We start from the raw sequence: 40,783 nt of genomic DNA, 5'->3' as shown, positions 1-40,783 counted from the left end.
CACTTCTCTGTCGGAGGGGTGCTTTTTCATTTGACTTCTACGATGCGATTTTCTACTTTCGGGTTGAGTTCCTTCTGCTCTTTGATCGCTTCTTCCATCAATTCAAACAAGGTAATGCCTGTGTTGAATGCTTCTTTGTTCAAAGATTCGTATCCGTCGCCGCCTGCCGCGATAAAGTCGTTGGTTGCCACTTTGTACGTCTTGTTCAGGTCGAGCGGTTGGTCGCCTACTTTCACCTCGACAACGCGTTCACCGGCCGTTTTGGATGGATCATAGGTAAAGGACATGCCGCTGATCTGCGGGAAGCGCCCTTGCCCTTCTTCTACCTTGCTGACGCCGTTTTCCAGCGCTTGCAGCAGTTCTTCCCCTGTTGCCTCGACTACCACCAGCGTGTTGGGGAACGGGAAGACCGTGTACAAGTCTTTTTTGGTGATGTCGCCAGCTTTGACTTGTGCCCGGATGCCGCCGCCATTGGTCAAAGCCACGTCCGCTCCATGACCCGAAATCGACTTCGTCCGCTCCAGCATGGCGTCCGTGACGAAGTTGCCCAGATTGGTCTCGCGAGTCCGGACCAGTGTGCGGTCGCCGTCCAGATCGACTGCTGTCTTGCCGATGACGACGTTCATGATCTCGTCCACTTTGGCGACGACGTCCTTGACCAGCTTTTCAATCTCCGGATCAGGCTTTACGGACTCGTCATACTCTTTCAACCCGCCGCTGAACGCCACCATCTCGTCACCGAGGTAGTACATATCGACGCGGCCGAGGGATTTGCCGTACTCCCAGTCCTGGACGATGTACGTGCCGTTTACGACTTCCGGAGTTCTGAGCGGCGTATGGGAATGTCCACCGATAATTAAGTCAATTCCGTCTACGTTCTTCGCAATCTCCCGGTCCACTTCGACTCCGATATGCGAGACGACGATGACGTGATCTGCTTCCTTCTTCAGCTCAGGCACAAGCTGTTTGGCTATCTCTACCGGATTTTTAAACGTGAGACCCTTGACGTTGTCCGGGTGGGTCACAATCGGCGTGTCTTCCGTCACAAAACCGATGAACGCAAACTTCTTGCCGCCGATTTCCGTCTTGTATACCGGAGGGAGCAGGTTGGTGCCATCTTCTTTAAACACGTTGGAGGCGATGATCGGGTAATTGACCATGTCCTTCAGTTTCAACAACTGCTCGTAGCCGAAGTCGAATTCATGGTTTCCGGAAGCGCCGGCGTTGTAGCTGAGCTGATTGAGAATCGGGACGATCGACTCGCCTTTGAACTGATTGGCGAATACTGTTCCCTGGAAGGTGTCGCCGGCATCCATCAGCAGGAAGTTGTCATTTTCGCTCCGCCATTCTTTCAGCAAAGTGGCAATTTTCGCGTAGCCGAATTCCTTGCCGCTTTGGTTTTCTTCGATATGGCCGTGAACGTCATTCGTGTGGGCAATCGTGATGTGCAGGGTTGCCGCATCGCCGAGCGCCTGGGCAAATTCGGCCCGGGTAACCTGCGGCTTGTCTGCCAGGTTCAACGTGTAGCCGAAGCCTTTTGCGATCTCCTTGATTTTGCTGGCACTGGCCGCTTGGTAGGCGTGTTTGGCATCCTCGGCAGTCAGCACTCCCTGTGACTGTCCCCATGCTATGTACGGGGCTGCCCAGTCGGACGAACCCGGTTTCAGGTCTGCGTCTTTCATCCGGGAAATGACGGCGATCACTTCCGCTACTGTGACGTTTTGTTCGAGTGCCAGGCTCCCTTTGTCATTTCCGATGATAAACGACTTTTCCTTCAACCATTGTACGTGATCAATCGGTTGGAGCGGTGCGGCACAGGCTGGACCTGCCAGGATGCCGGTCGTCAACACGGCAGACAGCACCGTGATGCCGGTACGACGTAATTTCTTCAATGTTTCTCCTCCTTACCAGTAGGAAAAAATAAGATCACTGTAAGGAATACGGGATCATTGTCTCAATTCCTCCAAAAACAGCCCCGCTTGAGCAAAAAACTCAAGAGGGGCTGTCGAATCAACCGCTGTGGTATTAGACCCAACCGCGGAAACGGGAAGCTTCAGCCATTTTGCGGACGCCGACCATGTAAGCGGCGAGGCGCATGTCTACGCGGCGGGTTTGCGCGGTGCTGTAGACATTTTCAAATGCTTTGACCAGCACTTGTTCCAATTTCGACTCGATTTCCTCTTCCGTCCAGTAGTAGCCCTGGTTGTTCTGTACCCATTCGAAATAGGAAACCGTAACGCCGCCGGAGCTGGCCAATACGTCAGGCACCAGCAGAATTCCCCGTTCGGTGAGAATTTTCGTCGCCTCCAGCGTAGTCGGACCATTGGCCGCTTCGCAGACGATTTGTGCCTTGATATTGTGTGCGTTCTCTTTCGTGATCTGGTTTTCGATCGCAGCCGGTACGAGGATGTCGCATTCCGACTCGAGCAGTTCTTTGTTCGTAATCGTGTTGGTAAAGAGCTTGGTCACCGTTCCGAAGGAGTCGCGGCGGTCCAGCAAATAGTCGATGTCGAGGCCGTTCGGATCGTAGAGGGCGCCGTACGCATCGGAAATCCCGACCACTTTGGCACCGGCGTCGTGCATGAACTTGGACAGGTAGCTTCCCGCATTGCCGAAGCCCTGTACGATGACACGCGCTCCCTCCAGGGCGATGCCGCGGCGCTTCAACGCTTCCCGGATACAAATGGTAACCCCTTTGGCCGTCGCCGTTTCCCGTCCGTGGGAACCGCCGAGGGCAATCGGTTTGCCTGTAATAAATCCGGGTGAATCAAATTCGCGAATGCTGCTGTACTCATCCAACATCCAAGCCATTATTTGCGAATTGGTGAAGACGTCTGGTGCCGGAATGTCTTTGGTCGGTCCGACGATCTGGCTGATCGCCCGGACGTAGCCGCGGCTCAAGCGCTCCAATTCACGGAACGACATCTCGCGCGGATCGCAAATGATTCCGCCTTTCCCTCCACCATATGGAAGATCAACGATACCTGCTTTTAAACTCATCCAAATCGAAAGCGCTTTCACCTCATCCTCTGTAACGTCTGGATGGAAGCGAATCCCGCCCTTTGTCGGTCCTACCGCATCGTTGTGCTGTGCGCGGTATCCGGTGAACACTTTTACTTCACCGTTGTCCATACGAACTGGGATGCGAACCGTCAAGACCCTAAGCGGCTCTTTTAACAGTTCATACATTGACTCCTGGTAACCTAATTTTTCGAGTGCCTCTTTGATGACAGTTTGCGTGGAGGTAAGCAAATTCAAGCTCTCCTGCTGTTTAACCGCCTCTTTCGTTTCACCGGTTACCACTTCGTGCTTCCCCATTTCTTAACCACCTCAAAATAGTTGTCGGTAATCCATCGTTTAGTATACACCCTTGTTCAAGGGATGAGAAGTTTAAAAATAACGGCTTACCTAGTAATTGCGCCCAAACTCATGTAAATTCAGGTCTTTTTTAGGTTTTCCGAAATACTAGGGTTTAGTCACAGAGAATGTAATCCCGTTTCAAACGGACAGCTTCGCAACCTGTCCCAGCCTCGCCTGCGCCGTCGAAATATGCGATAATCTGTTTTGTAAAGATCAATGCAATGAGGAGGGGCACACGTGTCTCAAAAACGAATCCTGTTTGTCTTCGCCCATCCCGACGATGAGACCTTCACCTCTGGTGTCACGATTGCCAAATACACGAGGGAAGAAAACGCGACAGTCGCCTTGCTCTGCGCTACCCGCGGGCAGGCAGGGAAAGCCGGCGATCCTCCGATCTGCACGGCAGAAGAGCTGCCGGCCGTTCGTGAACGGGAGCTGCGGGAGGCTGCCAACATCTTGGGGATCAACCAGGTGGACATCCTGGATTACCAGGACAAACACTTGTCTGATGTGCCGCTAGACGAGTTGGCGGATCAAATTATCGCGGAAATAGAACGAGTGCAGCCGCAGGTTGTCATCACCTTTGCGCCGCACGGCATCTCCGGCCATCCTGACCACCGCGCCATCTCCCAAGCCACCACCCGTGCCGTGAGCCAGCTCGCACCGGATTCCCCGGTGAAAAAGCTGTACTACTGCACGCTGCCGTCGACGGGGCCGTTCCCGGTCCGTACGATCCACACGGATCCAGAGGAAGCGATCACAACGCTCATCACCGCTCCGGAATACGTCGACGTAACGGCGCAAGCCCTATTGGCACACCGGACCCAGCATCTGTCTGTCGAACGGGTTTTTCCTGGAATTTCCCAAGGAGACTACCGTCATGTGCGGGGTACGAATTACTTTATCCTCGCCTGGAACCGGCTGCCTGCTTACCAGCCCAAAGGCAAAGAGTCCGATCTGTTTGCCGGAATATAAGACTTATTTGACTAGGGTAAAAAGCACCTGGCGACGAATCTGCCAGGTGCTTTCGTTTGCATGGTACAAACGGGAAAAGTAGTCAAAGATGCTTTTTTATAAGAAGTGGCGGCATATTTCCTTAACGGCATCTTCGGCAAATACGACTTTTCCATACTCTTCGAGAACATAAACAGTCGTTGGTGTCGCTTCACCGTATTCAGAGAGGATCGCAATCAGCTTATGATATCGCTCTTGGTCCAAATCAACCTCTTCGAGAACAAGGAAATACTTTCCTTGATAGAAGTAGGCGCTCCCCCCATTCGTCAGCATACCATTGATCCGATGGGCAGCTTCTACCATATGTTCAAAGTCACGGAAGGAATAAAGGATGAGATCACTTTCTTCAAGTGTCACTTCCATTTCGTAGACTTCTTCTTCGTATTCCTCTTCTTTTTCTTGTCGAAACCCCGTTTTTCCTTTAGTGACGATTACGACCATTCCCTGAGCTGGCAAGGCGAACACTTCAACGGCGACCGGACCAGAAACTTCAAACCCGAGTTCTTGGTAAGCCTGCTCCATCATGTCGTTGAACAGTTCATGTACTTTCGGAATGTCACGCCACATATCTTCTTTTTCGATGCCTCGTTCCGTCAAGTCATCAAACGTTAAAAAGATGCGTATCTTGTCTTGGCCAAGGCGCTCTACACGCATGACTGTCCCTCCTCGCCATCCAGTCGTATTACAGGTTATGAATCACAGCCTGTAATGGTGCTCCGCTATCCTCCAACCATCGAAAATGGCATAAGCAGTGCTAGCGCAGCATCAATATGTGTGTCCCTATATCATACCACACTTTGGGACAAGAAAATAGCACCCGACCGGGAATCGAAGTTTGGAAAAACGACTCGATTTTCCGCCCCTTGATCGCGACTTCTTTGTAGGACGATGTCATTTTCTGCGCTTTCCCGGGAAAGGGATTTTACATGGGAAAATGCCTGCCCGCAAAGACTTAAAAATACATGCCCCACTACGAAAGACGGAGGTGCGACCGTTGCCGAAGCTCATCCTGACCGCTGTTCTCACGATTGCCTGCCTTTGCTCTTATCCTGCCCATTTAGAAGTACGCCCCATCCATGCCCGGGAGATGCAAAAGCCTGATGCCCCATTTGCCCAGAAAGTCCCGCGCTACAGGATCCGGATGGATGATTACCGGATCGTCAGCCCTGAGGGCAGCCATAAAAAAATCGCCCTGCTCACCATCGACGATGGCCCTTCCGGCGAGTCGTCCAGGCAGCTGCTGGAGGTGCTCGAGCGCCATCAGGCAAAAGCGATCTGGTTTGTCAACGGAAGCCAGCTTGCCTCCAAGAATCAGGACGGGACGATCACCTTCAAGCCGAAGAAGGCAGCGCTGCTTCGGGACATAAAACAGCGCGGCCATCTGATCGGGAACCATACCTGGCAGCACGCAAACCTGCGCAAGCAGCCCGCGGAAAGGCAGCGGGAGGAGATCATCAGCACCAACCGGGCAATCCGACAGCTTACCGGCGAAACTCCCCGATACTTTCGCCCGCCCTTCGGTGCCTACACCGATGTTTCCAACAACATCTGCAGGGAGGAGGGGATGGTTTCGCTGAACTGGTCTGTCGGGTCTTCCGATTGGGATGCCCGCGTATACAAAAAACCCCGGGGAATTGCACGGCAGGTGCTGGGCAGCATCCATCCGGGGGCGACGATACTATTTCACGATCGCATGTGGACCGCCCGTGAGCTGGATGACATCCTCACCGGGTTGGAACACGCCGGATACCAGTTTGTCCTGCCGACTGAAGGAAGCCAACCGGCAACAATCAGCGGGCAGGCGAGGGGATCGAAATGACCTGCCCCACGGTCAGCTTCGCTTCCGGACTGATCCCGTTGTATCGGGCGATTCGCTTTACGCTCGTTTGATTCCCGTAATAGAGGCGGGAAAGCTGATACAGCGTCTCCCCCTGTTTGACCACATGACGTTTTACCTTCAGCTGTTTTTGCTCCTTGGACCGGACAGGCTCGGCCGCTGCCGGCCCGGCATCTGTCGGGGAAAGCTGCTCCTTGGGCAGAGGCGGCCCGCTCGTCCCTGTCGGATGCGGGGCTGCGGGGCTTTCGGCTGTCGCTTTGGACTGGCTGTCCGGATGCTCGTTTTCCCCCTCATTTTCTTTTGGGACTGCCGGAGCATGCTGACTGGTTTCTTGCGGCATTTCCGTTGTTGCCTGGACAGAGAGTGCAGGTCTGTTTTTGTTGGCCTGGACGATCTCATAAGCGATCGCACCGGCAATCAGCACACCAAATATCCCCATCAAAAGCGCCAGCCGGTTATGGTTCGCCAGCGGTCCGCTGCGTCTCTTGCGCGAATGTCGCAGCTTGCGGGAAGGTAGCGGTCGATCAGCCGGCAAAGCGGCGGCCAATTCCTCGCTTTTCTGCTTTGAACTGCTCGACATGTCCTGACTGCCTCCTTTCTACCCGTCGCCCTCCCGCGACGGCCTGTACTGGATGGAAAGGGCCATAAAAAAATCAAACAGACTGTGCGCCGTGATCGGAACCAAGAGACTCTGGGCGGATTGAAACAGCCACCCCAAGACCAGGCTCATCAAAAATACTGTGACTGACAGAAAAGGCTTGCGCAGATAGCGAAAGTGAATCAGCGTAAAGGCCAGACTCGTCAAGAGATTGCCCGCCAGCGGCTGGATGACGCCGCGAAACAGCCATTCTTCACTCAGTCCCACCACCCCGCACAAGAGTGCCGTCCGCCAAAGGGAAAGCCCGTGAAAAATGCGCCGGTTAAGCTCCCCGTCGTCCAGCCATCGTTTGGGCAAGATCTGCTCCAGAAGCAAACTGAGCGCTGCGATGGCCGCAGCGGCGCCAACTGCAAAAGTCATCGCCTTCCACCCGGGAAATCGGAAGAGCAGCCAGCTTCCCTGCCCTCCGTGAACGAACAGGCTCAGGATGATCCCCGCACAGAGCAAGATCCCCTGCGTCAGCAGAAGGTTCAAATACAGTGTCTGCCGATCCAGTTCTTTCAGTTGATCTGTCAACTCGAAGCCTCCCTACCGCATTCCAACTCCGGCAGCAGACGCCGCAGTGCCCTCGTCAAATCCCATGCTTCTTGTTCCGCTTTTTGCGGCTTTTTGCCGTCCGTGAAAAATTCGCCTGGATTCAGTCCGCAGCGGCAGCAGCAGTTCTCTACCGACGAGCTGGCCTCCTGCTCCCCGAAGTAAGCACTCAAGCCCGTCCGCAGACAAGCGGTCCCTTCGATCCAGGCGGTGATCTCCTGAAGTTTTTGCCTCTTTTGCCCGGCCGTCCGTTGAAATTGCCGGGAAATCCGGCTCTGTGCCCGCGTCCAATCGCCGTCGGCAAGGGCGAACTGATACCCTTCCCGCGTCTGCGCGAGCTGGCCGATCAACCCGCTTCTCTCCGCGTAAAACAGCAGGGCGCGGGACAAATTTTCGCTGCCTCCAAAAGCGGTTTGCAGTTCGCTTTGGGAAAGCTGGACCAACTTTTCGGGACCATCTGGCCGGATCTGCTGCAGTTGCTGCAGGAACCAGCCTACCTCCGCTTCGGTCGGGCACTCGTTTTGAACCAGGTGCTGGTGAATCAGGGCGTCCTCCGGCAGGTAAAACAGGCAAGCGTACCCGCGTTCCCCATCCCGGCCGATCCGCCCCACCTCCTGCACGTACGCCTCGATGCTGGCAGGAAAATGGTAGTGAAGGACAAAGCGAATATCCGGTTTGTCGATCCCCATGCCAAACGCGTTGGTGGCAATCATGACGTCGAGTTGATGCAGCAGGAACTGCTCCTGCAGCTGTACCCGCTCCATCGCCGACATCCCCCCGTGATACCCGTGAACACTCTCCAGCCCGGCTTGCTTGCAGGCTGTTACCAGGCGTTCCACGGCTTGCCGGGTAGCGCAGTAGACAATGCCTTGTCCCGCCAGCTGCCGGAGCATTCCGACCATCTCCTGCAGCTTTTCCGCTTCGCTCGCCACCGGTTTGATGTCATAAGCAATATTGCTTCGATTGAGCGGTTGGACGACCACATCCTCTTGTTCAATTCGAAACAAGCGGCAGATTTCCTCCCGCACGGCAGCGGTGGCCGTCGCGGTCAAGGCGAGAACGGGAGGCGAGCCCAGCATCTCGACCACATCCGGCAGGCGCAGGTAGTCAGTGCGAAAGTCATGCCCCCACTGGGAGATGCAGTGCGCTTCATCGATGGCCACCAAGGAGACTTTTCTCCTGCCAAGCAGCTGCAGAATAGCCGGCTGCTGCAGCTTTTCCGGCGAGATATAGACGAGTCGGTACCGGCCCTCGCGTATTTCACGGAGCGTTTCCCTCATCTCCATGGCAGAGAGCGAGCTGTTCACGTAAGCGACATCCCGCCTTCCTTTTTGGCGAAGCTGCTGTACTTGATCGATCATCAGGGAGATGAGCGGAGTGACGACTATGGTAAGAAAAGGAAACAGCAGTGACGGCAGTTGATATGTAATGGACTTCCCTCCGCCTGTCGGCAGGATCCCCAGCGCATTTCGCTTCTGCATGACCCGATCAACCAGCTCCCCCTGCCCGGGCCGAAAGCCGCTGTAGCCAAAAAAAGACTGCAAGGCCCGCATGACCTGCTCGCGGTTCACCCCCATGAAGCCCCCTCCTTTTTGGCCAGTGCCAGGCGAATTTTCAGATAACTGTATTCAGGGCCGAGGTAATCCTTGATGGCCCGCAATCGGCGTGTGCCTAGAGCTCGGCTCGCCTCGATGATCCTCGCCTGCTCGGCGGCGCTGAGATAGCGGGAAGGGTCCCATTCTCTCTGATGCAGAGCGATCTCCACGAGATGGTCCTCGACGGTGGCAACCTTCAACCCTCGCAGCCCCGCTATCTCTTCCGGTGAGATACCGCACCTGAGCAGCCGCAACGTCTCTCTGGCGCTTTGCGTCATCCGTTCGCTCGCGGCTGCCTGCTCTTCGCACAACGACGCCAGCAGTGATGTCTCCCCAGGCCTTCCGCGCAGTGCTTTCAGGTAAAGACAGGTCAATGCGTACCTCTGCTTCAGCCGAATGAACGAGAGAGCCTCCTGCTCTTTGTGAGCGATCTGTTCCAGTGTCAGCCCGGCTTGTCCCATCCCGGAAAACTGGCTCACGATCAAGCGCTGCAGTTCGCTTGGAAACTCCCCCAGGGTCGCGTGCAGCTCCCTGTACAAGCCTTCCATCCACAACTGACGCTGCTGAGGTGTCTGGAGCTGCCGTCTGACCCACTTTTGCACCTGCCTTTTCTGTACAACCGGGTAAAAATCCAATTTTCCCCGCAGCAGATGGGAGGTCGTTTGCACGATCAGATGAAGCTTATACCAGAAAGATTCGAGCTGGTCCCAATCGGCAAGCTCCGCATCAAAACCGAGCCACTTGTCCAGCTCGTAGCATGCTATGGCTTCTGCCAATGCCTGCCGGCCGCGTTCTGTCAGGCTGTATGTCTTTTTCGGAGTGTGTGCGGACAAGGTCGTTTCCGCTATCCATTTCTCCGCGAGGAAAAAAGACAGAATTTCCGTCCAACGCTCTCTCAAAAGATCGGGAAAAAGCCGATAATAGGAATGCAGCCCAAAAAGGTGGACATCTTGAATGGTTTGGTTTGCTTTTCTGCCCTTGAGCACGTAGTACAGCGCGTACAGCGTTCGCTCGCCGGCCAGGCGGGCGAGACCATAAAGAGCGACCGCCTTCATGAAATGCTCTTCTTTTTCCAGAAACTGACTCATCTTTACTCCTTTACCCTTAACACCATCATTGTTGGAGGATTGGCATGCAACGATTGAAAAAAACCGACTATCTGCTTACCTATATGATTATCATAACATTTGCCAGCTTCATCGGCGGATTTTTTTTGGGCGCAAGCGTCATGAAAGGAAAAATCTACGCCGAGCAAGCGGTGCAGTCAGATCGCGGGACCCAAAACATGTACCCGGACAAGGATTTTATCACCTACTATTACAACGTGTACGAACCCATGCAGAAATTTAAAGCAGAGTACTTCCGCATGAACGGTCAGCAAGAGGCAGACACCAGCCAGAAACTCCAAAAGCTGGCGAAAAAGACGCTGCAGGAAGTAGAAAAGGCAAGTGTCCCGGAAACTTCCCCGCTGCTTTTGCAGGCCAAACATGAATACATCCGAAGCCTGAAGGCGTATACTGAGGATGACGGCAGCAGCGATTTTGACACTGCATGGCTGCGCGCCGACGCGGACATGTACAAAGCTGTCGCCACCTGGGAGCAGTTGTACGTGACCAAAAAATCTACTTCTTTGCAGGTTCCGAAGTCCATTTCCTTCTCCCAGTGGAAGGAATATCCGTTTCATTATCGAAACTACATCAGTGCCGAGTATTTGTATCAGACGAAAAAGCTGGTTGATTACCGGCCGGTGGATTTGACCGCAAAACTTGACTCCGTGATTGCAAATGATCAAGCAGCATCGCTCGGCTGGACTGACGTTCCCTTTGCCATTCGCGTCCTGACGACGACCGATGCGGTCCGTACCGGCGACTTTTCCAGCCTGCGCAAACAGGTCTATCCCAAGGTTGCTTTTCCGGAGATGCCCCTGTTTACAGAATAAGTTCATTTCTGAAAGGGATTCATTCTTGAAATCTGTTTGTCCAGAGTCTAAAATGAGGATGAGCAGTGGACCATCTTGCCGGGAGGTGAAACCACAAATGACGACATGGGTAGATAAAGAAACCTGTATCGCTTGCGGGGCCTGCGGTGCTACAGCACCTGACGTGTTCGATTACGATGATGAAGGGTTGGCGTACAACAAACTTGACGATAATACGAACACTGCCGAAATCCCTGATATTCTTTTCGACGATGTTCGGGATGCAGCTGACGGCTGCCCGACTGATTCGATAAAAGTGGAAGAGTAGTACGGCAAAAAAATCGCTCACTCCATGCAGGGTGGGCGGTTTTTTTGGGCTTTTTCCCTGCTTTTATTTACGAAAACTTCTTGTTATAATGTAAAATGGTTTTGTTTGACACAATTTGAAGGAGGATCTGCTGCGATGTCTGAAACAAATAAAGTTGTAGAAGCGATCATTGAAATTCCCACCGGCAGTCAAAATAAATACGAGTTTGACAAGGAAGCCGGAGTATTTCGCCTTGACCGCGTACTGTACTCGCCTATGCATTACCCTACGGAGTACGGCTATTTGGAAAACACGCTGGCTTTGGACGGAGACCCGCTCGACGTGCTGGTGCTGACCACCTTCCCTACGTTCCCCGGTTGCGTCATCGACACGCGCATCATCGGTGTTCTGGTCATGTCTGACGACAAGGGACAGGATGAAAAGCTGCTCGGCGTACCGGTAAAAGATCCGCGTTTTGCCCATGTGAAGTCGCTGGATGACGTATCGCCGCACGTGCTGAAGGAAATCTCCCACTTCTTCGAGCGGTACAAGGATCTGGAGAACAAAGTGACCAAAATCGACGGCTGGTACGGCCCTGAAAAGGCAAACGCCTTGATTGACGAGTGCTACGCCCGCTACAAAGAAAACAAGTAATTACATAAGCAGCTTGCAGAAGGCACGGGCGACCCGTGTCTTTCTTTTGCTTTTCCGAACAATTTCCCAAAAGTTTATTTCAATGTTCATTATTTTTCTGCTTGACGGTTTCGATTAGCCGTGATAAAGTTAGTAGCAAATCTCAGCAAACAGAATAGTCGAACAACGTTGATGAAGATACGCTGTGCGAAGGAAACCCTCAGAGAGCCGATGGTCGCTGCGAATCGGTGGTTCCTTGCACAGATGAGCACTTCGGAGTTACAAGCTGAAAGCCGTGCGGCAAGTAGGTTTGATCGGTTGATCCGTTATCCATCAGGTCATGAACCTGCCAAGGTTTTCCTTTGCGAAAAGGAAAACAAATGAGGGTGGTACCGCGAAGCATACCTCTCGTCCCTCACTACAGCCATATGTAGTGAGCGGCGGGAGGTTTTTTTATGGCAGGTAATGATTGATTATCTGCCTTACATGTAAAGAAAAATCAGGAGGTTGAGAGAACCATGTTTGCAGACAAATCGATTTTGCGTATTCCAGGCCCGACACCCATCCCCCCCCGTGTCATGCAGGCGATGAATCGCCCGATGATCGGACACCGCAGCGGCCAGTTTTCCGCCCTGCTTGCCGAAACCGCCAAGCGGCTGAAGCCAATCTTTGGCACCGAACAGGACGTCTACATTTTGACCGGCTCCGGCACGAGTTCGCTGGAAATGGGCGTAGTTAACACGGTCCAACCCGGTGAAGAAGCGGCTGTACTGGTCAGCGGCGTTTTCGGGGAACGGTTTGCCAAAATATGCGAGCGTTACGGCATCATTGTCCATCGACTGGAAGTGCCCTGGGGAGAAGCGGTTACGCCGGAAATCCTCACCCCGTTTCTGAAAGAGAGACCGCAAGTGAAGGCTGTCTTTGCCACCCACTGTGAGACATCGACCGGCGTATTAAATCCGATCGAGCAGTTGGCCCGGGTGGTTCACGAGCAAACAGATGCGTTATTCATCGTCGATGCCGTCAGCTCCCTGGGGGCTGTTCCTTGTGAGATGGATAAATGGGGCATTGACATCTTGGTGACTGGTTCGCAAAAAGCGTTTATGCTGCCTGCCGGTCTGGCATTTCTAGCTGCCAGCGAGCGCGCTTGGAAAGTAATCGAACAAGTAAAGCCGCTGGCGTTCTACCTCGACCTGAAAGCATACCGCAAAAGCCTGGCGGATCAGACCACCCCATACACGCCTGCCGTCTCGCTCGTCTTCGGACTCGCTGAGGTATGCAGCATGATTGAGGAGGAAGGACTGCCAAACATCTTCAGCCGTCACGTATTGATGAGGGATATGACCCGGGCAGCGATAAAGGCGCTCGATATCCCGCTGATGACGAAGGATCAATACGGATCGCCTACGGTGACCTCGCTGAACCCTGAGGGAAGATTTGATGCTGAAGAGCTGCGCAAGGTGCTGCGGACCAAACACAACGTCGTCATCGCCGGCGGACAACAGCATTTAAAAGGCAAGATCTTCCGGATCGGCCATATGGGTTACTGTGATCCGCTCGACGTCATCACTGTCGTATCCGCCATCGAAATGGCATTAAAACAAATTGGCACTGACGTAACGCTTGGCGCCGGTGTCAAAGCTGCACAGGAGGTATTGATCAACCATGTTTAAAGTACTCATCAGTGATCCGCTCAGCGAATTTGGAATTCAGAAGCTATTGGAAGCACCCGATATAGAAGTCGTTCAAAAAACCAACCTCTCCCCTTCCGACCTGCTCGCGGAGATCGGTGACTACGACGCCCTGCTGGTTCGCAGCCAAACACAGGTAACTGCAGAAGTATTCGCCGCTGCAAAACGGCTCAAGGTAGTCGGACGGGCCGGAGTCGGCGTTGACAACATCGATCTCAATGCGGCCACCGGAGCAGGCGTTGCGGTCATCAACGCTCCCGACGGCAACACGTTCTCGGCGGCGGAACACACTTTTGCGATGCTGATGGCCGTCGCCCGCAACATTCCGCAAGCCCATAAAAAGCTGACCGACGGCATCTGGGACCGTAAAAGCTTCCAGGGTGTGGAATTGAACAACAAGGTTCTCGGCGTCGTCGGCATGGGCCGGATCGGATCGGAAGTGGCCAAACGGGCAAAAGCATTCAATATGAAGGTCATCGGATACGATCCCTTCCTGACTGAGGAACGCGCGCAAAAGCTTGGCGTGCAAATGGGAACAGTTGACGAAATCGTCGCCCAGGCCGACTTCATCACGGTTCACACTCCTTTGACGAAGGAGACCCACCACCTGATTGGTACGCGCGAATTTGAAATGATGAAAAAAGGCGTTCGGATCGTCAACTGCGCACGCGGCGGCATCATTGACGAGATGGCGCTGTACGAAGCGATCCAGACCGGAAAAGTGGCAGGTGCGGCGCTCGACGTCTTCGAAGTGGAACCGCCAACCGACAATCCGCTGATCGGATTGCCGCAGGTCGTCGTCACTCCCCACCTGGGTGCGTCGACGGTGGAAGCGCAAGAAAACGTGGCAATTGACGTCTCGGAAGAGCTGCTGAAAGCCCTGCGCGGAGAGGCGTTCAAAAACGCCGTCAACCTTCCGTCCCTCCCTGCCCATGTCTTGGAGCGGGTGCAGCCGTACTTCGATCTCGGGGAGAAAGTGGGCCATTTTCTCGCCCAGGTGACGATCGGCGCGCTGCAGGAGATATCGATCACTTACAGCGGCGAACTGGCTGACGTGGATACCACGCCGCTTACGCGGACGATCCTCAAAGGGGTGCTGTCCTTCCGGCTCGGCGACCAGGTGAATTACGTCAACGCTCCGCATTTGGCCAAAGTGCGCGACATCGTGGTCAATGAACAGAAGTCTTCGCACAGCCGCGGATTTACCAACCTGCTGACTGTGACGCTCAGAACCAACCAGGAGAGCCGCACGGTTGCCGGAACCCGACTGAACGGCTATGGAGCGCGTATTGTCAAGATCGACAACTACTCGATCGACGCTTCTCCGGAAGGTCATCTGCTGCTGATCCATCACAACGACCGGCCGGGTGTCATTGGACAGGTCGGAACCGTCCTGGGTTCAAATGGGGTCAACATCGCAACCATGCAGGTTGGACGGCAGGATGTCGGCGGCGACGCCATCATGATGCTGACAGTCGACAAGCCGCTCTCCGCGGAATTGCTCGACACGGTTGGAGAACTTTCGGAAATTACCAGCGTTACGCAAATCGATCTATAATATTTGCCTTGGACGCGGGGGTGGGAAAAGCCTCGCGTCCTTTTTTGGCGTTTGCGAACATTGTGCGTGGAGTCCGAGAAAAATGGGCTCGCTCCGTTCGTGGCACGCCAGCGGGGAAGCTGGACTGGCCGTCTACACTCCAAAAAACGGCACGTCGACTAAAAATAACAGGAAGCATCTCAACGTAGAATTTGGCCGACAAGCGTGTGCCGTTTTTTTCCGTTCCGACTGGGTGGGCGTTGCCAAGGCCTGCGCTCGCTCCATTTTTCTCGGACTCTCGTTGCTTTCTTTTACAAAAAAAGTGCCCTCTCCTGTTCAGAGTGGGCATTTCCCCTTTTTCTTTACTTCGCCGGCAATACGTCGTGGTCGACGTAGCGTTCGCCGTTGATTTCACTGATGACGTTGATGGCGACTTTGGCGCCGTCGCCTGCGGTGACGATCGTGTGGACGCTCACCCCGGCGCAGGTGCCTGCGGCCCAGATGCCGTCAATGTTGGTCTTGCCATTGCTATCCACGTCGAAAACGGTCTTGATGCGCGGTTCGGTCCCCGGTTTCGTCTTGAGGCCAATCGTCTCAGCCAGGTCGACCAGGGCGCCGGTCGCCAGGATGACGTGCCGGGCTTCCACTTCCCTGTTTTCCGTTGCAATGCTAAAGCCGTTTTCCTTTTTGGTCACATTGACTGCTTTGTCGTCTATGTATTCTGCGCCAAATTTTTCTGCTTGCTTCCTGCCGATTTCGATCAGATCAGGACCGCTGATCTCCATGATGCCGTAATGATTCTCCAGCCAGGCTCGTTTCGTCATGCCTTTGTCATTGTCAATGACGAGTGTCTTCTTGCCTGCCTTCGCAGCAAAGATGGCTGCGCTTGAACCAGCCGTGCCTCCTCCAATGATCACGATATCGTACATCGGCTCAACAACTCCTAACTGTTTTTTATTACCATTGTATAGCCGAGCCGGTGATTCCGCAAGTTTGGGCCGGCCTTTGATGTGCTGGGGCAAAAAATGGGGCTCTCCCTGTGCGCGCAGGCCGGAGAAGGTGCAGCAAAACAGTCATGAAACAGAAACCCCCGGAGAACGCGTTGGTTCCCGGGGGGTCGCTGCTTACGAGAAGATCGTCAGAATCTCGCCGACATCCTCCAAAATGTAGTCGGCTTTTTCCTTTTCGAAGGTGCTTCGCGCCTCTTTGCCTGAAAGTCCGGTCAACGTCGCTGCAAAACGGCAGCCCATCTTCCGGGCAGCCATCAGGTCGGCAAGCGAATCGCCGACGATCAGAATCTCCTCAGCACCAGGCAGAGGGAGCGGCTGATTCAAGACTTCAGCATCCGGTTTGTCCAGCCCCAAATAGCCTTTGACGTAGGAGTACGGGTGCGGCTTGGAGAGCGGCGCGGACTGCGGGTAGGCCGTCTCGGCATCCAGGACATGGCTCGCCGTCACCACGCGATCGGCCTCAAACAGCTCCAGCAGGCCCAGCTCTTTCAGCGGAACATGGGTTTCGATCGTCGGACGTCCTGTACCGATTCCCAGCGTTAGGCCTTTTGCCTTGAGCTCCAGCAATATCTCACGCAGCTTGGCCGGCTCCACAATCGGAATCTCGTCCGTGAGGAACCCTTTTTTGCCGGGCTGGAACGTCTCTCTCCCGATCGAGCCGGCAATCAGGTCGTCACCCAGGTACCACTCCTGGAACGTTTGCTGGCACAGTTCCCACAGCTCGCTGTTTCGCGAAAAGATCCGGGTCTCCACGCCGCAGCGCTCGCCCGCGATCTGATTGAGATACAGGAGAAGTTCCGCCTTCTCCGCATTTCCTTTGCCAAAATCCGCTACAAATGCTTTGTAATCAATCGCGAAATCGCCAGCCTCGCGCGCCCAGTCAGCAACCTGAGCCAACTTGGCCCGATTGATCTGGCCCGTCAACAGCTCCGCTGCCGCCGGGTGCTTCTCCCGCAAATACTGGCAGAGGCGAATCAATTGATAGGAAAAACTCAAAAAGACCATATCCCAGTTGGAATTGGTACCGCGCGCTTTGAGAAAACGCAGCACTTCATCATTGGAAAATACTGTCTGTCTCACCCGCCGGATCGTCGCCTCATCCGGCGCGGGCGTAAACGCATCCCCAGGAAGTCCGAGGTATTTCCCGCTGTGCAGCATTTCCCAAACCGTCAGCGCGGAAGCATCAAAGTACCGCTCCTCGCTGAGCATGACACCGTCCACATCAAATAGAATTGTTCGAACCATTCGCTCCACTCCTCACGTCTGTCTCCTCATCCGGCAGGGTAATGGTAAAGGTCGTCCCTTCGCCGAGCTTGCTTTGCACCGTAATCTTGCCTCCGTGCGCGGCAACAATATTTCTGACGATGGACAGTCCAAGACCTGTTCCCGCTCTTCCTCTTGTCCTTGCCTTGTCGGCTTTATAGAACCGCTCAAACACGAACGGTAAGTCCTCCTGCGGAATTCCGCTGCCTGTGTCACTTACTTCTAGCTGCAGGGCCTTTTCTCCTGCTGCCGCGACTGTCACGATTCCGCCTGGCGGGGTGTGCCGCAGCGCGTTATCCACCAGGTTGGTCAGTACTTGTTCCATCCGATCCGGATCAAATGTAAAATGCTCCCGTTTTGCCTTCAGCCGCAGCTGCAGCGTGATTTCCTGTTCACGTGCCAGGTTGGTAAATTTCCGTTGTATCCGTTCCATGTAGGGGCGAACGGCAACCTCTTCGCGGAACAGCTCCACATGTCCGCCCTCCATCCGGGCCAGATCCAGCAGTTCATTTACCAGCTTGGTCATGCGGACGGACTCATCGTAGATGATCTTGGCGAGTTCCTTGTGCTCCTCCGGGGTCGCGGCAATGTCATCCACGATCGCCTCGCTGTATCCCTGCAGCATGGACAGCGGCGTTCGCAGCTCATGCGACACGTTCGCGACGAAATCCTGGCGGAGTTTATCCAGCTTTCGCTCCTGGGTCATGTCGCGCAGGACAGCGACCGCACCGCGAATCTGCTCCTGCACGTAGAGCGGCGTCATCACGATCGACCAGATCCGCCCCTGCAGGGGGATGTCTTCGCGAATCTCCTGCTCGTTTTCCAGCAGCCGCCGGTACAATTGCAGTACCGGACTGGGCTCTTCCGCGTGTTCGAACTTCCAATCCTTTAAAAAGTTTTCGGCCGGCGGGTTGGTCACCACGATTTTTCCGTCGCCGTAGATCATCACGACTCCGTCGATCATGCTGCGAAGCACGCTTGCCAACTGTTCTTTTTCGTGCGACAGGGCCTTGACCGTGTTGTTCAACCGGCTGGCCATCGTATTGAAGGTGGAGGCCAATTCGCCGATTTCGTCGTTCGACCGAATCGGAATCTCCGCGTGGAAGTCTCCCTCGGCAATGCGGTGCGCCGTCGCTTTCATCTGCCGCAGCGGGAAAGTGATCCGCGAGGAAAGGAAAAAGGCAAACACCGTCGTCATCGTAAATCCGATCACGCCGACGATATAGATGAGCTTTCTCATCTCACCCAATGTACCGTTGACGTCTTCGATGGCCTGATACAAGATTACTGCTCCCGAGTGGGCAGGGATTGGGACGGCCACTGCGATGATCTGGACCCGGTCGTTCATCTCTTTGTTCTCGCCGGGCAAGATGACTGTCACCGGCGCCGGATGCCCACCCTTTAGTGCCTGGTCGACTTGAAGCCTGTTCTCTTTCACCAGTTGGTCGATGGAAATCTGCGGTACGCCCGGATCAGGCTCCGACCGGCTGACTTCGCGGTACTGAGCGTCAATGACAGATAACCCGATTCCGTATGAACCGCTCATCCGGGCAGCCAAATGAAAAACCTGATGCGGGTCCGTCTCCGTCTGGAATTCCTCGGAAAGGCGTTCGGCCAGATTCTTCAGGCTCTGCGCCTGCTTGTGAAAATAATAGCTGTCAAAGGATTGGACCAAAAGCAGGCTAAAGATCGTCAGAATAAAGGCGAACAGAGCGATGATCGTAAGCCACAGTTTTCCGACAACGCTGCGAAACAGCACATCCACTTACTTCGGCACCTCAAGCTTGTAGCCAACACCCCAGACGGTGGCAATCATCTGGGCCGCCTCGGGAGAGACTTTGTTCAGCTTTTCGCGCAGCCGTTTGATGTGGGTGTCAACCGTGCGCAAATCGCCGAAGAAATCGTAGTGCCAGACGTCCTTCAGCAGTTCTTCGCGGGAGAACACCTTGTCCGGCGACTGAGCCAGGTAGTAGAGCAATTCGTACTCCTTCGGGGTCAGGTTGATCTCCTGCCCGTTGGCCGTCACCTTGTGGGCATCGTGGTCGATCGTCAAATCCTGGAAGACCAAGATCGTGTGGCTTGCCACGGTATCAGTCCGCAGATAAGCCGTAGCCGATGAACGGCGCAAAATCGCCCTCACCCGGAAGACGACTTCACGCGGGCTGAACGGTTTGACGACGTAGTCATCCGCGCCGGCTTCGAAACCTTGCACGCGGTTTGCCTCTTCCCCTTTTGCGGTCAGCATGATGATCGGCGTCGCCTTCCGCTCTCTGATCTTCTGGCAGACCTCCATGCCGTCCATCCCCGGCAGCATCAAATCGAGCAAGATCAGATCATAGTCGGTTGCCAGCGCCATGCCCAGCGCTTCCTCGCCCTGTTCGGCTTCATCGATCTCGAAATTTTCGCGTTCCAGGTACATTCGGAGCAAACGGCGAATCCTTTCTTCGTCGTCCACTACCAGAATTTTCGCTTCTTTTTCCATAAGGACTAATCACCTCTTAAAGGAAATGGACAAAAAGATATACCGAAAAGCTGGCATAAAAACCAGCTTTTCGATCATGCAATCATATCATCTATACTCCGGCGTAAGAGTGTAATCCGGCAATGACCAGGTTGACTACGACCAGTGTAATTAATATGATAACAAATCCAATCACGGACATCCACGCCGACTTCGTCCCCAGCCAGCCTCTTGACAAGCGAAGATGCAGGTAGGCGCTGTAGAACAGCCAGACGATCAGGGCCCAGACCTCTTTGGGATCCCAACCCCAGAAGCGGCCCCAGGCTTCCGCTGCCCAAATCATCGCGAAGACAAGCGCGCCCAACGTATAGACGGGATACCCGATGGCAATCGCCCGGTAGCTGATCTCGTCGATGAGATCGGGATCGATGTCTTCCAGCCAGGGCTGCATGGCGGCCGCCAAGCGCTTGCGCAAAATCAACCGAAGCAGGCCGTAGAGGATTAGTCCGGTGATGATCGACCAGATCAGGGTATTCAGCTTGCGTGCCGCATCTTTCCCTTCCATCCAGGACGGGGCTTCAAACAGCGGAGTCATCGGTCCCTGTTTGGTGATCTTGGAATCGTAAGGCGCTACGATCGCAGGCAGGACATAGTCCACGTTTTGGGTGCTCTGCACTTGACCGTCCTTGTACTGCGGAAATTCGAACGAAGTCTTTTGATCCAACCCGGCGTAGATAGAGACGATGATGATGAAGCCAATCAGCATAAGAACCGTGCTAAGCACGAATTCCAGCCAGAAGGTGCTCTTGCTTTTGACTTTCTGATCGACGGTGCGAACGAGATAGATTAACCCGGCGGCAAACCCGATCGACAGGATCCCCTCGCCCAGCGCGGCGGTCGTGACGTGAATTTTCAGCCAGTAGCTTTGAAGTGGCGGGATCAGCGGCGTGACTTCGCGCGGAAACACACTGGCGTAAGCCAGCATGATCAAACCGAGCGGCACTGCAAAGAGGCCCAGGACAGGCAATCTGTAGATGGCATACAAAACCAGGAAGGCAAAGATGATCGTAAACGAAAGGAATGCCATGAATTCAAACATGTTGCTGGTAGGGCTGTGGCCGCCGCCGATCCAGCGGGTGACCACATAGCCCAATTGGGAGAGAAAACCGACTACCGTAATGATGAAGCCGATGCTGCCGTACCTTTTGGTATGCAGTTCAGGGTCACGATTGGCCCAGCGCTTCCCGGTGATCGCCACGGTGAATACGATCGAGGCGATCAGGTAGATAAAAAACGAAATCAGCAGCAGGTTGTCACTAAGTTTTAGATAATCCAAGTACGATGACCCTCCTTATGAAGCGATGACTATCACTCAACCATTCTGTTTTGCGGTCTCTTTGGATTCGCCCGTTTCCCGTTTCTTTTTGGCGGGTTTGGCGGAATCCAAAACCAGCTGTACCGGTAGATTCATGCGAGTCGTCAAGAACTCGACTTCTTTGCGCAGCCCAAACCAGTTTTTGTTTGTATGCCCCGCGATGTAGAGGCGATCGCCGGCAAAATGAACCCAGATCCGGCGGTGCTGCCAGTATAGACCCATCGCTACGCCAATAAGGAAGATGACGCTGCCAAAGTAGATCATTGGCATCATTTTGTCTTTTCGTACCATCAGGCCAGTCAGGTTGTAGAAGTCGGGTTTTTCAATTCCCAGCGTGTAGCGAGCGTCCGCCTTGTCGCTGATCGTGCCGCCCTGCACATATACCAGCTTTTCCGGCGGAGTCCCGTCTGCATTCCTGATTTCCAAAGCAAACATCGGGTTGTTCGGCTGACCCGTTTTGGTATCCGGCTTCCCTTCCTTGTTCAGATAAAAGTCGGGAAAATAGGCAATCACCCGGACACTAATGCCATCAGCCACCTTTTGTTCGGCAACGGGAGAAAACAAGTCCAACTTGATTTTGCCAAGCTCCTTATTCCCTGCCTTCTGATCAACCAGCGTGAAATTGAGCGCCCTCAGCTGCATCGGCAGCAGGGAAGATTGAAACAGACTCAGGTCTTCGTACGTGAACGGGTGGTTGACCGTCGCGATTCCTTCCTTCAGCTTTGTCAACTTCGGTTCGGCCCCGGGCAGGTCTGCATTTTCATTGCGATAGAGTATGATATCGGTCTGATAGTTCTTGGCGATGACGCCACCCCGCAGATCCAGCTTTTCCGGAAACTCGTCTTCCGAGTAGTAGTCTACTTTGGCACTGACGCTTTTGGCGTAGTAGGGGGTGCCTTTGAGCGGGACGGTTTCGCCTTCGCGGATCCAGGCAAACTCGTTCAAATACATGCCCGGCAGGCTCCGCATCAGTGTCCCGAGCAGAAAGATGATCAATCCGATGTGGTTGATATAGGGACCCCACCTGCTAAACCGGGCTTTTTCTCCCAACAGCGATGTCCCTTCCTGATAGGTCCGATAGCCTTTCTTTTTCAGCAGCGCGGCTGCTTCCGGCAGAACCTTCCGGGCATCGAGATCGTCTGTGACAACTGCCTCACCGCGCAGTTTTTGCCCTTTTAAAAAGGACTCGTGGGGGTTTACCCGCGGCTTGGAGAGCGCCTTGTACAAGGGAATGACACGGTCGAGGCTGCAGATCACAAGCGACATCCCAATCATTACCAGAAGAGTAACAAACCACCAGGAATCGAAGAGATTGTGAAATCCGAGCGCATAGTAAATCTTTCCCAGCACGCCATACGTTTTTTCATAGAACTGCGCGACGTCCGCCTCTGTCGGAACGGGTACGGGGATGTACTGCTCCTGCGGAAAAACCGTCCCGAGCGCACAGGCAATCAAGGTGATGACGATCATCCACACCGCAATTTTTACTGACGAGAAAAAGTTCCAGATACGGTCGACGATGCTTTTGTTGTAGGTCTGTGAACGACGGGCCATTCCTTCATAGCGCATGTCCGGAAACTCATGTCGGGCCTGCTTCTCCCCATCCGGCTCCTCCGACTGGTCAAGCGGCTTTCCGCAGGACTCGCACAGCAGCGTGCCAACCGGATTGGCATGTCCGCATTCGCATTTGACTTGGTCGAGATCAGTTTGGTCCATATCGGCTCCTCACTTACCGCAAAATTTTAGCCACCTTGTTCTCGATGATCGCTTCGTTCATCTGGCCAACTACTTTGTCCACAACTTTTCCCTCGGCATCAATAAAGAATGACGTCGGGATCGGCCCGATGTTGTACAGCTTGGTAATCTCGTTCTTGGCGTCCAATAAGATTGGGAAGGTAAGGCCCCTGGGTTCCACGAACTGATTTACAATGAGAGGTGTTTCGCCAATATTTACACCGACGACGACCAGACCTTTATCCTTCCATTTGCCGTACTCTTTTTCCAGATCGGGCATCTCTGCCTTGCAAGGATCACACCAACTGGCCCAGAAGTTGAGCAGGACAGCTTTCCCTTGCAGGTCAGACAGCTTCAAAGGTGTGCCGTCGAGCTGCATCAAGCTGAAGTTTGGCGCCGCATCTCCTATCTCCACCTCACCCGATTTCGCGTAGCTCGAGTAAATGGCAAAGACGAGTGCGACAAGCAACACACCGAGAATGGCGATTCGGATTGGTGTGCGACTTTGTTTGTTCATCACACATTCTCCTATTCGTATACGGTTTCAACAAATGAACCATGACATCTTTTAACTCCGACTTTATTATAGCCTTGTAAAAAATGCAGCCAACACAACATTTATGAACAGATTTTGAACGATCTACCGGCGCGATGCCGTACGGCTGCCGGCCAGTTCCTTTTGCAGCCGGGCCACCTCTTCGTCGGTCAGATGGCGGAATCTTCCCTTTTTCAGCCCCTCCAACGTGAGAAAACCCAGCCTGATTCGCTCCAGCTCCAGGACCGGATGACCGATGGCTTCGCACATCCGGCGAACCTGCCTGTTTTTTCCTTCATGAATGGTCAATTCGATCAGCGCCCGGTTTCGGCTGCGGTCCGCTACAACCAGGCTGGCCTGTCCCGGAGCGGTCATCCCGTCTTCCAGCCGGACTCCCTCGGCCAGGCGGCGGAGCTTGTCTTCACTCGGGATGCCCCGCACCCACGCCCGGTACACCTTGTCTATTTCATAAGAAGGATGGGCCAGGCGGTTGGCGAGATCGCCGTCGTTCGTCAACAGCAGCAATCCGGAGGTGTCATAGTCCAGACGTCCCACCGGATACACCCGCTCGTCGATCCCGGTCAGCAAATCAGTCACCACCCGGCGGCCCTGGGGATCAGACAAGCTGGTAATCACGCCCTTCGGCTTGTTGAGCAGTAGGTAGAGATGTTCTTCCCGGCGAATCTGCCGTCCATCGACAGCGATGCGATCGCGAAGCGGATCTACCTTGGTTCCCAATTCGCGTATAACTGTTCCATTTACCTCGACCCGTCCCTGTTTGATCAGTTCTTCACAGCGGCGGCGAGAGGCCACACCCGCTTGTGCGAGTACTTTTTGCAAGCGTTCCATACCCGGTTCACCTCCTACTCATCATACCCATTTCCGGGAACGAGGACAACTCTACGGCTATGGCGGCACAAAAAGAACAACCCGATTCACCATTGCGATCGTGAATCGGGTTACCCAAACACCAGGTAAACGACAATCAGCGAAGCGACCACACCCGCCAGGTCAGACCAGAGTCCCACCTTCAGCGCGTAGGCGCCGTTGCGAATCCCCACCGCGCCAAAGTAGACGGTCAGCACGTATAGGGTGGTATCCGTGCTCCCCTGCATCGTGGAGGCCAGTCGGCCGAGCAGCGAATCCGGGCCGTACTGGGCGATCAAGTCAGTCGTGATCGCCAGCGAGCCGGTTCCTGAGAGGGGACGCATCAGTGCGAGCGGCACGATTTCCGAGGGAACGTGGAGCCACTGCAAGAGCGGCCGCAAGCTGCCAAGCAGTAGTTCCATCGCCCCTGACTCGCGGAACAGGGTAATCGCCACCATCATCGCCACCAGATGGGGCATGATTTTGATCGAGGTCACCAGCCCTCCTCTCGCTCCTTCGACGAAAGTCTCGTACACCGGCACCCGCCGCGACCAGGCATGGACGAGGATAAAAGCGAGCAGGACAGGGATGGCCCAAAGGGAGAGGAGTGAGATTAATCCGTACAAATCGTCCCCTCCTATCTCTGGCGCTTGCGGTACCGGTGCCGATACCACCTGTCCAGCAGCAGGGCGAAGACGGTCGCAATGAAGGAGGCGATCAGGGTCGTGCCGACGATCTCAACGGGCTGGCTGGAGCCGTACTGCATGCGAATGGCAATGATCGTCGTCGGTATCAGCGTGATGCTGGCCGTATTGATCGCCAGCAGCGTACACATCGACGCCGAGGCTGTGTTTTTGTCGGGATTCAGTTTTTGCAGTTCTTCCATCGCTTTGAGGCCCATCGGCGTAGCCGCATTTCCCAATCCCAGAATATTGGCGCTCATGTTCGACATGATGTAGCCAAGGGCTGGATGCCCTTTTGGCACGTCGGGAAACAACCGGCCGACGACGGGTGAGAGAAGCTTGCTCAGCAGATGCAGCAGCCCGGATTTTTCTGCGATTTTCATCATGCCCATCCAGAAGACGAGGATGCTCAGCAAGCCGAAGCAGACCGTCACCCCGGTCTTCGCTCCTTCGAACGAAGCCTGGCTGATCACCTCGATCCGCCCGTTGAATGCTGCGACGACTACGCTGATCAGTATGAGCCCCAGCCAGATCAGATTAAGCACGTAGAATCCCTCCTGCCATAATTTCCCATATGGTATTGACAAAAGCAGGAACGTGTCGGTTTATATGCACGCCGGTCGCGGTCTGCTGCACGGTAAGCGGCACTTTGCCAATCAGTGCGCTGCCTAAATAAATTTGCAAAAATCCGACATGTTTGCCGATCATCGCCGGTACGGCGCTGCGCTCAAACAATTGAACCTTGGATTGGATACTGGGCACCTCTTCTTCCGTTAACGGGTAGTTAAACTCATTCATCGTGACGAACACGAGATCGTCCTGCTTCCGCTCAATCGTCACCTCAGGTTCCACAGGTTCGCCCTTTTGCACCACTTTCACCGGCTGAAATTGTTTGAATCCCCAATCCAACAGGCTCATGGAATCCTGCCAATCGTCCGGGGCATTTAGAGTAACCACAGCCAATTGGCGGCCGTCCCGGGTGGCGGAAGAAGCCAGACAGCGTTTTGCCAGCCTGGTATAGCCCGTTTTGACCCCGTCTGCGCCTTTGTACATAAAGAGCAGTTTGTTTTTGTTTAAGAGCCTTCTGCCCCAATCCTCCCCTTCCCAGGAGATCGTTTTCACCTTGGTGGAGACGATCTTTTGAAACTCCGGATTTTTCAACGCATAGGCAGACAGCTTCACCATATCTTCGGCAGTGGAGTAGTGCAAGTTGCTGTCGTCGAGCCCGTGCGGATTGGTGAAATTCGTATGGGTCATGCCAATCATCGCCGCTTTTTCGTTCATCATGAAAGCAAATCCGGGAACAGAACCGCCGACATGCTCGGCTATCGCCACGGCGGAATCGTTTCCTGACCGCAGCATCAACCCGTACAGCAATTCCTCCAGAGTAAGCCGCTCCCCTTGTTTGAGGTAAATTGAAGAGCCTGCCACCCCGACCGCGCTTTTCGGTACGGTGACGACATCGCTGAGATTGGCCGATTCAATCGCCACGATCGCCGTCATCGTTTTTGTCAAGCTGGCGATCCGCATCTTTTTATCCGCGTTTTTCTTATACAAAATGCGCCCTGACGCGACATCGATCAGTGCGGCAGCTTCGGCAGATATTTTCGAAGGTTGGCTCGACGCATGGGCCGCCTTCAGCGGGACGAACAATCCCTGAAACAAAAGAAAAACGACGAGTGCGCCGGATATGCGGTTCAGGTACTTCATAATGTCCTCCCCATCTTTGCATCACTTGTTATGGTACAAGTATATGGGGACGAGTCATTCTGTAGTACCTCAACCTACTCCGGTACAACGTCGTTTGCGGATGCCTTGCCAAACAAGGCGGCAACTTCGCTTTCAGCTTCTTCGACGCTAAGCCCCTCGGGCGCTGCAGGCAGATCGGCCAATTGCCTCAGCCCGAAATGCTCCAAAAACTCTTTGGTGGTTCCGTAGAGGATCGGGCGGCCGATTCCTTCCGCTCTGCCGGTTTCCCGGATGAGCTGCTTGGACAAGAGCGTATTTAGTGCCTTTTCACACTTTACGCCCCGGATCTCCTCGATCTCCGAGCGAGTGATCGGCTGTTTGTAGGCGATGATCGCCAACGTCTCCAGGGCTGCCTGTGACAGCGTGGAATGGCCGGGTGATGAGGCCATCCGCTCGAAATAGGGGGCGTGCTCCTGCAAGGTGGTAAATTGGTAGGCTCTGGCGACCTCGACAATCTGAATGCCGCGCCCTTGTCGGCGGAAGTCCGCTTTCATGTCTTCAATCAGGTCGACGACGGTATCCTCGGGCAGCTCGATGATCTCGCCGATCTGTTTGGCGTCTATCCCTTCGTCTCCGGCCAGAAACAGCAACCCTTCGATTACGCTTTTCAGCTTGTCATAATCCATCTGCATCACCTCCTGCCGCCTGGCTCTCGCAGATCAAGATATCCGTAAACAATTGATTCTGCACACACGTCACCTGCTTCGCCTTCATCAACTCCAGCAGCGCCAAGAAAGTAGTGACAATTTCCGTTCTGCTGGCAGACGGAGAGAACAACTGGAAAAACCGGATCATCCCGCCGCCTGCTCTCAGCAACTGCCGGATCTCTTTCATTCGGTCCTTAATCGATACCTCATCACGCGATACCTTCGTCATGGGTTCTGCATCCCGCTTGCGGGCGAGCAGCCTCTCCAGCGCCGACATCAGATCGTAAAGGGTAACGTCCACTACCGGAGGCTCCTCTTCCCGGATGTACGGCGTCAGATCTTCCGCCGGGCGGGTAAAGACCTGGCTGCGCCCTGTCTCCATCTCCCGCAGCTGTTCGGCGATCAGTTTGAAACGCTTGTATTCCAAGAGGCGCTGTACCAGTTCTTCCCGGGGATCGACTTCTTCCACTTCGATGTCCAGCAGCGGTTGAAACACGTGTTCTTCCTTCTTCGGCAGCAGCATCTTGCTCTTGATGGACAACAGCGTGGCTGCCATGACCACAAACTCGCTCGCTACCTCCAACTGAAGCTCCTGCATGGCGTGAATCGTCTGCAGATACTGTTCTGTAATCTCGGCGACCGGGATGTCATAAATGTCGACTTCCGCTTTGTCGATCAGGTGCAGCAGCAAATCGAGCGGTCCCTCAAACGAATCCAGTTTAATGCTGTACGACACGTCATTCCGCCCTTCCCTTACATCCCCAAGAAATTTCGAACGACATTCTCGATTCCGGTCGTTACGAACATCAGCGGAACGCCGAGCACATAGGCTCTAAGCGTAGGGATAAAGACCAGCAGCAGGAGAATCCAGGGGCCGTAGAGATCCAGTTTATAGAAGAATCCGCCCCAGCTTTTAGGCGCCAAAAAGCGGAGAATATTGGAACCGTCCAAAGGAGATATCGGCAGCAAATTGAAGACGAGCAAACCGCAGTTAATGATGAAGCTATAGCTCAGAGTGTATCGGATTGCTTCCACTGCTTTATCCGGCAGGCCGTTTAAAAGGCTGAAATTGTACACCAGAAAGAAGATGAACGTAAACAAAAACGCCAACACCAGATTGACAAACGGGCCGGCAGCGGCGACGCAGACCATGCCCAGGCGCTTGTTGCCGCGAAAGTTGAACGGATTGACCGGAACGGGCTTGGCCCAGCCGAACGGCCCGAAGAGAATCAACAGCAAGCCGAACGGATCGATGTGCGGGATCGGATTGATCGTCAGCCGCCCTTCCCGCTGCGCCGTATTATCGCCCAATCGCCAGGCCACATAGGCGTGTGCCCACTCGTGCAGCGAAAAGGCAATCACGAAGGCGATCAAGCGAAACGGAAGCGTATACCAGTCAAAGTGCAAGAATTGGGATAGATCCATGTCCGGCCTCCTGTTTGCCAAATCTACAAAACCGTAAAATCACTAATTAATAGAATACCAGTTGGATCAGGTAGAGACAAGAAGACATGACAAAAACACAGGAAAAAGCGCCCGCAGCCTCTTTATTTTTGAGAACATTGTCCGTGGAGACCGAGAAAAATGGGCTCGCTTCGTTCGTGGCTCGCCAGCGGGGAAGCTGGACTGGCCGTCTGCACTCCAAAAAACGGCACGTCGACCAAAAATTTCCGGAAGTAACTCAACGTAGAATTTGGTCGACAAGCGTGTGCCGTTTTTTCCGTTCCGACTGGGTGGGCGCTGCCAAGGCCTGCGCTCGCTCCATTTTTCTCGGTCTCACCGAAGCTTTTCCTCATAACCTGCATATCTCGCATCTTTTTGCTCGTTTTTCGATAATTTCTTCGATGATTTTATCGTTCTGATCGATCTGTGTCATGATGTTCGCGTTCAGTTTCCTCAATGCATCGTAAATAGCAAGAGTATCGCCATAAGCTCCTCCCTTTTTTCAGATGTATGTAAGAAAAGCTTCGCTTGAAGCAGTAAAAAACAATCGACACTAGCTGTGGGCGGCTAATGTCGATTGTTTTCGGGGCGTGGTTTACCCCACTTTGACTTCCTTCATCTGATCGCCTTGCTTGATGTTGTCCACGTGTTCCATGCCTTCCGTCACTTTGCCGAACACGGTGTGAACACCGTCCAGGTGGGGGAAAGCATCGTAGCAGATAAAGAACTGGCTGCCGCCGGTGTCCTTGCCGGCATGGGCCATGGACAGGGCGCCGCGCACGTGCTTGTGCGGGTTTCCTGCAGTTTCGCACTTGATCGTATAGCCGGGGCCGCCTGTTCCGGTACCGTACGGGCAGCCGCCTTGCGCGACGAAGCCCGGGATGACACGGTGAAACGTCAACCCATTGTAAAAGCCCTCATTGGCCAATTTTTCAAAGTTGGCAACGGTGCCGGGAGCAGCTTCATCATACAATTCCAGGATGATTTCCTTGCCATTTTCAAGCGTAATTTTAGCCGTTTTCATGGATCGGCCTCCTTTGCAGTGATCTCTTTATCTTATCCCTTCTTTTTCAGCTAGGCAAGATCAGAGGTTAATCCGCTTCGGCAGGCGATCCAGGCGAACCAGGTCTGACAACTGTTCGCGTTCGACGACCAACTCGGCGTGTCCATCCCGGACGAACACGACGGCCGGTCGGGCGATCCGATTGTAATTGTTTGCCATGGCGTATCCGTATGCCCCTGTGCTGGGAACAGCCAGGATGTCGCCGGCCCGCACCTTTGGCAATTGGATGTCCCAAATCAACATGTCGCCCGACTCGCAGCACTTCCCGGCAATCGATACGGTCTCTTCTGCCTCGTCCAGCATGCGATTGGCCAAGGCCGCTTCGTACTTGGCCTGATACAGGGCCGGCCGAAGATTGTCTGTCATCCCGCCGTCCACCGCGACGTACTTGCGCATGCCGGGGATCTCCTTGGTGGAGCCGATCCGGTAAAGCGTCGTACCGGCATCCCCGACGATACTGCGTCCTGGTTCGATCCACAGCTCCGGCAGCGCCAAATCGTGCTCTTCGCATTCGCGCCGGACCGTAGTCGCAATCGCCTTGACGTACTCGCCCGGAGTTCGCGGCGTATCGCCTTCCACGTAGTAGATGCCAAAACCGCCGCCGACGTTCAAAACAGCCGGTTCAAAGCCCAGTTTTGCCTTTGCCTCGGCGAGGAACGAAATCACCCGCTCTACTGTCAAGACAAATCCATTTGTTTCAAAAATTTGCGATCCGATATGGCAATGCGTACCCAGCAGATGGAGCGCTTCCGCATTCAGCGCAAATTGTATCGCTTCCAACGCCTGTCCGCTCATCATGTCAAAGCCAAATTTGGAATCCTGTTGACCCGTTGAAATGTACTCATGCGTATGCGCCTCCACCCCGGGCGTAATCCGCAGCAGCACATTTACCTGTTTTCCCCGCTCTTTGCCCAGTTGGTTTAGCAGTCCCAGCTCGTAAAAGTTGTCTGCGACAAAACAGCCGATCCCGGTATCCAACGCCATTTCCATCTCTTCTATCGATTTATTGTTCCCGTGAAAGTGAATGCGTTCTGCCGGAAATCCTGCCTCCAGAGCGGTGTACAGTTCCCCGCCGGAGACAACATCCAGCGACAGCCCCTCTTCTTCGATCAATTTGCACATGGCCATCGTGCAAAATGCCTTGCTCGCATAAGCGACTTGGAAAGCGAGTCCACTTTCTTGAAACGCTGTGACGAACGCGCGGCACTTGCTGCGGATTTGCGCTTCGTCATACACGAAAAGCGGTGTGCCAAATTCTGCGGCGAGCTCAACTGCATTGCAGCCGCCGATCTCCAATTGTCCTTTTTCATCGATACGGCTGGTACCGTGAAGTAACATCATCCATTTCCCCCTTGCTTCCTGACTCGCTTGCGTGAACAGAAGAAAAACCTGCAGAAGTCTTCTTGAAACTTCTGCATTTTTAGGCGGCAAAAAACAACTGACGTGAGAGCACGCCAGTTGTCATGTTTGCTGCCAACGTACCATGCGGACTTTATCACGTTAAATTATACTATAACATGGACGGAATTTTGTTGACAATGGATATTCTTCTGATCGGAGAAGCTACCGCCGGTAAGGATTTTGCGGTTTCACGATACTCGGCCGCAGTTTTTTGGATGGCATCGTCGTACGGATGATCACTTCCTTCATGGCCTGGTAGTTAAACGGGATCAGCGGCCACAAATACGGCGTCTCCAGGGATCGGGTCATCGCCAGCAAGACGATGACGGCAGCGATCCCGATAACGAAACCCGGAGCGCCGAGTAAACCAACCAAGATCAACAAGACGAGTCTGACCAGGCGATTGGCCAGGCTCAATTCGTAACTGGGGGTGGCGAATGTGCCAATCGCTGCCACCGCCAAGTAGAGGATTACCTCCGGGGCGAACAATCCCGCCTTGATCGCAACCTCACCGATCAGGATCGCCGCGACCAATCCCATGGCAGTCGCCAGCGGCGTCGGCGTATGGATGGCCGCCATTCGCATGAGATCCACGCCCACTTCGGCCAGCAAAAATTGCGCCAAAATCGGGATGTGCCCTGCTTTTTTTATGCCGAGAAACGACAGCGATGAAGGGATCATGCCGGGGTTCAGCACCAACAGCGTCCAGAGCGGCAAAAGAATCAGCGAGGCGACAATCCCAAAGAAGCGAATCCAGCGCAGATAGGCGCCGACGATCGGTGTCTGCCTGTACTCCTCCGCGTGCTGCACATGGTGAAAGTACGTCGTTGGCGTGATTATCACGCTCGGAGAGGTGTCGACGTAAATCAGGACATGCCCTTCCATCAAATGAACCGCTGCCACATCGGGACGTTCTGTATAACGGACCACTGGGAACGGATTCCAGGTTTTTCCGATGATAAACTCTTCCACTGTCTTGTCTGCCATCGGAATGCCGTCAACCTTCACACCATTCAGCCTCTCGCGCAGCTCCTCTACCAAGCCCGGATTGGCCACATCCTCGAGATAAGCGATCGCAACATCCGTCTTGGACCGTTCGCCAATCTGCAAAACCTCAAAGCGAAGCCGGTCATCCCGGATACGTCGACGGGTCAGCGCCGTGTTCATGACCAGGGTTTCCGTAAAACCGTCATGCGCCCCTCGCACCACCCTTTCCAAATCCGGTTCTTCCGGATTGCGGCTGGGGTATTTCCGCACGTCCAGCATTAAAGCAACCGTCTCGCCCTCCACAACGATCCCCACCTGCCCGGCGAGGATCTGGTCGACAAACTCGTCCGAGTTCTTCACCTTCGCTAATTGAAAAAAGGGGATGTACTTGTGGTAGAGGCGCTCGATCATATCGCCAGCCAGTTCCCTGCTTTTTACATCGTTGAGATCGCGCATGATCATCGTAACCAGATCGCTGTTGGCAAATCCGTTGATGTAGTAGAGCAGACACCGCTTGTCGCCGATATTGCACTCGTGTGCGCCCATGTCATAACTGACGCCGACTCCCAGTACCCGATTGAGATACTGTTGGTTTTCTTCAATATTAGGGGTGATCGGATGTTTCTCCCGGGCCTCTGCCGGCATGATGACCGCTCCTTTCCAGTATCCATTCGACCGCTTTTCGCGTAATGGGACAACCGCGGCGCAGACTGTCCCGCCCTGCCATTTTCCCGATATCGCCAATGCCGATGACATTGGGAACCGCCAATCCCGAAAGGATGTCGACAGTATCACCCATGATCCGGTTATCCAGCTGTTTTCGTGCAAAGCCGTCCTTGTCAACAGCATCCTTGACAATCCGGCCGGCATTGTCTATCGAGCAGTCTACTCGTACGCCTCGTGCCCAACTCGTATGGGAAGCGACGGCCAGCACGCCGAGAATCCGGAAGCCGGGATGGCGCGTGACGATCGACATTGCCTGCTCGCCTGCTCCCCGCCCGTAATCGCCATTAGTCATCCTTCCTTCTTCAACTCCTTGGTTTAAAGACGAGCGCGGCGAGGAAACCAAATACGATTGCGGCCGAGATACCGGCGCTTGTCACCTCAAAAATCCCGGTAATCATGCCGACCAGTCCATCCCGCTCTGCCTCGGTTATCGCTCCGTGGTACAGGGAGTGCCCAAAGCTGGTGATAGGCACTGTGGCACCGGCACCGGCAAACTTGATAAACGGGTCGTAAAAACCGAAGAAATCAAGCACGACACCGGCCACTACGAGCATGCTCATCACATGTGCCGGGGTCAGCTTGCCGACGTCCATCAATAGTTGGCCGATGACACAGATGAGTCCGCCGACGACGAAGGCGATCACGAATTCCATGCGTCATACTCCCCCTTCCAGCGCTACGGCATGGGCGATGCACGGGATTGATTTTCCCTGTTGATAGCTGACCGGACTCAGCAGGGCACCCGTCGCACACACCAGTACTTTTTGCAGCTTGCCTTGAGACATCTGCTCCATGATGTATCCGTAAGTCACCACAGCACTGCTGGCACAGCCGCTGGCGCCGGCAAACACATCTTGATCCGGCGAATACACCATCAGACCGCAATCGTTGTACACTTGATCCATGTCATACCCCTCTTTCGCCAACATCGCTTTGGCGATCGGATACCCAATGGCAGCGAGGTCGCCGGTCACGATCAAATCGTAATCTTGCGGCGTGCGTCCGCAATCGCGAAAATGGGCAAGCAGAGTGGAAACAGCCGCCGGAGCCATCGCCGTCCCCATGTCGAATGGATCTTTTACCCCCATATCCACCACCTTGCCCATCGTCGCATAAGTGATGCGGGGCCCCGTTCCCCCCTGGCCGACTACGGCCGCACCCGCCCCGGTCACGGTCCATTGGGCCGACGGCGGTTTTTGTCCGCCGTACTCCGTCGGATATCGGTACTGCTTCTCTGCCGTCGCATTGTGGCTGCTGCAGGCGGCGACGATTGAGTTGGCATAACCGGCATTCACCAGTGCAGCCGCGTTGGCAAGAGTCAGCATCGAAGTTGAGCATGCCCCGTACATGCCCATCAGCGGGATGCCGATGCTTTCAGCAGTAAAGGTGGCTGTGATGTTCTGATTGAGCAGATCTCCGGCCATGATCAAATCCACTTGATCCGCGGTCAGGCCCGCCTTGGCAATCGCGATGCTGATCGCATCTTCCATCAACCGCTGCTCTGCCGCCTCCCAGGAATCCCGGCCGGCGTACATGTCGTCATAGGTTTTATCGTAGGTATCCTTGAGCGGTCCCTGTGCTTCCTTGGGACCTACAGCCGTAGCTGACGATTGAATCCGGACGTCACTGGTGAACTTCCACGTCTGACGGCTCAAACGCGGCGCTGTCATAAGATCGACGCTCACACTTAACCCCCCCTCTTTCTATCAGCCCGGCCAGATCATTCGCATCAGCGTTTTGATCAACGCTGCAACAAATGCGGCTACGACGCCGAAGACGATTACCGAACCGGCCAGTTTAAACATGTTGCCTCCGACCCCCAGCACGTACCCTTCGCTGCGGTGTTCGATTGCAGCCGAAGCAATTGAATTGGCGAATCCGGTAACCGGAACAGCCGATCCCGCTCCAGCGTATTGCCCGATGTTGTCATACACGCCAAAACCGGTCAACAGCACAGAGATGAAAATCAGCGTCGCCACCGTCGGATTTCCCGCCGTTTTATCCGTGAAGTCAAAGACACTCATATAGAACTTCTGAATCACCTGTCCCAAAAGACAGATCGTACCGCCGACCCAAAACGCACGCCATGAGTTCAGCAGGACGTTGCGCTGCGGCTGGTACTTCGCCGCATGCTGCTGATAGAGCGCTTTGGTCATCTTTAGGTCCGGATCTTGTTTTGTCTTGGTTGCCAATGAACATCCACTTCCTTTCTGAAGGTATTTTCCCTTTCCCTTCCGTTACGATATTTTTCCTACTCTTGTCCGTTCTATGAGCTCTCCCCTGCTGCCAAATCATAGGCGGAAAAGCCACTGCACCAAGGATCCAAGCAATTTGCCTGCCACCATCGCCATCAAGAAAGAGAGGATAAAGTCAGTCATCGAAAGCCGCTTCGCCAAAATGGGAAAGACATTCAGCACTTCCGTCAGGCCGGCCGCAAGCGTCCCGACAAATACCCCGGCAAACAGTCCCACGAGGGCAGTCACCAGCTCGGCCAAGCGAAACGAGAGGGAGAAGAAATCGATCACCGTAAAAAAGAGCGCACCGGAAATAAGCGCCCATTCGTACGCCCGAATATAAGAGCGGGAATTCGTCAATTGGGTCAACCTCGGGATGATATCGAGCACCGTGATGAAGGCGACCAGCCCCCCGCCCACAGCAAATCCACCGCTAAGTCCAACGATCACCAAAAGTCCATCCAGCAGCAGCTTCATCACTTCATCTTTTCATTCTCCTTGTTCTCATGTTGAATGTAATACTGGTCGACATTCTGTTGATATAAAAACAACTCTACTTCCAACGGACTTGGCTCCTCGTTGATGCGCTTTTGGAAGAAATGGTTAAAAAACAGAATCATGCCCAAAGCGATTCCCAGCGAATACGGGATTTGCATGAGCAGCGGTTGACTCTCGGCCCGTCCGGTGATCAGGTAGTAAAGGCGCTGGTGCACTTCAGGCATGCTTACATCCGTATGGAAGTTCATAATGGCGAGTCCCGAGCCGATAAACAACACAAGCCAGACCAATGCGACCAATACAATGTTAGGCCTTTTGCGCCTGCTGATCACTTCGACAATCACCTGCGGGGCACCCTGGATCTCAAGTTGGATGTCCGGGTACATCGTGCGCAGCTTTTTCACCACTTGCATGATGTCGATCACCAACAAGTCTCCATCCTCCGGCTTTACCTGGTAGACCGGCAGCCTGCGCAGATGCTCTTCCTGCACGCCATCCCAATACAGCTGGCAGATGTCGCCCATCGTTACAACGGCACCCGGCTGAACGGACAGTCTCCTTCTCAGCCGCAGGAATAAAGGTGCTTCCATTCGACTCCCCCCTTGTCCGTGTACCGGTTAGTATGCGCCCATGTCTGCCAGAAAATGCAATAAGCGACCGATTGAGCTTACAGCTCAATCTGGTCGCGAATGGTTTGCAGGATGCGTTTTTCCAGTCGGGATACCTGCACTTGTGAAATGCCCAGCCGCTCCGCCACTTCAGACTGGGTCTGGTCTTTGTAATAGCGCAGGTAGACGATCAGCTGCTCCCGCTCTGTCAATCTGCTGATCGCATCTTTCAGCGCAATCTGTTCAAACCACTTGCCCATGCTCTCGTCGGCAATCTGATCCATCAAGGTGATCGGGTCGCCGTCGTTCTCAAACACCGTTTCGTGAATGGATGACGGGGCACGGCTCGCCTCCTGGGCAAAGACGACTTCTTCCGGGCTGATTCCGAGCACCTCCGCCACTTCGCCTACTGTGGGTGAACGCCCCAGGTCCTTGTACAACTCATCCTTTGTCCGGCGCACGCGGTTGGCGGTCTCCTTGAGCGAACGGCTGACCTTGACCGTTCCGTCGTCGCGCAGAAACCGCTGGATCTCACCGATGATCATCGGCACGGCATACGTGGAGAACTTGACGTCGTAGTTCAGATCAAACTTATCCACCGCCTTGAGCAAGCCGATGCAGCCGATTTGAAAGAGGTCGTCCGCTTCATACCCGCGATTGATAAACCGCTGCACGACCGACCAGACCAGTCGGATGTTGCTGTTCACCAGCATTTCACGGGCCTCGGTATCGCCGTCTTGACTCCTGGCGATCAACTCTTTCACCTGGTCGTTGTTCAAAAATGGATGACTTGCATTTTTAATATCTGCTCCCATGGCATTACCCCTAATTTTGCATGGCTGCCCTAAAGGAAAGGCGCTTCGTCAGGCGAACCTTCGTGCCGCTGCCGACGCCTGTCGCCACCTCCAGCGAGTCCATGAAATTCTCCATAATGGTAAAGCCCATCCCGGAACGCTCCAGTTCAGGTTTTGACGTGTACAGCGGCTGCATCGCAAGCCCGACATCGTCAATCCCTTTCCCTTTGTCCTCGATCGTCAACTCGACGAGTCCATCGTTGTAAGAGACGTGAATGTACACAATTCCGGAAGGATCGTCCTCGTAGCCGTGGATGATAGCATTGGTTACGGCCTCCGACACCACCGTCTTGATCTCCTCCAACTCCTCCATCGTAACGTCCAATTGGGAAAGAAAAGAGGCGACGGCTACCCGGGCAAATGACTCATTTTGACTTAGAGCGGCAAACTCCAGATTCATAAAGTTTTGCTTATTCACGTTACGCCACCCCCAGTACCGTGAGGGCTTCCGCTTCGCTTTCGCGAAACTTGATGACTTTAAACAAGCCTGACATTTCAAAAATGCGCTGGATGGTCGGATTGATCGAACAGACCACCATTTCGCCCGAGCGCGCCGAGATCTGCTTGTAACGTCCCAGGATCACGCCAATGCCAGAGCTGTCCATGAACCCCAAGTCGGCCAGACTCAGGACAATGTGGCGGATTTGCGGCCCTTTCAGCGCCTCATCCACCTTGCTGCGCAGTTCATCCGCCGTGTGATGATCCAGTTCCCCGCGGAGCCTGACGACTAACACGTCGTTTTTGGTTTCCATATCGATGGTAAGACTCATCTGCCATACACTCTCCTTCTTCCCGTTGTTCCTCTCTCATTCTTCACATCAAAAGCCATTTCCTGCCAGTCGACAAAAGAACAAAAAAACCGAGAAGCCCACCAGTTATTTCGAGGCATCTCGATTCTTTTCGCGAATGGTCTTGCTGTCACTCGTAACTGATGAGAATTTTTCTGGTTGAACGCTTCAGAATCTCCCACATGCCGGCCTGCTCAATCGTCTGATCCGGACGCAGGTCAATCCTCGCAATTTCCTTGCCGTCTTTTTTGATAAAGATGTGTCCGACGACATCCGTCTTCTTTACCGGTGCTTGCAGGGAAGGCAGCATGACGATATCCTTCGAGAACGCATCCGGCTTTTCTCCTTTTTTGGCCAGCAGGCTGACCGGCTGCGAGGTGACAATGTTGACGGTGGGACGCTTGCCTTTGTCCACCTGGGCGATTTGAATGACGTCCCCTTTTTTGTAGAGCGGGAACACCTGAAAGTGATTAAAGCCATAGGTAAACATCGCCCCTACCTCGCTGTTGCGGGTCTTCGCGTCCGGCTCTCCCAGCACGACCGCGACAAGGCGCATGTTGTTTCGCTTCGCTGTCGCCGCCAGGCAGTAACGCGCTTCGGACGTATAGCCTGTCTTCAATCCGTCAACGCCCTCGAAAAAGCGGACAAGCCGATTGGTGTTTACCAGCCAAAACGGATTGGAACTGTCTTTGCGCAGGTAATCCTGATAAATCCCAGTGTATTTGGTGATAATTTCATGTTTTAACAGTTCTCTCGACATGATGGCAATATCGCGTGCCGTCGAGTAGTGGTCGGGAGATGGCAGGCCGTTGGAGTTGACGAAATGGGTGTTGTTCATGCCGAGCTGTTTGGCCCGTTCGTTCATCCTGGCGACAAACGCTTCTTCCGTGCCCCCGATGTGTTCTGCCATGGCTACGGAAGCATCGTTTGCGGACGCGATGGCGATCCCCTTGATCATGTCTTCTACCGTCATGACTTCACCGGGTTGCAGAAAAATCTGCGATCCTCCCATGGAGGCGGCCCGTTCACTGGTGCGAACCTGGTCTGTCAGCTTCAATTCGCCCCGATCGATGGCTTCCATGATCAAGAGCATCGTCATGACCTTCGTAATGCTGGCCGGCGCCAGTTTTTCATCCGGTTTTTTTTCATAGAGGACAGTTCCCGAATCCATCTCCATCAAAATGGCCGATTTGGCCCGCGGTGCCATATTTACCCCTGATTCAGACGCTGCAAAAGCTGATGAGGAAAAGAAGGCGAAGCTGATGAGACTTGTGATCACGATGCGGCAGAACCTTTTCATAACGCTTTTTTCCCTCCATTTCATGATCCTAGTCTCCCCATCGCCAAAGGAAAATATTCACAACAAAAAACCTCCTTTCCACTTTGAAAAAGGAGGTTTGAACAGGGTGGCTCGATTTGGATTAATTGAACAGATGGCAGGCTGCCCAGTGGCCTGGTTTTACTTCCTTCCAGACCGGTTCCATCGCGGCGCACTCCGGCATCGCCTTCGGGCAGCGAGTGCGGAAATGACAGCCGCTCGGCGGGTTCATCGGGCTTGGCACATCCCCTTGCAAGACGATGCGCTCGCGCTTCCGTTCCACTTCCGGATCGGGAATCGGGATGGCTGACAAAAGAGCCTGGGTATAAGGGTGAAGCGGATTCTCGTAAAGGGCTTCGCTGTCTGCCAGCTCCACCATTTTTCCCAGGTACATCACGGCGACCCGATCGGAGATGTATTTTACCATCGACAGGTCGTGGGCGATAAACATGTACGTTAACCCCATTTTTTCCTGCAACTGTTCCAGGAGGTTGACGACCTGGGCTTGAACCGACACGTCAAGCGCGGAGATGGGCTCGTCGCAGACGATGAATTTGGGTTCGACCGCCAACGCCCGGGCGATCCCGATACGCTGGCGCTGGCCGCCGGAAAACTCATGGGGGAACCGGTTCATGTGCTCCGGATTTAAACTGACCAGCGAGAGCAGTTCCTGAATCCGTTCCTTCCGTTTCGCACCGGACGCCAGGTTGTGGATGTCCAGCGCTTCGCCGATGATATCGGCAACCGTCATCCGCGGATTAAGCGATGCGTACGGATCCTGGAAGATCATCTGCATGTTGCGCCGCATCGCCTTTAGCTCCTGCCGGTTCAGCTTGTTGATGTTTTTCCCTTCAAACAGCACTTCACCCGACGTAGGCTCGTACAGGCGCAGCATCGTGCGGCCGGCGGTAGACTTGCCGCAGCCGGACTCGCCAACGACGCCTAAGGTTTCACCGCGCTTGATGTCAAACGTCAAGTCGTTAACCGCCTTTAGCGTATTGTCCCCTACTTTAAAAAACTTTTTCAAGTTGCGGACTTCAATCAATGTATCGCGTTTTTCCACAGCTTTTCCCTCCATTCTACGAGCCCACGCGCGATTTCGCCAGCGGATGCTGCAGCCAGCAAGCACAGCGCTGGGTTCTGCTGACTTCTGTCATCTCGGGATCCGCTTCGCGGCAGATGCGCATCGCAGAGTCGCAGCGCGCGGTAAAACCGCAGCCGACCGGAGGCTTCAACAAATCCGGCGGGGTGCCGAAAATCGGCGTCAGCGGCTCGTTCCGGTTGAGGTCGAGGCGCGGGACGGAATGAAGCAGCCCTTTGGTGTACGGGTGCTGCGGATTGTAAAAAATATCGTCAACCGTGCCCGTTTCGATCACCTTGCCGGCGTACATGACGATGACGCGGTCGCACATCTCCGCGACAACGCCCAGGTCATGGGTAATCAGGATGATCGAT

The 40,783-nt window shown here is 54.3% G+C and carries 44 protein-coding genes and 1 other annotated feature (1 of these 45 cut by a window edge); of the genes, 8 read left to right on the top strand and 36 right to left on the bottom strand.

Going from position 1 to position 40,783, the window contains the following annotated elements:
• Window positions 1-26 precede the first annotated feature (26 nt).
• Window positions 27-1,892 (bottom strand): bifunctional metallophosphatase/5'-nucleotidase, encoded by a 1,866-nt coding sequence (locus tag HGBM_RS20390; protein WP_019122937.1) that lies wholly within the window; start codon window positions 1,890-1,892, stop codon window positions 27-29.
• Window positions 1,893-2,025: 133 nt separating this feature from the next.
• Window positions 2,026-3,318 (bottom strand): Glu/Leu/Phe/Val family dehydrogenase, encoded by a 1,293-nt coding sequence (locus HGBM_RS20385; RefSeq protein ID WP_019122936.1) that lies wholly within the window; start codon window positions 3,316-3,318, stop codon window positions 2,026-2,028.
• Between the two features lie 279 nt (window positions 3,319-3,597).
• On the opposite strand from HGBM_RS20385, the gene HGBM_RS20380 reads away from it, so the two are divergent.
• A complete protein-coding gene (locus tag HGBM_RS20380) occupies window positions 3,598-4,335 on the top strand; it encodes a PIG-L deacetylase family protein (protein ID WP_019122935.1) in 738 nt (245 codons plus the stop codon).
• Window positions 4,336-4,431: 96 nt separating this feature from the next.
• Here the strand turns inward: HGBM_RS20380 and HGBM_RS20375 are convergent, their stop codons facing one another.
• On the bottom strand, window positions 4,432-5,028 hold the full coding sequence (locus HGBM_RS20375) for a genetic competence negative regulator (protein WP_019122934.1): 597 nt from the start codon (window positions 5,026-5,028) through the stop codon (window positions 4,432-4,434).
• 340 nt (window positions 5,029-5,368) lie between these two features.
• Between HGBM_RS20375 and HGBM_RS28125 the strand changes: the two genes are divergently transcribed.
• Entirely contained in the window at window positions 5,369-6,193 is an 825-nt protein-coding gene (locus HGBM_RS28125) for a polysaccharide deacetylase family protein (protein WP_019122933.1), read from the top strand.
• Here HGBM_RS28125 and HGBM_RS29075 read toward each other — a convergent pair.
• The 4 genes from HGBM_RS29075 to HGBM_RS20345 are packed head-to-tail and all read right to left on the bottom strand — an operon-like array spanning window position 6,165 to window position 10,086.
• Window positions 6,165-6,791: a LysM peptidoglycan-binding domain-containing protein gene (locus HGBM_RS29075; RefSeq protein ID WP_019122932.1), complete on the bottom strand. Its 627-nt coding sequence runs from the start codon at window positions 6,789-6,791 to the stop codon at window positions 6,165-6,167. The genes HGBM_RS28125 and HGBM_RS29075 overlap by 29 nt on opposite strands.
• A gap of 18 nt (window positions 6,792-6,809) precedes the next feature.
• Complete coding sequence (locus HGBM_RS20355; RefSeq protein ID WP_019122931.1) at window positions 6,810-7,385, bottom strand: CPBP family intramembrane glutamic endopeptidase; 576 nt, start codon at window positions 7,383-7,385, stop codon at window positions 6,810-6,812.
• Window positions 7,382-8,980, bottom strand: coding sequence for a RecQ family ATP-dependent DNA helicase (locus tag HGBM_RS20350; protein WP_019122930.1), 1,599 nt, complete (start codon window positions 8,978-8,980; stop codon window positions 7,382-7,384). The genes HGBM_RS20355 and HGBM_RS20350 overlap by 4 nt, the downstream gene beginning before the upstream one ends.
• Window positions 8,971-10,086: a YpbB family protein gene (locus HGBM_RS20345; RefSeq protein ID WP_019122929.1), complete on the bottom strand. Its 1,116-nt coding sequence runs from the start codon at window positions 10,084-10,086 to the stop codon at window positions 8,971-8,973. Before HGBM_RS20345 ends, HGBM_RS20350 begins: the two co-directional genes overlap by 10 nt.
• Window positions 10,087-10,130: 44 nt before the next feature.
• Here HGBM_RS20345 and HGBM_RS20340 point away from each other — a divergent pair, with 44 nt between their 5' ends.
• From HGBM_RS20340 to serA, 5 genes are all read left to right on the top strand, one after another.
• Window positions 10,131-10,937 (top strand): hypothetical protein, encoded by an 807-nt coding sequence (locus HGBM_RS20340; protein WP_019122928.1) that lies wholly within the window; start codon window positions 10,131-10,133, stop codon window positions 10,935-10,937.
• 97 nt (window positions 10,938-11,034) lie between these two features.
• Window positions 11,035-11,244 (top strand): ferredoxin, encoded by a 210-nt coding sequence (locus HGBM_RS20335; RefSeq protein ID WP_019122927.1) that lies wholly within the window; start codon window positions 11,035-11,037, stop codon window positions 11,242-11,244.
• A 135-nt stretch (window positions 11,245-11,379) separates the two neighbouring features.
• Complete coding sequence (locus tag HGBM_RS20330) at window positions 11,380-11,877, top strand: inorganic diphosphatase (RefSeq protein ID WP_019122926.1); 498 nt, start codon at window positions 11,380-11,382, stop codon at window positions 11,875-11,877.
• A 159-nt stretch (window positions 11,878-12,036) separates the two neighbouring features.
• Window positions 12,037-12,275, top strand: a binding site (T-box leader).
• A 99-nt stretch (window positions 12,276-12,374) separates the two neighbouring features.
• Window positions 12,375-13,529, top strand: coding sequence for a pyridoxal-phosphate-dependent aminotransferase family protein (locus HGBM_RS20325; protein ID WP_019122925.1), 1,155 nt, complete (start codon window positions 12,375-12,377; stop codon window positions 13,527-13,529).
• On the top strand, window positions 13,522-15,105 hold the full coding sequence (gene serA, locus HGBM_RS20320; RefSeq protein ID WP_019122924.1) for a phosphoglycerate dehydrogenase: 1,584 nt from the start codon (window positions 13,522-13,524) through the stop codon (window positions 15,103-15,105). The genes HGBM_RS20325 and serA overlap by 8 nt, the downstream gene beginning before the upstream one ends.
• Window positions 15,106-15,446: 341 nt before the next feature.
• On the opposite strand, the gene HGBM_RS20315 is transcribed toward serA, so the two are convergent.
• The 14 genes from HGBM_RS20315 to HGBM_RS20250 all read right to left on the bottom strand — a co-directional run bounded on the left by HGBM_RS20315 (window position 15,447) and on the right by HGBM_RS20250 (window position 28,833).
• Complete coding sequence (locus tag HGBM_RS20315) at window positions 15,447-16,013, bottom strand: NAD(P)/FAD-dependent oxidoreductase (RefSeq protein ID WP_019122923.1); 567 nt, start codon at window positions 16,011-16,013, stop codon at window positions 15,447-15,449.
• A gap of 195 nt (window positions 16,014-16,208) precedes the next feature.
• Entirely contained in the window at window positions 16,209-17,339 is a 1,131-nt protein-coding gene (locus HGBM_RS20310) for an HAD family hydrolase (protein ID WP_019122922.1), read from the bottom strand.
• Complete coding sequence (locus tag HGBM_RS20305; protein WP_019122921.1) at window positions 17,317-19,122, bottom strand: ATP-binding protein; 1,806 nt, start codon at window positions 19,120-19,122, stop codon at window positions 17,317-17,319. Before HGBM_RS20305 ends, HGBM_RS20310 begins: the two co-directional genes overlap by 23 nt.
• Window positions 19,123-19,839, bottom strand: coding sequence for a response regulator transcription factor (locus HGBM_RS20300; protein WP_019122920.1), 717 nt, complete (start codon window positions 19,837-19,839; stop codon window positions 19,123-19,125).
• A 91-nt stretch (window positions 19,840-19,930) separates the two neighbouring features.
• Complete coding sequence (ccsA, locus tag HGBM_RS20295) at window positions 19,931-21,154, bottom strand: cytochrome c biogenesis protein CcsA (protein WP_019122919.1); 1,224 nt, start codon at window positions 21,152-21,154, stop codon at window positions 19,931-19,933.
• A 36-nt stretch (window positions 21,155-21,190) separates the two neighbouring features.
• The gene (resB, locus tag HGBM_RS20290) at window positions 21,191-22,909 is read right to left on the bottom strand and encodes a cytochrome c biogenesis protein ResB (RefSeq protein WP_019122918.1); all 1,719 of its coding nucleotides are present in this window, start codon (window positions 22,907-22,909) and stop codon (window positions 21,191-21,193) included.
• Window positions 22,910-22,922: 13 nt separating this feature from the next.
• Window positions 22,923-23,444 (bottom strand): thiol-disulfide oxidoreductase ResA, encoded by a 522-nt coding sequence (gene resA / locus HGBM_RS20285; RefSeq protein WP_019122917.1) that lies wholly within the window; start codon window positions 23,442-23,444, stop codon window positions 22,923-22,925.
• Between the two features lie 123 nt (window positions 23,445-23,567).
• The gene (locus HGBM_RS20280) at window positions 23,568-24,311 is read right to left on the bottom strand and encodes a pseudouridine synthase (RefSeq protein WP_019122916.1); all 744 of its coding nucleotides are present in this window, start codon (window positions 24,309-24,311) and stop codon (window positions 23,568-23,570) included.
• Between the two features lie 110 nt (window positions 24,312-24,421).
• Window positions 24,422-24,955 carry a spore maturation protein gene (locus tag HGBM_RS20275; protein WP_019122915.1) on the bottom strand — a complete coding sequence of 178 codons (534 nt, stop codon included), beginning with the start codon at window positions 24,953-24,955 and terminating at the stop codon, window positions 24,422-24,424.
• A gap of 11 nt (window positions 24,956-24,966) precedes the next feature.
• On the bottom strand, window positions 24,967-25,557 hold the full coding sequence (locus HGBM_RS20270; protein ID WP_019122914.1) for a nucleoside recognition domain-containing protein: 591 nt from the start codon (window positions 25,555-25,557) through the stop codon (window positions 24,967-24,969).
• Entirely contained in the window at window positions 25,550-26,722 is a 1,173-nt protein-coding gene (locus HGBM_RS20265) for a D-alanyl-D-alanine carboxypeptidase family protein (protein ID WP_019122913.1), read from the bottom strand. The genes HGBM_RS20270 and HGBM_RS20265 overlap by 8 nt, the downstream gene beginning before the upstream one ends.
• Before the next feature lie 74 nt (window positions 26,723-26,796).
• Window positions 26,797-27,387, bottom strand: a complete 591-nt coding sequence (gene scpB, locus HGBM_RS20260) for an SMC-Scp complex subunit ScpB (RefSeq protein ID WP_019122912.1) — start codon at window positions 27,385-27,387, stop codon at window positions 26,797-26,799.
• A complete protein-coding gene (locus tag HGBM_RS20255) occupies window positions 27,377-28,144 on the bottom strand; it encodes a segregation/condensation protein A (RefSeq protein WP_019122911.1) in 768 nt (255 codons plus the stop codon). Before HGBM_RS20255 ends, scpB begins: the two co-directional genes overlap by 11 nt.
• A gap of 17 nt (window positions 28,145-28,161) precedes the next feature.
• Window positions 28,162-28,833, bottom strand: coding sequence for a site-2 protease family protein (locus tag HGBM_RS20250; protein ID WP_019122910.1), 672 nt, complete (start codon window positions 28,831-28,833; stop codon window positions 28,162-28,164).
• An 86-nt stretch (window positions 28,834-28,919) separates the two neighbouring features.
• Here HGBM_RS20250 and HGBM_RS30990 point away from each other — a divergent pair, with 86 nt between their 5' ends.
• Window positions 28,920-29,270 (top strand): hypothetical protein, encoded by a 351-nt coding sequence (locus HGBM_RS30990; protein ID WP_019122909.1) that lies wholly within the window; start codon window positions 28,920-28,922, stop codon window positions 29,268-29,270.
• A 176-nt stretch (window positions 29,271-29,446) separates the two neighbouring features.
• Here the strand turns inward: HGBM_RS30990 and HGBM_RS20240 are convergent, their stop codons facing one another.
• The 15 genes from HGBM_RS20240 to HGBM_RS20170 all read right to left on the bottom strand — a co-directional run.
• Window positions 29,447-29,875 carry a peptidylprolyl isomerase gene (locus HGBM_RS20240; protein WP_019122908.1) on the bottom strand — a complete coding sequence of 143 codons (429 nt, stop codon included), beginning with the start codon at window positions 29,873-29,875 and terminating at the stop codon, window positions 29,447-29,449.
• 60 nt (window positions 29,876-29,935) lie between these two features.
• The gene (lysA, locus tag HGBM_RS20235; protein ID WP_026074552.1) at window positions 29,936-31,252 is read right to left on the bottom strand and encodes a diaminopimelate decarboxylase; all 1,317 of its coding nucleotides are present in this window, start codon (window positions 31,250-31,252) and stop codon (window positions 29,936-29,938) included.
• Window positions 31,253-31,477: 225 nt separating this feature from the next.
• Window positions 31,478-32,947: a spore germination protein gene (locus HGBM_RS20230; protein WP_019122906.1), complete on the bottom strand. Its 1,470-nt coding sequence runs from the start codon at window positions 32,945-32,947 to the stop codon at window positions 31,478-31,480.
• Window positions 32,907-33,320, bottom strand: coding sequence for a stage V sporulation protein AE (locus tag HGBM_RS28115; RefSeq protein WP_019122905.1), 414 nt, complete (start codon window positions 33,318-33,320; stop codon window positions 32,907-32,909). Before HGBM_RS28115 ends, HGBM_RS20230 begins: the two co-directional genes overlap by 41 nt.
• A gap of 10 nt (window positions 33,321-33,330) precedes the next feature.
• Window positions 33,331-33,681, bottom strand: a complete 351-nt coding sequence (gene spoVAE / locus HGBM_RS20220) for a stage V sporulation protein AE (protein ID WP_019122904.1) — start codon at window positions 33,679-33,681, stop codon at window positions 33,331-33,333.
• A 3-nt stretch (window positions 33,682-33,684) separates the two neighbouring features.
• On the bottom strand, window positions 33,685-34,698 hold the full coding sequence (gene spoVAD / locus HGBM_RS20215; RefSeq protein WP_035287612.1) for a stage V sporulation protein AD: 1,014 nt from the start codon (window positions 34,696-34,698) through the stop codon (window positions 33,685-33,687).
• A 36-nt stretch (window positions 34,699-34,734) separates the two neighbouring features.
• The gene (gene spoVAC / locus HGBM_RS20210; protein WP_019122902.1) at window positions 34,735-35,220 is read right to left on the bottom strand and encodes a stage V sporulation protein AC; all 486 of its coding nucleotides are present in this window, start codon (window positions 35,218-35,220) and stop codon (window positions 34,735-34,737) included.
• A 99-nt stretch (window positions 35,221-35,319) separates the two neighbouring features.
• Window positions 35,320-35,739 (bottom strand): stage V sporulation protein AB, encoded by a 420-nt coding sequence (locus HGBM_RS20205; RefSeq protein ID WP_019122901.1) that lies wholly within the window; start codon window positions 35,737-35,739, stop codon window positions 35,320-35,322.
• On the bottom strand, window positions 35,739-36,350 hold the full coding sequence (locus tag HGBM_RS20200; protein ID WP_019122900.1) for a stage V sporulation protein AA: 612 nt from the start codon (window positions 36,348-36,350) through the stop codon (window positions 35,739-35,741). The genes HGBM_RS20205 and HGBM_RS20200 overlap by 1 nt, the downstream gene beginning before the upstream one ends.
• 77 nt (window positions 36,351-36,427) lie before the next feature.
• On the bottom strand, window positions 36,428-37,183 hold the full coding sequence (gene sigF, locus HGBM_RS20195) for an RNA polymerase sporulation sigma factor SigF (RefSeq protein ID WP_019122899.1): 756 nt from the start codon (window positions 37,181-37,183) through the stop codon (window positions 36,428-36,430).
• A gap of 10 nt (window positions 37,184-37,193) precedes the next feature.
• Window positions 37,194-37,622, bottom strand: coding sequence for an anti-sigma F factor (gene spoIIAB, locus HGBM_RS20190; protein WP_035287610.1), 429 nt, complete (start codon window positions 37,620-37,622; stop codon window positions 37,194-37,196).
• 19 nt (window positions 37,623-37,641) lie between these two features.
• A complete protein-coding gene (gene spoIIAA / locus HGBM_RS20185) occupies window positions 37,642-37,992 on the bottom strand; it encodes an anti-sigma F factor antagonist (RefSeq protein ID WP_019122897.1) in 351 nt (116 codons plus the stop codon).
• 148 nt (window positions 37,993-38,140) lie between these two features.
• A complete protein-coding gene (locus HGBM_RS20180; protein ID WP_026074551.1) occupies window positions 38,141-39,310 on the bottom strand; it encodes a D-alanyl-D-alanine carboxypeptidase family protein in 1,170 nt (389 codons plus the stop codon).
• 121 nt (window positions 39,311-39,431) lie between these two features.
• Complete coding sequence (locus tag HGBM_RS20175) at window positions 39,432-40,391, bottom strand: ABC transporter ATP-binding protein (protein WP_019122895.1); 960 nt, start codon at window positions 40,389-40,391, stop codon at window positions 39,432-39,434.
• Between the two features lie 16 nt (window positions 40,392-40,407).
• Window positions 40,408-40,783, bottom strand: partial view of an ABC transporter ATP-binding protein gene (locus HGBM_RS20170; RefSeq protein WP_019122894.1) — the 3' portion only. The gene runs 620 nt beyond the window's last position; 376 of the gene's 996 nt are visible here — the last part of the coding sequence; its start codon lies beyond the right edge, outside the window — the gene reads right to left on this strand; its stop codon occupies window positions 40,408-40,410.

Origin of the sequence: Brevibacillus massiliensis (assembly GCF_000311785.1) — a bacterium.
Lineage (GTDB): Bacteria > Bacillota > Bacilli > Brevibacillales > Brevibacillaceae > Brevibacillus_C > Brevibacillus_C massiliensis.
Note: the sequence above shows the minus strand (reverse complement) of the source record. Positions and strands in the feature narration are given on the sequence as shown.

Bases quoted from the DNA above. Each gene is read 5' to 3' on its own strand.
- HGBM_RS20385 (WP_019122936.1), bottom strand. From the start codon at position 3,318: ATGGGGAAGCACGAAGTGGTAACCGGTGAAACGAAAGAGGCGGTTAAA.
- HGBM_RS20375 (WP_019122934.1), bottom strand. From the start codon at position 5,028: ATGCGTGTAGAGCGCCTTGGCCAAGACAAGATACGCATCTTTTTAACG.
- HGBM_RS29075 (WP_019122932.1), bottom strand. From the start codon at position 6,791: ATGTCGAGCAGTTCAAAGCAGAAAAGCGAGGAATTGGCCGCCGCTTTG.
- HGBM_RS20350 (WP_019122930.1), bottom strand. From the start codon at position 8,980: ATGGGGGTGAACCGCGAGCAGGTCATGCGGGCCTTGCAGTCTTTTTTT.
- HGBM_RS20345 (WP_019122929.1), bottom strand. From the start codon at position 10,086: ATGAGTCAGTTTCTGGAAAAAGAAGAGCATTTCATGAAGGCGGTCGCT.
- HGBM_RS20340 (WP_019122928.1), top strand. From the start codon at position 10,131: ATGCAACGATTGAAAAAAACCGACTATCTGCTTACCTATATGATTATC.
- HGBM_RS20335 (WP_019122927.1), top strand. From the start codon at position 11,035: ATGACGACATGGGTAGATAAAGAAACCTGTATCGCTTGCGGGGCCTGC.
- HGBM_RS20330 (WP_019122926.1), top strand. From the start codon at position 11,380: ATGTCTGAAACAAATAAAGTTGTAGAAGCGATCATTGAAATTCCCACC.
- HGBM_RS20325 (WP_019122925.1), top strand. From the start codon at position 12,375: ATGTTTGCAGACAAATCGATTTTGCGTATTCCAGGCCCGACACCCATC.
- serA (WP_019122924.1), top strand. From the start codon at position 13,522: ATGTTTAAAGTACTCATCAGTGATCCGCTCAGCGAATTTGGAATTCAG.
- HGBM_RS20315 (WP_019122923.1), bottom strand. From the start codon at position 16,013: ATGTACGATATCGTGATCATTGGAGGAGGCACGGCTGGTTCAAGCGCA.
- HGBM_RS20310 (WP_019122922.1), bottom strand. From the start codon at position 17,339: ATGGTTCGAACAATTCTATTTGATGTGGACGGTGTCATGCTCAGCGAG.
- HGBM_RS20300 (WP_019122920.1), bottom strand. From the start codon at position 19,839: ATGGAAAAAGAAGCGAAAATTCTGGTAGTGGACGACGAAGAAAGGATT.
- resB (WP_019122918.1), bottom strand. From the start codon at position 22,909: ATGGACCAAACTGATCTCGACCAAGTCAAATGCGAATGCGGACATGCC.
- resA (WP_019122917.1), bottom strand. From the start codon at position 23,444: ATGAACAAACAAAGTCGCACACCAATCCGAATCGCCATTCTCGGTGTG.
- HGBM_RS20280 (WP_019122916.1), bottom strand. From the start codon at position 24,311: ATGGAACGCTTGCAAAAAGTACTCGCACAAGCGGGTGTGGCCTCTCGC.
- HGBM_RS20265 (WP_019122913.1), bottom strand. From the start codon at position 26,722: ATGAAGTACCTGAACCGCATATCCGGCGCACTCGTCGTTTTTCTTTTG.
- scpB (WP_019122912.1), bottom strand. From the start codon at position 27,387: ATGGATTATGACAAGCTGAAAAGCGTAATCGAAGGGTTGCTGTTTCTG.
- HGBM_RS20250 (WP_019122910.1), bottom strand. From the start codon at position 28,833: ATGGATCTATCCCAATTCTTGCACTTTGACTGGTATACGCTTCCGTTT.
- HGBM_RS30990 (WP_019122909.1), top strand. From the start codon at position 28,920: ATGACAAAAACACAGGAAAAAGCGCCCGCAGCCTCTTTATTTTTGAGA.
- HGBM_RS20240 (WP_019122908.1), bottom strand. From the start codon at position 29,875: ATGAAAACGGCTAAAATTACGCTTGAAAATGGCAAGGAAATCATCCTG.
- lysA (WP_026074552.1), bottom strand. From the start codon at position 31,252: ATGTTACTTCACGGTACCAGCCGTATCGATGAAAAAGGACAATTGGAG.
- HGBM_RS20230 (WP_019122906.1), bottom strand. From the start codon at position 32,947: ATGCCGGCAGAGGCCCGGGAGAAACATCCGATCACCCCTAATATTGAA.
- HGBM_RS28115 (WP_019122905.1), bottom strand. From the start codon at position 33,320: ATGACTAATGGCGATTACGGGCGGGGAGCAGGCGAGCAGGCAATGTCG.
- spoVAE (WP_019122904.1), bottom strand. From the start codon at position 33,681: ATGGAATTCGTGATCGCCTTCGTCGTCGGCGGACTCATCTGTGTCATC.
- spoVAD (WP_035287612.1), bottom strand. From the start codon at position 34,698: ATGACAGCGCCGCGTTTGAGCCGTCAGACGTGGAAGTTCACCAGTGAC.
- HGBM_RS20205 (WP_019122901.1), bottom strand. From the start codon at position 35,739: ATGAAGCTGCTGCTGGATGGACTTTTGGTGATCGTTGGACTTAGCGGT.
- HGBM_RS20200 (WP_019122900.1), bottom strand. From the start codon at position 36,350: ATGGAAGCACCTTTATTCCTGCGGCTGAGAAGGAGACTGTCCGTTCAG.
- sigF (WP_019122899.1), bottom strand. From the start codon at position 37,183: ATGGGAGCAGATATTAAAAATGCAAGTCATCCATTTTTGAACAACGAC.
- spoIIAB (WP_035287610.1), bottom strand. From the start codon at position 37,622: ATGAATCTGGAGTTTGCCGCTCTAAGTCAAAATGAGTCATTTGCCCGG.
- spoIIAA (WP_019122897.1), bottom strand. From the start codon at position 37,992: ATGAGTCTTACCATCGATATGGAAACCAAAAACGACGTGTTAGTCGTC.
- HGBM_RS20180 (WP_026074551.1), bottom strand. From the start codon at position 39,310: ATGAAAAGGTTCTGCCGCATCGTGATCACAAGTCTCATCAGCTTCGCC.